General features: G+C 72.2%; 64 protein-coding genes and 1 pseudogene (2 of these 65 cut by a window edge). 25 read left to right on the top strand and 40 right to left on the bottom strand.

The window, feature by feature from the left end; genetic code table 11:
- The 4 genes in view from ACIQMJ_RS06415 to ACIQMJ_RS06400 are tightly spaced (at most 56 nt apart) and all read left to right on the top strand, a layout consistent with a single transcriptional unit that may run on beyond the window.
- A protein-coding gene (locus tag ACIQMJ_RS06415; RefSeq protein ID WP_499759909.1) for an ABC transporter substrate-binding protein crosses the window boundary here: on the top strand, nt 1–210 show its 3' portion. It extends 642 nt beyond the left edge of the window; the window shows 210 of its 852 coding nt (coding positions 643–852); the start codon falls outside the window, past its left edge; it ends in the stop codon at nt 208–210.
- Nucleotides 207–1,037, top strand: coding sequence for an amino acid ABC transporter permease (locus ACIQMJ_RS06410; protein ID WP_499759908.1), 831 nt, complete (start codon nt 207–209; stop codon nt 1,035–1,037). The genes ACIQMJ_RS06415 and ACIQMJ_RS06410 overlap by 4 nt, the downstream gene beginning before the upstream one ends.
- The gene (locus tag ACIQMJ_RS06405; protein ID WP_499759907.1) at nt 1,034–1,783 is read left to right on the top strand and encodes an amino acid ABC transporter ATP-binding protein; all 750 of its coding nucleotides are present in this window, start codon (nt 1,034–1,036) and stop codon (nt 1,781–1,783) included. Before ACIQMJ_RS06410 ends, ACIQMJ_RS06405 begins: the two co-directional genes overlap by 4 nt.
- Nucleotides 1,784–1,839: 56 nt before the next feature.
- Complete coding sequence (locus ACIQMJ_RS06400) at nt 1,840–2,277, top strand: hypothetical protein (RefSeq protein ID WP_499759906.1); 438 nt, start codon at nt 1,840–1,842, stop codon at nt 2,275–2,277.
- 125 nt (nt 2,278–2,402) lie between these two features.
- Here the strand turns inward: ACIQMJ_RS06400 and purB are convergent, their stop codons facing one another.
- The 7 genes from purB to ACIQMJ_RS06365 form a co-directional block, all read right to left on the bottom strand.
- A complete protein-coding gene (gene purB / locus ACIQMJ_RS06395; RefSeq protein WP_499759905.1) occupies nt 2,403–3,836 on the bottom strand; it encodes an adenylosuccinate lyase in 1,434 nt (477 codons plus the stop codon).
- A 47-nt stretch (nt 3,837–3,883) separates the two neighbouring features.
- Nucleotides 3,884–4,663 (bottom strand): hypothetical protein, encoded by a 780-nt coding sequence (locus ACIQMJ_RS06390; RefSeq protein ID WP_499759904.1) that lies wholly within the window; start codon nt 4,661–4,663, stop codon nt 3,884–3,886.
- Nucleotides 4,660–5,190 carry an RNA polymerase sigma factor gene (locus ACIQMJ_RS06385; RefSeq protein WP_499759903.1) on the bottom strand — a complete coding sequence of 177 codons (531 nt, stop codon included), beginning with the start codon at nt 5,188–5,190 and terminating at the stop codon, nt 4,660–4,662. Before ACIQMJ_RS06385 ends, ACIQMJ_RS06390 begins: the two co-directional genes overlap by 4 nt.
- Nucleotides 5,191–5,238: 48 nt before the next feature.
- The gene (locus ACIQMJ_RS06380) at nt 5,239–5,823 is read right to left on the bottom strand and encodes a TetR/AcrR family transcriptional regulator (protein ID WP_499759902.1); all 585 of its coding nucleotides are present in this window, start codon (nt 5,821–5,823) and stop codon (nt 5,239–5,241) included.
- Between the two features lie 13 nt (nt 5,824–5,836).
- The gene (locus ACIQMJ_RS06375; RefSeq protein ID WP_121000540.1) at nt 5,837–6,160 is read right to left on the bottom strand and encodes a DMT family transporter; all 324 of its coding nucleotides are present in this window, start codon (nt 6,158–6,160) and stop codon (nt 5,837–5,839) included.
- A gap of 85 nt (nt 6,161–6,245) precedes the next feature.
- Nucleotides 6,246–6,992 carry a hypothetical protein gene (locus ACIQMJ_RS06370; protein WP_499759901.1) on the bottom strand — a complete coding sequence of 249 codons (747 nt, stop codon included), beginning with the start codon at nt 6,990–6,992 and terminating at the stop codon, nt 6,246–6,248.
- A 17-nt stretch (nt 6,993–7,009) separates the two neighbouring features.
- Nucleotides 7,010–7,528: a SigE family RNA polymerase sigma factor gene (locus ACIQMJ_RS06365; RefSeq protein ID WP_141980029.1), complete on the bottom strand. Its 519-nt coding sequence runs from the start codon at nt 7,526–7,528 to the stop codon at nt 7,010–7,012.
- A 152-nt stretch (nt 7,529–7,680) separates the two neighbouring features.
- Here ACIQMJ_RS06365 and ACIQMJ_RS06360 point away from each other — a divergent pair, with 152 nt between their 5' ends.
- Together ACIQMJ_RS06360 and ACIQMJ_RS06355 are read left to right on the top strand one after the other, a co-directional pair.
- Nucleotides 7,681–8,700, top strand: coding sequence for a threonine aldolase family protein (locus ACIQMJ_RS06360; RefSeq protein ID WP_499759900.1), 1,020 nt, complete (start codon nt 7,681–7,683; stop codon nt 8,698–8,700).
- A 1-nt stretch (nt 8,701) separates the two neighbouring features.
- Nucleotides 8,702–9,283 (top strand): HAD family hydrolase, encoded by a 582-nt coding sequence (locus ACIQMJ_RS06355; protein WP_499759899.1) that lies wholly within the window; start codon nt 8,702–8,704, stop codon nt 9,281–9,283.
- Nucleotides 9,284–9,341: 58 nt separating this feature from the next.
- Here ACIQMJ_RS06355 and ACIQMJ_RS06350 read toward each other — a convergent pair whose 3' ends face one another.
- From ACIQMJ_RS06350 to ACIQMJ_RS06340, 3 genes are all read right to left on the bottom strand, one after another.
- Nucleotides 9,342–10,091, bottom strand: coding sequence for a potassium channel family protein (locus ACIQMJ_RS06350; RefSeq protein WP_499759898.1), 750 nt, complete (start codon nt 10,089–10,091; stop codon nt 9,342–9,344).
- 60 nt (nt 10,092–10,151) lie between these two features.
- Nucleotides 10,152–10,325, bottom strand: a complete 174-nt coding sequence (locus tag ACIQMJ_RS06345; protein WP_170232135.1) for a hypothetical protein — start codon at nt 10,323–10,325, stop codon at nt 10,152–10,154.
- Nucleotides 10,326–10,392: 67 nt separating this feature from the next.
- Nucleotides 10,393–11,547 carry a pyridoxal phosphate-dependent aminotransferase gene (locus ACIQMJ_RS06340; protein WP_499759897.1) on the bottom strand — a complete coding sequence of 385 codons (1,155 nt, stop codon included), beginning with the start codon at nt 11,545–11,547 and terminating at the stop codon, nt 10,393–10,395.
- Nucleotides 11,548–11,805: 258 nt separating this feature from the next.
- Here ACIQMJ_RS06340 and ACIQMJ_RS06335 point away from each other — a divergent pair.
- Nucleotides 11,806–11,853, top strand: a pseudogene (locus ACIQMJ_RS06335) (hypothetical protein); the annotation flags it as partial.
- Between the two features lie 165 nt (nt 11,854–12,018).
- On the opposite strand, the gene ACIQMJ_RS06330 reads toward ACIQMJ_RS06335, so the two are convergent.
- The 11 genes from ACIQMJ_RS06330 to ACIQMJ_RS06280 form a co-directional block, all read right to left on the bottom strand.
- Nucleotides 12,019–13,176, bottom strand: coding sequence for a transglycosylase SLT domain-containing protein (locus tag ACIQMJ_RS06330; protein WP_499759896.1), 1,158 nt, complete (start codon nt 13,174–13,176; stop codon nt 12,019–12,021).
- A gap of 4 nt (nt 13,177–13,180) precedes the next feature.
- Complete coding sequence (locus tag ACIQMJ_RS06325; protein WP_499759895.1) at nt 13,181–13,486, bottom strand: hypothetical protein; 306 nt, start codon at nt 13,484–13,486, stop codon at nt 13,181–13,183.
- A gap of 38 nt (nt 13,487–13,524) precedes the next feature.
- Nucleotides 13,525–14,055 (bottom strand): ESX secretion-associated protein EspG, encoded by a 531-nt coding sequence (locus ACIQMJ_RS06320; RefSeq protein WP_499759894.1) that lies wholly within the window; start codon nt 14,053–14,055, stop codon nt 13,525–13,527.
- 105 nt (nt 14,056–14,160) lie between these two features.
- Nucleotides 14,161–14,928, bottom strand: coding sequence for an ESX secretion-associated protein EspG (locus ACIQMJ_RS06315; protein ID WP_499759893.1), 768 nt, complete (start codon nt 14,926–14,928; stop codon nt 14,161–14,163).
- 1 nt (nt 14,929) lies between these two features.
- Nucleotides 14,930–16,201 carry a PPE domain-containing protein gene (locus tag ACIQMJ_RS06310; protein WP_499759892.1) on the bottom strand — a complete coding sequence of 424 codons (1,272 nt, stop codon included), beginning with the start codon at nt 16,199–16,201 and terminating at the stop codon, nt 14,930–14,932.
- Between the two features lie 10 nt (nt 16,202–16,211).
- Nucleotides 16,212–16,787: a DUF3558 domain-containing protein gene (locus ACIQMJ_RS06305; RefSeq protein WP_499759891.1), complete on the bottom strand. Its 576-nt coding sequence runs from the start codon at nt 16,785–16,787 to the stop codon at nt 16,212–16,214.
- A 16-nt stretch (nt 16,788–16,803) separates the two neighbouring features.
- Nucleotides 16,804–17,256, bottom strand: coding sequence for a hypothetical protein (locus tag ACIQMJ_RS06300; protein WP_499759890.1), 453 nt, complete (start codon nt 17,254–17,256; stop codon nt 16,804–16,806).
- A 151-nt stretch (nt 17,257–17,407) separates the two neighbouring features.
- A complete protein-coding gene (purD, locus tag ACIQMJ_RS06295; RefSeq protein ID WP_499759889.1) occupies nt 17,408–18,664 on the bottom strand; it encodes a phosphoribosylamine--glycine ligase in 1,257 nt (418 codons plus the stop codon).
- Between the two features lie 28 nt (nt 18,665–18,692).
- The gene (locus tag ACIQMJ_RS06290) at nt 18,693–19,688 is read right to left on the bottom strand and encodes a TAXI family TRAP transporter solute-binding subunit (RefSeq protein WP_499759888.1); all 996 of its coding nucleotides are present in this window, start codon (nt 19,686–19,688) and stop codon (nt 18,693–18,695) included.
- Entirely contained in the window at nt 19,669–21,666 is a 1,998-nt protein-coding gene (locus ACIQMJ_RS06285; RefSeq protein ID WP_499759887.1) for a TRAP transporter permease, read from the bottom strand. Before ACIQMJ_RS06285 ends, ACIQMJ_RS06290 begins: the two co-directional genes overlap by 20 nt.
- Before the next feature lie 119 nt (nt 21,667–21,785).
- Nucleotides 21,786–22,046, bottom strand: a complete 261-nt coding sequence (locus ACIQMJ_RS06280; protein ID WP_141980017.1) for a UBP-type zinc finger domain-containing protein — start codon at nt 22,044–22,046, stop codon at nt 21,786–21,788.
- 28 nt (nt 22,047–22,074) lie between these two features.
- Here ACIQMJ_RS06280 and ACIQMJ_RS06275 point away from each other — a divergent pair, with 28 nt between their 5' ends.
- Together ACIQMJ_RS06275 and ACIQMJ_RS06270 are read left to right on the top strand one after the other, a co-directional pair.
- Complete coding sequence (locus ACIQMJ_RS06275) at nt 22,075–23,628, top strand: Na+/H+ antiporter (protein ID WP_499759886.1); 1,554 nt, start codon at nt 22,075–22,077, stop codon at nt 23,626–23,628.
- Nucleotides 23,629–23,753: 125 nt separating this feature from the next.
- Nucleotides 23,754–24,857: a glycerophosphodiester phosphodiesterase gene (locus ACIQMJ_RS06270; RefSeq protein ID WP_499759885.1), complete on the top strand. Its 1,104-nt coding sequence runs from the start codon at nt 23,754–23,756 to the stop codon at nt 24,855–24,857.
- A 110-nt stretch (nt 24,858–24,967) separates the two neighbouring features.
- On the opposite strand, the gene ACIQMJ_RS06265 is transcribed toward ACIQMJ_RS06270, so the two are convergent.
- From ACIQMJ_RS06265 to ACIQMJ_RS06245, 5 genes are all read right to left on the bottom strand, one after another.
- Nucleotides 24,968–26,224 carry an LLM class flavin-dependent oxidoreductase gene (locus ACIQMJ_RS06265; protein ID WP_499759884.1) on the bottom strand — a complete coding sequence of 419 codons (1,257 nt, stop codon included), beginning with the start codon at nt 26,222–26,224 and terminating at the stop codon, nt 24,968–24,970.
- Nucleotides 26,221–27,171 (bottom strand): ABC transporter substrate-binding protein, encoded by a 951-nt coding sequence (locus tag ACIQMJ_RS06260; protein WP_499759883.1) that lies wholly within the window; start codon nt 27,169–27,171, stop codon nt 26,221–26,223. Before ACIQMJ_RS06260 ends, ACIQMJ_RS06265 begins: the two co-directional genes overlap by 4 nt.
- Nucleotides 27,155–27,856 carry an ABC transporter ATP-binding protein gene (locus ACIQMJ_RS06255; protein WP_499759882.1) on the bottom strand — a complete coding sequence of 234 codons (702 nt, stop codon included), beginning with the start codon at nt 27,854–27,856 and terminating at the stop codon, nt 27,155–27,157. Before ACIQMJ_RS06255 ends, ACIQMJ_RS06260 begins: the two co-directional genes overlap by 17 nt.
- Nucleotides 27,841–28,665, bottom strand: coding sequence for an ABC transporter permease (locus ACIQMJ_RS06250; RefSeq protein WP_499759881.1), 825 nt, complete (start codon nt 28,663–28,665; stop codon nt 27,841–27,843). The genes ACIQMJ_RS06255 and ACIQMJ_RS06250 overlap by 16 nt, the downstream gene beginning before the upstream one ends.
- 198 nt (nt 28,666–28,863) lie before the next feature.
- A complete protein-coding gene (locus tag ACIQMJ_RS06245) occupies nt 28,864–30,156 on the bottom strand; it encodes an adenylosuccinate synthase (protein WP_141980009.1) in 1,293 nt (430 codons plus the stop codon).
- Between the two features lie 88 nt (nt 30,157–30,244).
- Between ACIQMJ_RS06245 and ACIQMJ_RS06240 the strand changes: the two genes are divergently transcribed.
- From ACIQMJ_RS06240 to ACIQMJ_RS06230, 3 genes are all read left to right on the top strand, one after another.
- Nucleotides 30,245–30,922 carry a hypothetical protein gene (locus ACIQMJ_RS06240; RefSeq protein WP_499760263.1) on the top strand — a complete coding sequence of 226 codons (678 nt, stop codon included), beginning with the start codon at nt 30,245–30,247 and terminating at the stop codon, nt 30,920–30,922.
- 108 nt (nt 30,923–31,030) lie between these two features.
- Nucleotides 31,031–31,690 (top strand): HNH endonuclease family protein, encoded by a 660-nt coding sequence (locus ACIQMJ_RS06235; RefSeq protein ID WP_499759880.1) that lies wholly within the window; start codon nt 31,031–31,033, stop codon nt 31,688–31,690.
- A gap of 6 nt (nt 31,691–31,696) precedes the next feature.
- Entirely contained in the window at nt 31,697–31,945 is a 249-nt protein-coding gene (locus tag ACIQMJ_RS06230; RefSeq protein ID WP_499759879.1) for a hypothetical protein, read from the top strand.
- Here ACIQMJ_RS06230 and ACIQMJ_RS06225 read toward each other — a convergent pair whose 3' ends face one another.
- Both ACIQMJ_RS06225 and ACIQMJ_RS06220 read right to left on the bottom strand, forming a co-directional pair.
- Nucleotides 31,946–33,043 (bottom strand): FUSC family protein, encoded by a 1,098-nt coding sequence (locus ACIQMJ_RS06225; protein ID WP_499759878.1) that lies wholly within the window; start codon nt 33,041–33,043, stop codon nt 31,946–31,948.
- 4 nt (nt 33,044–33,047) lie between these two features.
- Nucleotides 33,048–33,455: a DUF3151 domain-containing protein gene (locus ACIQMJ_RS06220; protein WP_141980005.1), complete on the bottom strand. Its 408-nt coding sequence runs from the start codon at nt 33,453–33,455 to the stop codon at nt 33,048–33,050.
- A gap of 294 nt (nt 33,456–33,749) precedes the next feature.
- Between ACIQMJ_RS06220 and ACIQMJ_RS06215 the strand changes: the two genes are divergently transcribed.
- Nucleotides 33,750–34,865, top strand: coding sequence for a hypothetical protein (locus ACIQMJ_RS06215; protein ID WP_499760262.1), 1,116 nt, complete (start codon nt 33,750–33,752; stop codon nt 34,863–34,865).
- A gap of 68 nt (nt 34,866–34,933) precedes the next feature.
- Complete coding sequence (locus ACIQMJ_RS06210; protein WP_499759877.1) at nt 34,934–36,106, top strand: serine hydrolase domain-containing protein; 1,173 nt, start codon at nt 34,934–34,936, stop codon at nt 36,104–36,106.
- A 60-nt stretch (nt 36,107–36,166) separates the two neighbouring features.
- On the opposite strand, the gene fbaA is transcribed toward ACIQMJ_RS06210, so the two are convergent.
- A complete protein-coding gene (fbaA, locus tag ACIQMJ_RS06205) occupies nt 36,167–37,201 on the bottom strand; it encodes a class II fructose-bisphosphate aldolase (RefSeq protein WP_499759876.1) in 1,035 nt (344 codons plus the stop codon).
- A 94-nt stretch (nt 37,202–37,295) separates the two neighbouring features.
- Here fbaA and ACIQMJ_RS06200 point away from each other — a divergent pair, with 94 nt between their 5' ends.
- On the top strand, nt 37,296–37,583 hold the full coding sequence (locus ACIQMJ_RS06200; protein ID WP_499759875.1) for a DUF427 domain-containing protein: 288 nt from the start codon (nt 37,296–37,298) through the stop codon (nt 37,581–37,583).
- On the opposite strand, the gene ACIQMJ_RS06195 is transcribed toward ACIQMJ_RS06200, so the two are convergent.
- On the bottom strand, nt 37,580–38,404 hold the full coding sequence (locus tag ACIQMJ_RS06195; protein ID WP_499759874.1) for a TIGR03620 family F420-dependent LLM class oxidoreductase: 825 nt from the start codon (nt 38,402–38,404) through the stop codon (nt 37,580–37,582). The two genes, ACIQMJ_RS06200 and ACIQMJ_RS06195, sit on opposite strands and share 4 nt — an antisense overlap.
- A 109-nt stretch (nt 38,405–38,513) precedes the next feature.
- On the opposite strand from ACIQMJ_RS06195, the gene ACIQMJ_RS06190 reads away from it, so the two are divergent.
- Nucleotides 38,514–39,446 (top strand): aldo/keto reductase, encoded by a 933-nt coding sequence (locus ACIQMJ_RS06190; RefSeq protein WP_499759873.1) that lies wholly within the window; start codon nt 38,514–38,516, stop codon nt 39,444–39,446.
- 73 nt (nt 39,447–39,519) lie between these two features.
- Complete coding sequence (locus ACIQMJ_RS06185) at nt 39,520–40,383, top strand: SDR family oxidoreductase (protein ID WP_499759872.1); 864 nt, start codon at nt 39,520–39,522, stop codon at nt 40,381–40,383.
- Here the strand turns inward: ACIQMJ_RS06185 and ACIQMJ_RS06180 are convergent.
- Nucleotides 40,380–40,658 carry a YciI family protein gene (locus tag ACIQMJ_RS06180; protein ID WP_499759871.1) on the bottom strand — a complete coding sequence of 93 codons (279 nt, stop codon included), beginning with the start codon at nt 40,656–40,658 and terminating at the stop codon, nt 40,380–40,382. The two genes, ACIQMJ_RS06185 and ACIQMJ_RS06180, sit on opposite strands and share 4 nt — an antisense overlap.
- Before the next feature lie 66 nt (nt 40,659–40,724).
- Between ACIQMJ_RS06180 and ACIQMJ_RS06175 the strand changes: the two genes are divergently transcribed.
- The 5 genes from ACIQMJ_RS06175 (at nt 40,725) to ACIQMJ_RS06155 (ending at nt 44,658) form a co-directional block, all read left to right on the top strand.
- Nucleotides 40,725–41,303 (top strand): SigE family RNA polymerase sigma factor, encoded by a 579-nt coding sequence (locus tag ACIQMJ_RS06175; RefSeq protein WP_073886200.1) that lies wholly within the window; start codon nt 40,725–40,727, stop codon nt 41,301–41,303.
- A 342-nt stretch (nt 41,304–41,645) separates the two neighbouring features.
- The gene (locus tag ACIQMJ_RS06170) at nt 41,646–42,551 is read left to right on the top strand and encodes an ROK family protein (RefSeq protein ID WP_499759870.1); all 906 of its coding nucleotides are present in this window, start codon (nt 41,646–41,648) and stop codon (nt 42,549–42,551) included.
- Entirely contained in the window at nt 42,548–43,705 is a 1,158-nt protein-coding gene (gene nagA, locus ACIQMJ_RS06165) for an N-acetylglucosamine-6-phosphate deacetylase (RefSeq protein WP_499759869.1), read from the top strand. Before ACIQMJ_RS06170 ends, nagA begins: the two co-directional genes overlap by 4 nt.
- Before the next feature lie 4 nt (nt 43,706–43,709).
- Nucleotides 43,710–43,895 carry a hypothetical protein gene (locus ACIQMJ_RS06160; protein ID WP_499759868.1) on the top strand — a complete coding sequence of 62 codons (186 nt, stop codon included), beginning with the start codon at nt 43,710–43,712 and terminating at the stop codon, nt 43,893–43,895.
- Nucleotides 43,896–43,905: 10 nt separating this feature from the next.
- On the top strand, nt 43,906–44,658 hold the full coding sequence (locus ACIQMJ_RS06155) for a DedA family protein (RefSeq protein ID WP_499759867.1): 753 nt from the start codon (nt 43,906–43,908) through the stop codon (nt 44,656–44,658).
- Nucleotides 44,659–44,661: 3 nt separating this feature from the next.
- On the opposite strand, the gene ACIQMJ_RS06150 is transcribed toward ACIQMJ_RS06155, so the two are convergent.
- Nucleotides 44,662–46,041, bottom strand: coding sequence for an FAD-binding oxidoreductase (locus ACIQMJ_RS06150; protein WP_499759866.1), 1,380 nt, complete (start codon nt 46,039–46,041; stop codon nt 44,662–44,664).
- 200 nt (nt 46,042–46,241) lie between these two features.
- Between ACIQMJ_RS06150 and ACIQMJ_RS06145 the strand changes: the two genes are divergently transcribed.
- Nucleotides 46,242–46,847, top strand: a complete 606-nt coding sequence (locus ACIQMJ_RS06145) for a DedA family protein (RefSeq protein WP_499760261.1) — start codon at nt 46,242–46,244, stop codon at nt 46,845–46,847.
- Nucleotides 46,848–46,857: 10 nt separating this feature from the next.
- Here the strand turns inward: ACIQMJ_RS06145 and ACIQMJ_RS06140 are convergent, their stop codons facing one another.
- Both ACIQMJ_RS06140 and ACIQMJ_RS06135 read right to left on the bottom strand, forming a co-directional pair.
- Nucleotides 46,858–47,493, bottom strand: a complete 636-nt coding sequence (locus ACIQMJ_RS06140) for a nucleoside/nucleotide kinase family protein (protein WP_499759865.1) — start codon at nt 47,491–47,493, stop codon at nt 46,858–46,860.
- Nucleotides 47,475–48,299, bottom strand: a complete 825-nt coding sequence (locus ACIQMJ_RS06135) for a PfkB family carbohydrate kinase (RefSeq protein ID WP_499760260.1) — start codon at nt 48,297–48,299, stop codon at nt 47,475–47,477. The genes ACIQMJ_RS06140 and ACIQMJ_RS06135 overlap by 19 nt, the downstream gene beginning before the upstream one ends.
- Nucleotides 48,300–48,376: 77 nt before the next feature.
- On the opposite strand from ACIQMJ_RS06135, the gene ACIQMJ_RS06130 reads away from it, so the two are divergent.
- A complete protein-coding gene (locus ACIQMJ_RS06130) occupies nt 48,377–49,342 on the top strand; it encodes a LacI family DNA-binding transcriptional regulator (RefSeq protein WP_499759864.1) in 966 nt (321 codons plus the stop codon).
- Here ACIQMJ_RS06130 and ACIQMJ_RS06125 read toward each other — a convergent pair.
- The 6 genes from ACIQMJ_RS06125 to pyrE form a co-directional block, all read right to left on the bottom strand.
- Complete coding sequence (locus tag ACIQMJ_RS06125) at nt 49,331–50,401, bottom strand: glycoside hydrolase family 76 protein (protein ID WP_499759863.1); 1,071 nt, start codon at nt 50,399–50,401, stop codon at nt 49,331–49,333. The two genes, ACIQMJ_RS06130 and ACIQMJ_RS06125, sit on opposite strands and share 12 nt — an antisense overlap.
- Before the next feature lie 25 nt (nt 50,402–50,426).
- Entirely contained in the window at nt 50,427–51,053 is a 627-nt protein-coding gene (locus tag ACIQMJ_RS06120; RefSeq protein ID WP_499759862.1) for a TrmH family RNA methyltransferase, read from the bottom strand.
- A 362-nt stretch (nt 51,054–51,415) separates the two neighbouring features.
- On the bottom strand, nt 51,416–52,273 hold the full coding sequence (locus ACIQMJ_RS06115) for a hypothetical protein (protein ID WP_499759861.1): 858 nt from the start codon (nt 52,271–52,273) through the stop codon (nt 51,416–51,418).
- A gap of 187 nt (nt 52,274–52,460) precedes the next feature.
- Nucleotides 52,461–52,850, bottom strand: coding sequence for a DUF2784 domain-containing protein (locus ACIQMJ_RS06110; RefSeq protein ID WP_499759860.1), 390 nt, complete (start codon nt 52,848–52,850; stop codon nt 52,461–52,463).
- Between the two features lie 71 nt (nt 52,851–52,921).
- A complete protein-coding gene (locus ACIQMJ_RS06105) occupies nt 52,922–53,614 on the bottom strand; it encodes a hypothetical protein (protein WP_499759859.1) in 693 nt (230 codons plus the stop codon).
- Nucleotide 53,615: 1 nt separating this feature from the next.
- On the bottom strand, nt 53,616–54,170 hold the full coding sequence (pyrE, locus tag ACIQMJ_RS06100) for an orotate phosphoribosyltransferase (RefSeq protein ID WP_073886212.1): 555 nt from the start codon (nt 54,168–54,170) through the stop codon (nt 53,616–53,618).
- Between the two features lie 53 nt (nt 54,171–54,223).
- On the opposite strand from pyrE, the gene ACIQMJ_RS06095 reads away from it, so the two are divergent.
- A protein-coding gene (locus tag ACIQMJ_RS06095; RefSeq protein WP_499759858.1) for a hypothetical protein crosses the window boundary here: on the top strand, nt 54,224–54,244 show its 5' portion. The gene runs 549 nt beyond the window's last position; only the first 21 of its 570 coding nucleotides appear in the window; its start codon is at nt 54,224–54,226; the stop codon falls past the right edge of the window.

The raw sequence follows: 54,244 nt of genomic DNA, 5'->3' as shown, positions 1-54,244 counted from the left end.
ACGTCCGCGGAGCTGGAGGACGGCCTGATCATCGGGCAGGTCCCGCCGGGCGACGGCAAGCCCGAGCAGTTCGGCATCGTGCTGGACAAGGGCAGCCCGCTCACCGCGTGCGTCTCGACCGCGGTGGAGAACCTGCGCGCCGACGGGACGCTGGACCGGATCGAGCAGGAGTGGCTGTCCTCCGCGGGCACCGCACCCGAGCTGAAGTGACGAGCGAGCTGCAGCGGGAGCGCCTGGCCTACAAGCGCTCCCGCTCGCGGCGGTCCACCCTGGTCGCCCTGCTGTCGACCGCCGTGTTCGCCGTCGCGGTCGGCGTCACGGTCTCCCGCGCGCCGGGCTGGCCGCGGGTGCGGCAGTCGTTCTTCAACGTGGAGATCGCGTGGCGCTCGCTGCCCGCGGTCCTGGAAGGGCTCTGGCTGAACCTGCGCGTGCTGGTGGTGTGCGGCGCGCTGATCCTGGTGCTGGCGCTGGTCGTGGCCGCGGTGCGGACGTTGCGCGGCCCGGTGTGGTTCCCGCTGCGGGTGCTGGCCACGGCGTACGTGGACCTGTTCCGCGGCCTGCCGCTGATCATCCTGCTGTACCTGGTCGGGTTCGGGCTGCCCGCGCTGCGGCTGACCGGCGTGCCGAACGACTTCGTCGTGCTGGGCGGCGCGGCGCTCGTGCTCGCCTACACCGCGTACGTGGCGGAGGTGTTCCGGGCCGGGATCGAATCGGTCCACCCGTCGCAGGTGGCGGCGGCCCGGTCGCTGGGCCTGGGCCCACGCAAGACGTTGCGGCTGGTCGTGCTGCCGCAGGCGGTGCGGCGGGTCATGCCCGCGCTGCTGAACGACTTCGTGGCGCTGCAGAAGGACTGCGGGCTGATCTCCGTGCTGGGCGCGGTGGACGCGGTGCGGGCCGCGCAGATCGAGCAGGCGCGGGCGTTCAACTTCACCCCGTACGTGGTGGCGGGTCTGCTGTTCGTGCTGCTGGCCGTGCCCACGGCGCGGTTCGCCGACGCGCTGGCCCGCCGGGCGCGACGCCGTCAGGGGGGACGATGACCGAGCCGGTGCTGAGCGTGCGGGGCGTGGTCAAGCGGTACGGCGACCACACCGTGCTGGACGGGATCAGCCTCGACGTGCGCGAGCACGAGGTGGTGACCGTGATCGGGTCGTCGGGGTCGGGCAAGTCGACCCTGCTGCGGTGCGTGAACCTGCTGGAGGAGCTGGACGACGGCCAGGTCCTGCTCGACGGGGTGGACGTGTCCGACCCGCGGGTGGACGCCGACGTGGCGCGGCGCGCGATGGGGATCGTGTTCCAGGCGTTCAACCTGTTCCCGCACATGAGCGTGCTGGACAACATCACCCTCGCGCCGCGCGTGGTGCACGGCGTGCCGCGCGAGGAGGCCGAGCGCAACGCGCTGGAGCTGCTGGACCGGGTCGGCCTGGCCGACCGCGCGGGCGGCTACCCCGAGCAGCTGTCCGGCGGGCAGCAGCAGCGGGTGGCGATCGCGCGGGCGCTGGCCTACTCGCCGCGGTTGCTGCTGCTCGACGAGATCACCAGCGCGCTGGACCCGGAGCTGGTGGGCGAGGTGTTGGCGCTGGTCAGAGAGCTGGCGGTGGCGGGTCGGACGATCCTGATGGCCACCCACGAGATGGGGTTCGCCCGGCAGGTCGCCGACCGGGTGGTGTTCCTCGACGGGGGCCGGCTGGTGGAGTCCGGACCGCCCGAGCAGGTGCTCGGCGAGCCGGTGCACCCGCGCACCCGGCAGTTCCTGCGGCGGATCATCGAGGCGGGCCGCCTTTAGGCCGCTCGGGAGACGCCACTTGGGGTATCGGACGGGTGAGCCCTACTCTGCTGGGCGTGGTCCATCGGAAGCCATTCGCAGCACCGGTCGCGGCGAGCGGCGGGTTGCTCCTGCTCCTGCTCACGGGCGCCTGCGCGAAGCCGTCGGCGAGCCCGGAGCCGGTGGTGCTCCCGACGACGTCCAGCTCGGCGCCCGTGACCTCGATCCCGGCGGTGGCCGAGATCTCGGTGCGCCCGGCGACGACCACCACCACGCCGCCACCGCCGCCGACGGTCGCCGGGACCACCGAACCGCCCCCGCCACCGCCTCCGCCGCAGGTCCAGCCGCAGCCCCAACCGCCGGCCGAGCCGACGACGACACCTCCCCGGTTCGACGAGGTGGCCCTGGAGGGCTTCCCGTGCGAGGAGGAGGGCGCGACGGCGGTCGACCCGGCGGGCCGCAAGCTGGTGTGCGAGCAGACCCGCCGGGGCCGCCTGGTCTGGGACCGGGTTTGACGGCCGCTGCTCCGCAGACGGCGGCTCGGTCGCCGGGAAGTCGATCGTTCACGCCCTGATTCCCGACGCTCGAAAAGCGTGATCGCCGGGAATGAGGCCGCGAACGATCGACGCGACCTCGCGAGCTACAGGATGGGTTCGGGCACGTAGCCGGCCGCGGTCGGGTACCGCTCCAGCACGTCCTCGACCTGCCGCACCACGTCCGCGACCTGCTGCTCGGCCACGCCGGTGAACGACAGCCGGTCGGCCAGCAGGGCGTCCAGGGCGGCCCGGTCCAGCGGCAGGCGGTCGTCGGCGGCCAGGCGGTCGAGCAGGTCGTTGCCGGCCAGGCCCTCCTCGCGCATGGCCAGCGCCACGGCGACCGAGTGCTCCTTGATCGCCTCGTGCGCCGCCTCCCGGCCGACGCCCGCGCGGACCGCCGCCATCAGCACCTTCGTCGTCGCCAGGAACGGCAGGTAGCGGTCCAGCTCGCGGGCCACGACGGCCGGGTACGCGCCGAACTCGTCCAGCACCGTGATGAACGTCTCCAGCAGCCCGTCGAACGCGAAGAACGCGTCCGGCAGCGCGACCCGCCGCACCACCGAGCACGACACGTCGCCCTCGTTCCACTGGTCGCCCGACAGCTCGCCGACCATGGACAGGTAGCCGCGCAGGATGACCGCGAAGCCGTTGACCCGCTCGCACGACCGGGTGTTCATCTTGTGCGGCATCGCGCTGGAGCCGACCTGGCCCGCCTTGAAGCCCTCGGTGACCAGCTCGTGGCCCGCCATCAGCCGGATCGTCTTGGCCAGCGACGACGGACCCGCCGCCAGCTGCACGAGCGCCGAGACGACGTCGAAGTCCAGCGACCGCGGGTAGACCTGGCCGACGCTGGTCAGCACGCTGGTGAAGCCCAGGTGGCCCGCGACGCGGCGCTCCAGCTCGACCAGCCGGTCCCGGTCGCCGCCGAGCAGGTCGAGCATGTCCTGCGCGGTGCCGACCGGGCCCTTCACCCCGCGCAGCGGGTAGCGGGCGATCAGCTCGTCCAGCCGGCGGAACGCGACCAGCAGCTCGTCCGCCGCGGTGGCGAACCGCTTGCCCAGCGTGGTGGCCTGCGCGGCGACGTTGTGCGAGCGGCCCGCCATCACCAGGTCGGTGTGCTCGGCGGCACGGCGGGCCAGGCGCGCCAGGACGGCGGCGGTCTTGCCGCGCACGTGCTCCAGCGACCGCAGCACCTGGAGCTGCTCGACGTTCTCGGTGAGGTCGCGCGAGGTCATGCCCTTGTGCACGTGCTCGTGCCCGGCCAGCGCGTTGAACTCCTCGATGCGCGCCTTCACGTCGTGCCGCGTGACGCGCTCGCGCTCGGCGATGGACGCCAGGTCGACCTGCTCGACCACGCGCTCGTAGTCCGCGACGGCCTCGGCGGGCACGTCGATGCCGAGCTCTGCCTGCGCCTTCAGCACGGCGAGCCACAGCCGCCGCTCCAGCACGATCTTGTGCTCGGCGGACCACAGGGTGGCCAGCTCGGTGGAGGCGTAGCGACCGGCGAGGACATTGGCGATGCGGGGCTTGACCGTCACGTGACCAGCATATTTCGCCCGGACGGGGGACCGGACGCCGGGGAGCGTCAGGGCAGGGCCAGGTTCGGGTCGGTGGCCAGCCGCACGAGCTGGTCGACCGTCAGCGCCACCTCCCGCAGCTCCGAGCCCGCACCGGGGTCGTACCCGTAGGCGGTGACCTGGACGACCGAACCGTCCGCGCGCTGGTGCGCCACCGCGCGCGACACCACCACCTTCGTGGCCGGGTCGCCGGTCACCCCGGTCGCGATCCGGGTGCCGTCCCCGCGCGACTGCGGTTCGTCGCACTCGACCTCGTCGCAGAACCGGGCGAGGGGGTCCCGCGCCGACGGCGCGATCAAACGCACCACCACCCCGCTCGGGCCGATCCCGTCGATGAACCGCACGACGGCGCTGAAGTGCACGGGATCGGCGTCGAGCACCTCGTTGACCTGGACGGCCGTCACCTTCGCGCCCGGCACGAGCTCGCCGAACCGCCCGGTCAGGTACCCCGAGAGGAACGACTTGGCGCCGGTCGTGGCCATCGGCGCGGTGGTGGCCGGCCGCACGGTCGTGGACAGCGGTGCGGGGCGGGAGGACGGCGTCGGGGACGCCGCGGTCGTCAGCACCGGCCCGCTCGCCGCGTCGACCGCCGTCCGCTGCTCCAGCACGCCGGGCAGGGCCAGCACGGTGCCGGTGAGCGCGAGCGTCACCAGCGCCACGGCCACCAGGGCGCGCCGCCGCCTGCGCTCGTGCCGGCCGCGCCGGATCAGCTCGTCGGGGTCGAAGTGCAACGGCGGCTCGTCACCGACCGCGGCCCGGAGACCTTCTCGCAGGTCTGCCTCGCTCATGACGCCACCACCGCCCCTCGCTCCAGCTGCTCGACCGCCGCGCGCAGCGCCACGAGACCGCGCGCCGTCTGGCTCTTCACCGTGCCCTCGGTGCACCCCATCGCCACCGCGACCTCGCTGACCGGGAGGTCTTCGAAGTACCGCAGCACCAGCACGGCCCGCTGGCCCGGCGGCACGCGCAGCAGCGCGGCGTGCACCAGGTCGCGGGCCCACAGCTGCTCGCCCGCCCGTTCCGGGTCGGCGGTCGCGTCGGCGACGTCGGGCAGCTCGCCGTCCCGCTGCTCGGCGCGCCGCCACGGCCTGCGCTTCTCGTCCAGCCAGGTGCGCAGCAGCACCTTGCGGGCGTAGGCGGAGGCGTTGTCGCGCCACTCGATGCGGTGCCACGCCTGGTACAGCTTGAGCAGGCTGGCCTGCATCAGGTCCTCGGCCATGTGCCAGTCGCCGCAGAACAGGTACGCGGTGCGCCGCAACGACGCGGCGTGGCTCACCGCGAAGTCGCGGAAGCCCCGCTCCTCGGCCTCGCGCATGCGTTCAAGTCCCCTTCCGCGCCCCCACCCCGTTCCACGCGGCGGGGGTCAGCGGGGTTGCATGGACTTGCGCAGCATCCGGCGGGCGGCGGCCCTCGGGTCCGGGCTGATCTCGATCAGCGCGTTCACCACGGCCCCGTCGACGAGCGCGATCAGCTCCTCCACGCGTTCGCGGCTGACCGGCTGACCGGCCCGGGTGAAGATGTCGAACAGCAGGGAGTGCAGCTCGCCGGACATCCGGCGCATCAGCGGCCGCAGGTAGGGCCGCCTGCCGGTGGCGACGAGGCGTTCGTAGCGCAGCAGCACGGCTTCGGCGTCGCGGTCGCCGGACGGCCCGAGCAGCAGGTCGAGGACCAGCTCGACGAACGCGTCGCCGCCGCACTCGGCCGGGTCCAGCTCGTCCAGCCGGGCCTTGCCGTAGGCCAGCTCGGCGTTGCCGTGGAACTCCAGGGCCGCCGTCACCAGCTCGTCCAGCGAGTCGAAGTAGTACGTGGTGGAGGCCAGCGGCAGGCCCGCGCGCTCGGCGACGGCGCGGTGCCGGATCGCGTCGAAGCCGCCGTCGGCCAACAGGCTCGCGGCGGCTTCGACCAGCGCCTGGCGCCGGCGTTCGCCCTTCGGCGTTGCGGCTGTCATTGCAGGAAAGGTACTAGTGCCCGCCGCCGGCCAGGTTGAGGCCGATGACACCGCTGACGATCAGGCCGAGCGAGACCAGCTTGAGGGTGCTGACGCCGTCGCCGAGCCAGACCATGCCGATCACGGCGGTGAGCGCCGCCCCGATGCCGGTCCACACCGCGTACGCCGGTCCGGCGGGCAGCTGCTTCATCGCCCACGCCAGGCCCGCGAAGCTGATCAGCGCGAACACCGCGAACGCCACCGTCCACCACAGCCTGCTGAAGCCGTCGGACAGCTTCAGCGCGACCGCCCAGCCGGCCTCGAAGAAGCCGGACACGATGAGCACGGCCCACGCCATGACGACCACCTCCCAATCTGGCACAACCGTACCAAATTAGTGGTACGCCAGTACTAGAATGTCGGGTGATCCCGCTCTCCGCGACTCAGGACCGGGTCGCGAGCCGGCGGGCGATCCGGGTCAGCTCACCCGTGAGCGGGGCTCTCGGCGAGCCCTCCCCCGCCTGGCTGAGCACGTACAGCTCCTGCCCACCGGCCGTCGTGGCGCGCGAGTACACCGCCCCGGCGGGCACGAGGCCGGTCGCGCCCGCGGGCACCACCACCGCGATCACGGTGCCGTAGGCGTCACCGTCGTGCACGGCGAAGCTCACCCCCCGCCCTTCACCGAAGCAGGCCGCGGCGGCGTCGTCGGCGTTGGCGACCGGGAGCTCGTCGGCGAGGGCGACGGCGAGCTCCCGGTCCACCTCAACGCACCCGCGTTGGGCGCTGCCGACCGACGTGCGGTCGGCACTCCCCGGTGGATCGTCCCCCTGCGTAGACGAGTCCTCGGGGATGCTCTCGGGCGACATCTCACCGCTGCGGTCCGGTTGCGCGCCCTTCGGCACCATCTCCGGCTCACCGGCGGTGAAAGGTGTGACGTTAGGGGACGGGGTGTCGTGAGCGGAACCCGCCGAGGCCAGTTCGCCGCCGGACGAGGTCCCCAGGAGGTCGGCGCCGACGACCAGGCCACCGAACACGAGCACGACCGCCATGGCGGAGCCGACCGCGATGGCCGACCTGCGCCGCGCGGTCGCCCGCGCCGAGGCCGACCGCACGGCGTCCACGCCGAAGGACGGCGGCGGCGCGTCACGGGCCGCGTCGCGGAACAGCTCGCCCAGCTTCTGCTCGTCCACCTACCTCCTCCTCCCGCTCACGACGCCGGCCGCAAGTCTTCGATCGAGTCGCCCAGCGCCTCGCGCAGGGCCTCCAGACCCCGGGAGGTCTGGCTCTTCACCGTGCCCTCGGAGCACCCCAGCGCCTCGGCCGCCGCCGCCACGTCCAGGCCCTCCAGGAACCTCAGCACGAGCACCGCCCGCTGCCTCGGCGGCACCCGCCGCAACCCCGCGACCAGCGCCTGCCGCGTGGCCACCGAGTCACCGAGCTCGCCGTCGCCCGAAGGCGTCTCCGGGACCTCGTCCACGAAGCGCTCCCTCCGCCACGGCCGCCGTGACTCGTCGATCACCGCGCGCACCAGGGTCCGGCGAACGTAGGCGTCCAGGGCCTGCTTGTCCCGGACCTTGCGCCACCTGCGGTGCAGCGCGACGAACGCGGTCTGCGCGAGGTCGTCCGCCCGGTGCCAGTCACCACAGAGCAGGAACGCCGTTCGGCGCACGGCCTCCCGGCGAGCTGCGAAGTACTCCGCGAACTCCTGCTCGTCGCGCTGATCCACGCGGACTCTCTCCGCTCGTCGTGCTTGCACTTACCGGACGGAACCGGGGGCGGCAACGGTTGCACGCCGGTTCACCGAGACTTGCGTCACCCCCATCGTGGTACCGCCGACGCGACTGGGTCAGGGCTTGCCCGGTGTGATGTGATCCATTCGTGACCCAGCTCTCGCCGCTCGACTTCCGCTCCGACACCGTCACCCAGCCGGACGAGGCCATGAGACTGGCCATGTCCAGGGCCGAGGTCGCCGACGACGTGCTCGACCACGACCCCACCATGCGGCAGCTCGAGGACCGCGTCGCGGAACTGCTGGGCGTGGACGCGGCGCTGTGGGTGCCGTCGGGGTCGATGGGCAACCTGATCGCGCTCACCGTGCACCTGCGGCCCGGCGACCGGTTCCTCGCGCCGCGCGGCGCGCACGTGCTGGACAACGAGCTCGGCACGGCCGCGTGGATCGCGGGCGGGATGCCGCACCCGCTGGACTGCGACGCCGGACCCGGCCGGGCCTCGGCCGACGCGGTGCGCGCGGCGGCCGGGACGTCCGGGCCGTACTACACGCTGCGCACCACGTTGCTGTGCCTGGAGAACACGCACAACGCCGCCGGCGGGGCCGTGACGCAGCCCGACGAGCACGCGCTGCTGGTGTCGGCGGCGCGGGAGACCGGGCTGCGGGTGCACCTGGACGGCGCGCGGCTGTGGAACGCGGCCGTGGCGCTGGGCCTGCCGCCCGCGGCGCTGACGGTCGGCGTCGACACCGTCCAGGTGTGCCTGTCCAAGGGGCTCGGCGCGCCGGTCGGGTCGGTGGTGGCCGGGTCGTCGACGTTCGTCGCCGAAGCGCGGCGGGTGCGCAAGATGCTCGGCGGCGGTGTCCGCCAGGGTGGCGTGCTGGCCGCCGCGGGGCTGGTGGGGCTGGAGCGCATCGACGACCTGGCCCGGGACCACGCGAACGCGCGGGCGCTGGCCCGCGGCCTGGCGGAGCTGGGCTGGCAGGTGGACGAGCCGGAGACCAACATCGTGCTGGCGGGCGTGCCGGACCTGGAGGTGACGTTGACCGGGCTGCGGCACCTGGGCGTGTTCGCCGGGCCGATGGCGGGCAAGGTGCGCTTCGTGCTGCACCGCGACGTGGGCGCGGACGACGTGGCCGAGGCGCTGCGCCGGATCGGGTCGGTGAGCTGAGGTGCGGTGGGTGGTGTTCGACTACGGCGAGGTGATCAGCGAGCCGACCGGGGCGCTGCCGGAGCTGGCCGCGTTGCTCGGGGTGCCGGTCGAGGACTTCTCGCGCGGGTACTGGGCGCTGCGGGAGCCGTACGACACGGGCCAGGCCGACCGGGACTACTGGCGCGCGGTCGGGGCGGCGGTGGACGTGCCGGTGGACGAGGAGCTGGCGCGGCGGTTGACCGAGGTGGACGTGCGCGGGTGGCTGCGGCCGGAGCCCGCGGTGGTGGAGCTGCTGGCGGAGCTGGCGTCGGCGGGCGTGCCGTTGGCGCTGCTGTCCAACGCGCCGGTGTCGTTCGCGCGCACCGCCGAGCGCGAGCCCTGGACCAGGCACTTCCAGCACCTGGTGTTCTCCGGCGACCTCGGCGTGGCCAAACCGGACCCCCGGATCTTCGCCGCGCTGGCGGAGCGGATCGGGGCAGAGCCGGCGGACTGCGTGTTCTTCGACGACCGCCAGGTCAACGTGGACGGCGCCATCGCCGCCGGGCTCCAGGGCGTGCTGTGGCGCGGTCCCGCGCACGCCCGGGAGGTTCTCGCGCCCTGACCCCTGGACCTGCTCCACCGCCCGGGTTCCGGCTGCTCTGGTTCTAGGCGCCCCGGTTCTAGGTGCTCCGGGCTCGCGCGGCGCGCAGTTCCTCGCGGAGTTCGGCCAGCTCCGCCCGCACCAGGCGGAGCTCGGCCGCCGTCGCCTGCTCGGCCTCGGCGACCGAGTCCTCGACCCCGCTGAGCCGTTCGACCAGCCAGGACGCGATCGTGCCGGTGATGACACCCAGCAGCGCGATGCCGCCGATCATCAGCAGCGCGGCGACCAGCCGTCCCTCCCACGTCACGGGGTAGCGGTCGCCGTACCCGACGGTCGAGATCGTGGTGAGCGTCCACCACGCGGCGTCGCCGAACGTGGTGATGGACGCGTCCGGGTGGTTGCGCTCGGCGTCCAGGACGGCCAGCGAAGCGCACAGCCCGACCAGCACGGTGACGCCCGCGGCGTAGACGCCGACGCGTTGCCGGAACCGGCCCGCGAACCGCTTGTTCAGCACCTTGAGCACGGTGATCAGCCGCAGCACGCGCAGTTGGCGCACCATCGGCAGCAGGACCGCGAGCAGGTCGAACAGGTGGGTGACGACGAACCTGCGCTTGTCGACGGCGAGCGCGAAGCGCGCGACGTAGTCCACCGCGAAGATCAGCCAGATGAGCCAGAGGACGACCTCCAGCACGGCGTCCAAGCCGGCGGTCGACCGGTTGTCCAGGATCTGCCAGGCGTAGGCCACCACGAACAGGACGGCCAGGCCCGTCAGCGGCCACTCGCCGCGGCGCTCCCACCGGGCGAGGCGGCGTTCATCGGTCTCGAACACCGACCCATGGTGCGGGCCGGCTCGACGTTTTACCAGCTCGTGAGGACGAACGGGCAGGGATCAGGGCCCCTTGATGCCCTTCGGGCGCTTGGAGCTCTTGATGGCGCCGTACGCGGCCGTGCCGAGGAACAGCACGCCACCGATCACCGCGAGCCAGAAGACGCCCTTGATCACGGCGCCGAGCACGGTGATCACGAGCCAGGCCGCGAGCAGCCACAGGATTATCCGGACCATGTCACCCGAACGACTGGCGCACTCGATCAGTTCCCCACAGCGCCCTCGATCGGGAGTACAACTGTCATCATGATGACGACAACCAAGCGCCCAGTCGCCGCAGCGCCTCTTCGATGTCGTGGCCGGCCCCCGCGAAGGACATCCGGATGAACTCGTGCCCGCGCACGGGGTCGAAGTCGATGCCCGGCACGATCGCGACGCCCGTGTCGTCCAGGAGTCGGCAGCAGAAGTCCATCGAGTCGTCGGTGAGGTGGGAGACGTCGGCGTAGGCGTAGAAGGCGCCGTCGGCGGGCGCCACCTTGTCGATGCCGAGGTCGGCCAGGCCCTTGAGCAGCACGTCCCGGTTGAGGCGGTACCCCTCGACCAGGCGCTCGGTCTGCGCGTACGACTCGGGCTCGAACGCGGCGACGGCCGCGTGCTGGGCCAGCGCGGGCGGGCAGAGCGTGAAGTTCCCCGTCAACCGGTCCACCGCCCGGCGCAGGTCGGGCGGCAGCAGCATCCACCCCAGCCGCCAGCCGGTCATGGCGAACGCCTTGGAGAAGGAGTTGACCACGATGGCGTCGCGGGAGGTCTGCCAGGCGCACGCGAGCGGCGTGCCGTAGCTGATGCCGTGGTAGATCTCGTCGCTGACCAGCCGCACGTCGTGCTCGGCGCACCAGCCGGCCAGGGCGGCCAGCTCGTCCGGCGCCAGCACGGTGCCGGTCGGGTTCGCCGGGCTGGCCACCACGAGTCCGTCGAGCGGCCCGGCGTCGTCCAGCATCGCCACCGTGGGCTGGAACCGCGTTTCGGGCCCGCAAGCCAGCTCGACCACCTCGCAGCCCAGCGCGGTGAGGATGTTGCGGTAGGCGGGGTAGCCGGGCCGGGCCAGCGCGACGCGGGCACCCGCCTCGAACGAGGCCAGGAACGCCAGCAGGAACCCGCCCGACGACCCGGTCGTCACCACGACGTCGTCCGCCGAGACCGCCAGCCCGTACTGCCGGTCGTAGTGCCCCGCCAGGGCCTCCCGCAGCTCCACGATGCCGAACTGCTCGGTGTAGCCCAACGTCTGCTCGCGCAGGGCCCGGTGCGCGGCCTCCAGCACGGGTGTGGGCGCGGGGCTGGACGGCTGGCCCGCCGCCAACGACACGACGTCACCCACGACCCGCTGCCGCCGCGCCGCGGCGGACAGCACCTCCATGACGTGGAAGGGAGGCACATCGGCACGACTGGCAACACCTGGCATGCGGGCCAGGTTAATCGACCGACCCGGAAGATCCGCAGGTCACCACTACTGTCGTCGGCATGCACCGGAGCCGCGTGTACGCGTTGCTGATCGACACGCCGGAAGCCGAAGCCGACCGGGCCGCGGCGTTCTGGGCGGCGGCCCTCGGCGCGACCGCGCGCCCGGTGCCGGGCGAGGAGCAGTTCACCTCCCTGCACGGCGCGCTGCCGGGCCTCGTCGCCTCGGTGCAGTCGGTGGACGACGCCCCCCCGCTTCCACCTGGACATCGAGACCGACGACGTCGAGGCGGAGACCGCCCGCCTGCTGGCCCTGGGCGCGACCGAGGTGTCGCGGTGGCTGGAGTGCCGCGTCCTGCGCGCGCCGGCGGCCACCTGCTGTGCGTGCTCCCGGTGCACAGCTCCGCCGAGCTGTTCGCCGCCGAGGCCAACACCTGGCCCTGACGCGCGGGACCGATCAGCCACCGCCCGGCCGTCAGTAGCCCTGGTAGCCGCCTCCGCCCGCCATCGACTTCAGGCCCGGGTGCCCGTCGAACCCGCCGTAGCGCGAGAACGTGTAGCGGACGCCGGCGATGATGTTGTCGACCGGGTTCCAGATGTCGTCGTGCCCGGGCAGCTTGTGCGCCTGGAACGTCGGGTCGATGCACTGCATCAGCCCCTTCGACGGCGTGCCCTTGGCTGCGTTCGAGTCCCAGTCGTTGAGGGCGTGCGGGTTCCCGCCGGACTCCTTCTCGATGATCGTCCAGATCTCGTCGATGTTGTCCTCGGTCACCGGGATGCCGTTGGCCTGGAGGATCTTGATGGCCTCGCGGATCCATTCCTCCACGTTCCCGGGTGGCGGGCCGCTGGACGGCGGGCCACCGCTGGGCCCGAGTCCACCCATGCCGCCACCGCCACCGCCTCCCCCGCCGGAGCCGGAGCCGGAGCCCTGGGAGCCCCCGCCGGACCCGTGCGACTGGCCGGCGGGCTGCGACGGCGTGGACGACGGCGTGGTCCGGTCGTCCGACGGCGGTGGCTCCGGCGTGGGGGTCCACTCGATCGCCTTGCCCGGCGCGGGCGTGAACGGCTGCGTGTCGGGGTCCGCCATCGTGGAGAACGCGGGCGTGATCGCACCCGCACGGCCCTTCAACGCGCCGAGCGCCGCGCTCAACGCCTGCTCGGCCTGGTCGATCACCGGCTGGGCGTCACCCGCCGCTTCCCGGCACAGGCCCCGGATGGCGGAGTCGACGTCCTCCTGCGGCATGCCGTGCGCCTGCCGGCGCAGCCGGCGCACCCGGCTGAGCAGGTTCTCGCAAATGCGCTCGACCGAAGACTTCGCCGATTCCAACGCCGCCGCGGCGGACTCCAGATCACCGGCCGCCGCGGTCAACGCGTCGGTCAGCGCATTCCCGCTCTTGGTGAATCCCTCCATGTACGCGACGAATCCGTCGGCCGATCCGCCCTGCCACGCGTCGTCCAGCCGCGTGACCGACTGCCGGACCGCGGCACCGCTTTCCACCGCCTTCACGGCGGCCTGCTTCCACCGGTCCGCGATCTGCTTCACGGCGTCCGGCCGGGCCGTGTCGACCTTGGCCGCGAGCTGCGCCAACGCCTGCCCGCCGGGCAGCGCCGCGACCTCGTCCGAGGCTCCCATCAGCTCACACCGCCCGGAAGGAGCCCGCGTTGGCGGCCTCCACGTCGACCACGGACTGCTGCACGGCGTCGATCGCGCGCTCCACCTTCCCCAGCACGGACTCGGCCGCGGCGAACTCCGCACCCGCCTTCCGGTCGAGTTCGGACGCCGCCGCGGAAAGCCCGCCCGAACTCGCCAGTGTGCCGAAGATGTCCGGTTCGGCGTAATGGCCGGAAAAGCCGTCACCCACTGCGCCGAATTGTCCCGCTTGCGTGCTCACCGTGCTCCGGCACTGCTCCATCGCCTCGGCGTTGAACTTCGCTACCGCCATTCCCCGACTGTAGGGCGGAACCGGAGACCGCCGGGGCGTTATCCGGTGAATTCGTCCAACAGGGCGGTGATCCTCTTCCGCAGCAGGTCCGGCTCGGTCGGCCCGTGGAAGTCGACCACGTCCGCCGCCCGCTGTCGTCGCCCGCTCCGATCGATGGCCGCCGCGCCGAACTGGCCGCGCAGGTCCGGCCCGCCGACCAGGCCGTCGGGGAGTCGCGGCAGCAACCCGACCAGCGCGGTGGCGAGGTCGACGTCGACCTCCCGCACGGTGAGCAGGTCGCGGGTCAGCACGGCCAGCACCGAGCTGGGGCCGGTGGACGCGGCCAGTGCCCGCACCGCGGCTCTGCCGATGCCCAGCCGCAGGTCCGCCGACCGGGGCGGGTTGGCGATCAGCTTGAACGCCGCGCCGAGCCACGGGTCGAGTTCGCCGCCGCGGGCCAGTCCCTGGGCGGTGAGGTGGCTCCACGGCGCGGGTTCGTCCGGCACGTGCAGCACGATCGGCATGGCGCCGAGGTCGAGGTGTTCCCAGGCGGTGCGGAACGCGGTGGCGCTGAGCGTCGCAGTGGTCACCAGACGTCACTCCCGAATGACGGCGGGCATTGCTCCGGCCCCCCAGGCCCGCACCGGAACTGACGCCGGTGAGGACGATCGGGTTCCGTTTCGCCGCGCGGGAACTCAGACCTCTTGCACCAGCTCCCACACGCACCCGGCGAGGCGGGCGTTGTCGATCGGGGTGATCGTGCTCCAGTTGCGACCGTCCGAACTGGGCCGCACCTGGTGCAGGTACCGGCCGGACGGCGTGTCGTGCCAGGCGACCACGCGGTTGGCGCGCACGGGCGGCCCGCCGTGCTGGGCGCGTTCGACTCCGAACTGGCCGCGGGTGCTCATCCCGTCGCACATGCCCGCCAGTTCCTGCGCCTCGTGCAGCGGCAGCCCGTGCCGCTCCAGCGCCAGCACCAGCTTCTCCGCGTCCAGCCCGGCCTCGCTGCCGGCCGCGCGCAGCACGTCGTTCGGCAGGCTGATCGACCGGCCGTGCCCGGCGGGCATCTCACCGGCCACCGACACGGCCGACTCGGCCAGCGCGCCGGCCCGCGACTCGATCAGCCACACCTCGTCGCCGTCGACCACGGCGAGGACGGCCTCCTCGCCGGCCGCCGCCGCAAGACCCTTGATCTTGCGGCGGTCCACCCAGATCCACAGGTCGATCGACAGCTGCGGGTTGGCCAGCAGCGCGAACGCGTCGGCCAGCTCGGGCGTCAGCCGCCGGTTGGCCGCCAGCCCGCGCTCGGCGAGCGACGCCCACGCCTGCTCCACGAACCCGGCGCGCTCGGTGTGCGTGATGCCCGGACTCGGCACGTCCAGCGCCACGTTGCGGCGGGTCAGCCGCTCACCCTCCCAGGCGACGTCGAACTCGAGCGTGGACAGGACAACCGTGCCGCTCACTTCACTTCTTCTCGGTCTCGTCGTCGCCGATGACCGACTGCACGACCATCCGCTCGTCACCGAACACGTCGTCGGAGTCGACGCCGTACTTGCGCACGTGCTCGCCGTCCTCCTCGCCCGGACCGCCCTTGGCGCTGGCTGCCGGCTGCAACATCGAACTGCCGGAGCCCGCCTTGCCGCCCGCCGCGCCACGACCGGGCACCCGCTCGTCGGGGTCGATCGCGCCGATCGTCGCGGAGATGCCGGGCTTGCCGGTCAACGTGCCGGGCATCCCGGGCACACCGCCCTTGCCCGCCGGACCACCGCCACCGGTGCCCTTGCCACCGGCCGGCCCCTCGGGCACCTTGCCGGCGCCGGGCATCGCCGGGGCCGGGTTGCGCACGAGCCGCGCACCGCGCGCCTGCGTCGCCGCGAGCCCCAACCCGAGCCCACCGGCCAACCCGAGCCCGAGCCCCAACCCGAAGTTCGACCCACCGGGCTTCACCCCACCCAGCGCCGCCGGCGGCAACACCGTCGACCCACCGGGCGTGGACGGCAACAACCCCGTGGAGCCACCGGGCATGCCGGGCACCTGCGGCGGCACCCCGACCGACCCACCGGGCACCCCGCCCGGCACACCACCGGGAACGCCGCCGGGCACACCACCGGGGATGGAGGGCGCCGGCACCCCGGGCTGCCCGACCGCGGCGACCGGCGTGCTGACGCTGGACGCCGTCGTCACCTCGAACTGCGGCGGCTTGTTCATGCCCTGGTACTGGTTCAACGCGTCCCGACTGGCCTCGGTGTACTGGTCGAGCCCCCGAATGGCCTGCTCCCGCGCCGCCTGGGTCTCCTTGACCTCTTTCGCGTGATCCGTCTCGTGCCCGAAGAACCCGAGGAACTCGTCCCCGACGTTGGTCTCCGTGTCACCGCGCAACTTCTGCGGCTCGGGCATCCCGTTGCGGGTCTGGCTGTACGTCGCCCCCTGCACGGCCGTCGCCTGTGAGTTCTGCCTGGCCGCCTCGTCGGCCTCTGCCGCGTAGTCGGCCATGACGGTGGTCTTCTGCCCGGCCTGCTCACCGGCGGCGCCCTGCCAGTCGATGCCCAGCTTCTTGAGCTCGGCGCGCAGGGTCTCGTCCACCTCGGTCAGGCTGGCGGACAGCTCGCGCAACGCGTGCGACGCGTCGCTGAACTTCTGCGCCGCGTCACCCGACTGGAACTGCTGGACGAGGGTCGCCAACGCCTGGTTGTCGTAACCCTGGAACCGGAAGTCGGTGATGTCTCGATAGCCCATGGCTTCCCCCTCACGCCAACGTCGGCAAGGTGACGAGCGCGAGCTCAGCCGCCTTCTTCGCGTTCTGACACATCTTGTCCTGCGAGAAATCGTCACCGAGCGGGTTGAAGTCCACCAGGAGGTGCTGCCCGTCGGCGACGTCGACCGCGATGGAGCACATCACGTCGTTCGTCCCGGTGAGCACCACCTGAGCGGCCGGGTAACCGCTCACCTCCGTGCGCTCGACGTCGACGTTGCCGCTGCCCTGCCAGTGCTCGATGCCCGCGCTGGTCACCAGACCGATCCCGTATCCGCGCCGAGGGGACCCGATCCCCGTGTAGTCGCAGAGGGGGAACTTCCCGATGCCGCTGAGGTCGTTCTCCTGCGGCTCCGGTTCGGTCACGGCCAGTTCCGTCATCTGGTCCGCGGACAACGCCTTGCACGGGTCCAGCCCGTCGAGCTTGATCTCCTTCGGGCGTGCCGAGCGCGTGGTCGTCGGCGACCCGGACGCACTCGACGTCGACCCGGCACCGGTGGTCGGTCGCGGATCGCCCGGTTCCTCGGCCGTGCAGCCCGCCACGAGGAGACCTGTGGCGAGGGCGAGCACCAAGCCCCCTCGGAACCTACTGCGCACTTTTCGCTCCAAAGGCGGACGTGACCTCGTCCTCCGTGAACCCGTACTGGGCCGCGACGCCACGCAACTGCTCCACGAGGTCGTCGAGGCTGGCGATGTACTGCTCCACGCGGCCGGCGTAGCTGTCCTCGCCGCTGGTCAGCCTGGAGTTCCACGCCGCCGCGATGCTCGTGTTGACCGGGTCCGAACCCGCCGGCAGATCGACCAGCAGGTTGCGCTCGCTGGTCCGCAGCTTCTTCGCCAGCGCATCGGCCTGATCCCGGATGACCTTGCCCGCTTGGAGCACGGTGTCCTTGTTGACCTCGAACTTCTGGCCCGACGCCGGCCTTGCGGCCAGGGTGTCGCTCAGTTGCTTCTCCGCCGCGAACATCGCGCCGACCGCCTTGCCGACGGCTCCCCCAGCCGCGGCGACGGCTCCCAGTAGGCCGGTCTCCGGTTCCACGACGTCCTACCCCCGTACGGTCGGTAACGGTTTGAACCCGGTTCGAGGCTACCAACGACCGCGTGAGCCGGGTCTGAGGTTGGACGAAGAAACCTCCGACTTGGTTCCGCCGAGGCGGTGGTCGGAGGTTCTCGTGGTCGGGCGGTCGGTGCTAGGGGACGGTGATCTCGTCGTTCGCGGCGCGCAGGGCGATGTCCGAGCGGTGGTGGGAGCCGGTCAGGTGGACGCCCGCGATGCGGCGGTAGGCGTCGGCGCGGGCGTCGGACAGGGTGGTGCCCGTGCCGACGACCGACAGGACGCGGCCGCCGGTGGAGACGACGGCGCCGTCTTCGCGGCGGCGGGTGCCCGCGTGCAGGACGCCCTCGGCTTCGGCGCCGCCGATCATGTCACCCGTGCGCGGACGGCCCGGGTAGCCCTCGGCGGCGACCACGACGGTCACCGCGTAGCCCTCGGCCCACTCCAGTGGCGGCACGGAGGCGAGGGCGCCGGTGGCGGCGGCGTGGAACAGGGCCGCGGGCGGGGTGCGGAGCAGGGCCAGCACGGCCTGGGTCTCCGGGTCGCCGAACCGGCAGTTGAACTCGATGACCTGCGGCCCGGTGGAGGTCAGGGCCAGGCCCGCGTACAGCAGGCCGGTGAACGGGGTGTCGCGGCGCGCCAGCTCGTCCACGACCGGCTGGACGCAGGTGGCCACGATCTTGTCCACCAGGTCGGCGGGTGCCCAGGGCAGCGGCGAGTACGCGCCCATGCCGCCGGTGTTCGGGCCGGAGTCGCCGTCGCCGACGCGCTTGAAGTCCTGCGCGGGCAGCAGCGGCACCACGGTGGCGCCGTCCACCAGGCAGAACAGCGACACCTCCGGACCGTCCAGGAACGACTCCAGCAGCACCGGGTGGCCGTGGTCGAGCAACGTCATGGCGTGCGCGCGGGCCACGGCGCGGTCGGTGGTGACGACCACGCCCTTGCCGGCGGCCAGGCCGTCGTCCTTCACGACCCAGGTCGGGCCGAACCGGGTCAGCGCCGAGTCGAGCCGGGCCGGGTTGTCCACGATCTCCGACACGGCGGTCGGGACGCCCGCGGCGGCCATGACGTCCTTCGCGAACGCCTTGGAGCCCTCGATGCGGGCCGCCGCGGCCGACGGGCCGAAGCAGGGGATCCCGATCGCGCGCACGGCGTCCGCCGCACCCGCCACCAGGGGCTGCTCCGGCCCGACCACGACCAGGTCGGCGTTCCACTCCTTGGCCAGCGCCGCGACGGCCCCGCCGTCGGTGACGTCGACCCCGTAGGTCTCCGCCACCCCGGCGATGCCGGCGTTGCCCGGCGCACAGGCCAACGCGATCACCGAAGGGTCCCGCGACAAGGCGAGGACTAGGGCATGTTCACGGGCGCCAGACCCGATGACCAGGACACGCACGGTGCGGAAGCCTAGATGACCCGGCCGGTCAGCCGCCCAGTGCGTCCAGCGAGCCGGGGTGCAGCGGCACCGGGTCGGTCATGCCGGCCTTCTCCTTGACGATGTCCTTGGCCGCCGGGTGCACGGCTTCCAGGTCCGCCTTCTTCTCGAAGATGAGCTTGGTCACGGCGCACGCGTCGCCGTCCGGGAAGTCCGCGCGCACGAGCAGCACGTTCGGCACCGCCACGGTCGGCACGTCGGCCGGCTGCCCGTAGGTCGCGGCCGGGATGACGCCCCGGTCGTAGACCTCGTTGACCTCCTTCAACGCGTCCAGCTGAGGCGTGATGTCGAGGAACTTGACCTGGTCCTTCAGCGACGTGGTGATGTCGGTGATCTGCGCGGTGGGCAGGCCGCCGGACCACACGAGGCCGTCGATGCTGCCGTCCTTCATCCCGTCCGCGGTCTTGGCCAGGTCGAGCCGCTGCGCCTGCACGTCGGTCTCGGGGTTGAGCCCGGCCGCGGTCAGCAGCCGCTGCGCGATCACCTCCGTGCCCGACTTGGGCGACCCGGTGGAGATCCGCTTGCCGCGCATGTCCGCGACCGAGTTGATCCCGGAGTCGGCCCTGACCAGCACCTGCGTGTAGTTCGGGTAGAGCCTGGTCAGCGCCTTGACCTGCTGCGGCTTGCCGTCGAACGCGCCCTTGCCCGCGACCGCGTCGGCCGCCGTGTCGGCCAGCGAGAACGCCACGTCGTAGTCGCCCGCGACGAGCTGCTGGATGTTCTGCACGGACGCGCCGGTCTCGGCGGCGGTGGCCTTGAGCTTGGTGTTGTCGCTGATCAGCTTCGCGAGCCCGCCGCCCATGACGTAGTACACGCCGCCGGAGTTGCCGGTCGCGATGGTGATCCGGCCGTCCGCGGCCTCGCAGGCGGCTCCGCCCGCGTTGCTGTTCGGCGACGCGTCCGGGGTCCGCTTCCCGCCGCACCCGGCGGCGAGGAGGCCGACCGAGAGCACGCCCACGGCGACCTTAAGCGTCCAGCTGCGCATGCTGTTCCTTTCCCGAGGGGGTCTTCCGGCGTAGGACGACGTGCACCGCCACCGCGGCCAGCAGGAACGCCAGGCCGACGGCGATGGTGACGGGTTGCAGGTAGAGCAGCGCCACGGCGGCGGGCGCGCACAGCAGGCGCTCCGGCCACCGGGCGGGACCGAACACCCAGCCGCCGGTGAGCACGGCCAGCGCCGCCACGCCCAGCGCGGACGCGGCGAACGCCCACAGCCCGTCGAGGAACGACGTGCGCAGCAGCAGCCCGGAGCCGTTGTCGGTCAGCACGAACGCCAGCGGCACCAGGAACGCGGGCAGGGTGTACTTCCACGTCCGCCACATCGTCTTCATCACGTCGCCGCCGGTGATCGCGGCGGCGGCCACGGCGGCGAGCGCCGTCGGCGGCGTCACCTCCGACAGCACCGCGTAGTAGAAGATGAACATGGCCGCTTCCTCGCGCGCCACGCCCAGGTCGATCAGCGCGGGCCCGATGACGACCCACGAGATGATGAACGACGCCGTCACGGGCACGGCCAGGCCGAGCAGGCTGACCGCGAACGCCGCCAGCACGACCGTGACGAACAGGACCACCTGCGGGTTGGACGAGATCGCGCCCGCGATGTCCACCAGGGCCGCTGCCAGCTCCTGGCCGAGCCCGGTCTTGGTGATGGTGGACGTGATCACGCCCGCCGCCGCGCACACCGCGATGACCGGCAGCGCCGACCGCACGCCCAGCGACAGCGAGTCGGCCATGGCCCGCAGCCACGCGCGCACGTCGCCGCGCTGGGCGATCAGCGCGAACACCGCCGCGACGCCGGTCGCGTAGACCACGGCGGAGAACACCGGGATGTCCAGCGCCAGGAACACCACGATCACCGCGAGCGACAGGAAGTGGTAGCCGCCCTGCTTGAGCAGCGCCCACGGGCTCGGCGAGTCGATCTCCACCGGCTTCGCGCCGAACTTGCGCGCGTCGATCTCCACGGCCAGCGCGATGCCCAGGTAGTACAGCAGGGTCGGCAGGATCGCCCAGATCAGCACTTGGAGGTAGGACGTCTCCAGGTACTCGGCGATGATGAACGCCGCCGCGCCCAGGGTCGGCGGCGACAGGATCGCGCCGATGCCGGACGCGGCGAGCAGCCCGCCCGCGTTCTCCTTGGGGTAGCCCGCCTTCTTCAGCATCGGCCAGGTCACCGCGCCCAGCGACACGGTGGTCGCGGTGCCGGAGCCGGACACGGTGCCGAGCAGGAACCCGGCGGTGGCGGCGGTGCGGCCGGGCGCGGTGCGCGACTTGCGGAACGCGGAGAAGCTGATGTCCACGAAGAACGTGCCGGCGCCGGACGCGTTGAGCACCGCGCCGTAGATCGTGAACAGCACGATGTAGGTGGCGGCGACGTCCAGCGGCGTCCCGTAGAACCCGGTCGCGTCGTTGTAGAAGCCGTTGATGATCTGGGAGAAGTCCACGCCGGCGTGCGAGATGTCCCAGGACGGCGGCAGGAACCCGCCGTAGTAGGCGAACGCGATGAACCCGACGCAGACGATCGGCAGCACCCAGCCGGTGGTCCGCCGGCAAGCCTCCAGGATGAGCACCAGCAGCAGCGACCCGGCGACGATGTCGAGGGTGGTGAGCTGCCCTTGGCGGTCGAGGAACGCGTCGAACCCGCCGAACAGGGGGTACGCGCCCACCGCGAACGCCAGGGTGGCCGCCACCCAGTCCACGACACCGGGGTCGTCGGCGTCGCCGCGCCTGCCGCGCGGCCGGTAGCAGAGGAAGACCAGCGGCAGCGTGACCGCCAGGAAGATCACCAGGTAGTACTGGCCGCCCTTGCTGAACGGCCAGAACACCTGCTTGAGCACGAGCAGCGCGATGGCGAGGCCCGCCACCCACACGCCCAGCTCCCACCGGGGGGACAAGGCGCGCGACGGGCGCTCCTCGTCGTACTCGGCGAGCAGTTCATCGACTTCGACCTGCGGCTTGGTCGTCACGCGCACCCCTTCGTGTCGCGCCTGGTGAAGCGCTCACGAAGCTACTTGTGTCGCGGGTCACAGCCATAGACCGACCGCCTAAAGGGACTGTAAAGACAGTCCGGCCGGGCTCGCCGGGCTCACACGATCCGGGCGTCCAGGTAGCACCAGCGCCAGTCCTCGCCCGGCTCGAACGACCGCATAACGGGGTGTTCCGAGGCGTGGAAGTGCGCGGTCGCGTGCCGGCGGGGGCTGGAGTCGCAGCAGGCGACGTGCCCGCAGGACAGGCAGATGCGCAGGTGGGCCCAGTTGTGCTCGTCGTTGGCGAGGCAGTCGGCGCAGCCCTCGGGGTTGTCCGGGGCGACGGAGTCCGGGAGCTCTGAGACGTGAGGACAGGTCATACCGGTCATCATCACGCAAGATTGCGCCATGCACGGACCGGAACTGCTCCTGTTGCTCGTCGGCGCGCTGCTCGTCACGGCGGCGGCGAAACGCCTCAACTGGTCGGCCCCGCTGGTGCTGGTGGGCGTCGGGCTCGCGGTGTCGTTCATCCCGGGCCTGCCCGAGTTCGCCCTGGAGCCGGAGCTGATCCTGGTCCTGGTGCTGCCGCCGCTGCTGTACTCGGCCGCGCTGGACAGCTCCTACCACAACATCCGGGCCAACCTCAGGCCGATCGGGCTGCTCGCGGTGGGCCTGGTGCTGGCGACCACGATCGCGGTGGGGCTGGTCGCGCACCTCGTGCTGCCCGCCCTGTCGCTGCCGGCGGCGCTGGTGCTGGGCGCGGTGGTGGCTCCGCCGGACGCGGTCGCCGCGGTCGCGATCGGGCGGCGGCTCAACCTGCCGCGGCGGACGATGACGCTGCTCACCGGCGAAAGCCTGATCAACGACGCGACCGCGCTGACGGCGTACAAGGTGGCCGTCGCGGCGGCCGCGGGCACCGCCGCGACCTGGGTGGACGGCACCCGCACGTTCGTGATCAGCGCCGGTGGCGGCGTGCTGGTCGGGTTGGCGATCGGCTGGGGCGTGCGGTGGATCCGGGACCGGCTCGACGACGGCGTGCTGGAGAGCGCGCTCGGCATGCTGGTGCCGTTCGGCGCGTACATCTTCGCCGAGGAGCTGCACGCGTCCGGCGTGCTCGCGGTCGTCATCGCCGGGCTCTACATCGGGCACTACGCGCCGCGCAGCTCCTACTACACGCGCTTGCAGGACACCGCGGTGTGGCGGTCGGTGGACATGTTGCTGGAGTCGTTCGTGTTCGCGTTGATCGGCTTGCAGCTCAACAGCGTGGTGCGGGACGTGGACATCACCGCCGGGCTGGTGTGGGCGGCGGCGGCCGTGCTGGCGGCGACGATCGTGGTGCGGTTCGTGTGGATGTACCCGGCCGCGTACCTGCCGCGGCTGTTGTCGAAGCGCGTCCGGGAGCGCGAGGGCGCGCCGGGGTGGCGCGGCGTGACCGTGCTGTCGTGGGCGGGGATGCGGGGCGTGGTGTCGCTGGCCGCGGCCAGCGCGTTGCCGCTGGACCTGCCCGGGCGCGAGGTGATCGTGTTCTGCGCGTTCGTGGTCACCGTGGGCACGCTGCTCATCCAGGGGCTGTCGCTGCCGTTCGTGATCCGCAAGCTCGGGTTCCGCGGTGACGAGGAGCGGACCGACGCGCTGGCCGAGGCGCAGGTGCAGCACGCCGCCGCGCAGGCCGCCGTGCGCAAGCTGGACGAGGTGATCGGGGACGACCACGACACGCCGGGGCACGTCGTGGACCGGCTGCGGGTGATGGCCGAGCACCGGGGCAACGCGGCGTGGGAGCGGCTGGGCAGGCAGGAGGAGGAGAGCCCGGCCGCGTCGTACCGGCGGTTGCGCCGCACGATGCTGGAGGCCGAGCGCCAGGTGTTCATCGAGGCCCGCGACGAGGGCCGGATCGACGACGAGGTGCTGGTCCGGGTGCTGCGCGAGCTCGACTTGGAGGAAGCGGCCATATCCAGGGAGTGACGACCCCCGAAGCGCCCACCACGCGTTCACCGTGACGTGTCCTGCCCTTCGCCCTAGCGTGTTCGGGACGTCGCGGTGCGCGACGAGGCTGCCGCGCGTCAGGAGTGGAGTCGAGGAGGTCGGCGATGGTGCGGACGAAGATCGTGGGGGCGGCGCTCGCGGCGCTCGCGGTGGCGGGGGCGGTGGTGCTGCCCTCGGCGTCGGCGAGCGGTGACGCGGAGGTGGCATCACCCCGCAAGGGCCCGCTGGTGATCGGCCACCGCGGCGCGTCGGGCTACCGGCCCGAGCACACGCTGGCCGCGTACGAGCTGGCCGCGCGGATGGGCGCCGACTACGTCGAGCCGGACCTGGTGGTGACCAAGGACGGCAAGCTGGTCGCCCGGCACGAGAACGAGATCGGCGGCACCACGGACGTGTCGGCGCGGCCGGAGTTCGCCGGGCGCCGGACCACCAAGGTCATCGACGGCGCGTCGATCACCGGCTGGTTCACCGAGGACTTCACGCTCGCCGAGCTGAAGACGCTGCGGGCCGAGGAGCGCATCCCGGAGGTCCGGCCGCGCAACACCCTCTACGACGGCCGGTTCGAGGTGCCGACGCTGGAGGAGGTCATCGACCTGTCCCGCCGGTTGAGCCGCGAGCTCGGGCGTGACATCGGCCTGTACCCGGAGACCAAGCACCCGACGTACTTCCAGGACATCGGCCTGCCGCTGGAGCCGCGCCTGGTGGACGTGCTGACCAGGGCGGGGCTGAACCGGCACGGCGCGAAGGTCTACGTGCAGTCGTTCGAGGTGGCGAACCTCAAGCAGCTCAAGGGGAAGCTGCGGGTGCCGCTGGTGCAGCTGGTCAACTCGTCGGGCGCGCCGTACGACTTCGTCAAGGCGGGCGACAAGCGCACCTACAGCGACCTCGTGACGCCGGAGGGGCTGCGCGAGATCCGCACGTACGCCCACGGCGTCGGCGCGGCGAAGGACCGGATCATCCCGCGTGACGCGGCGGGTTTCCTGCTCGAGCCGACCACCCTGGTGCGCGACGCCCACACCCGCGGCCTGATCGTGCACGCGTGGACGTTCCGCAACGAGAACACGTTCCTGCCGGCGGACTTCCGCAAGTCCACCGACCCGGCGGCGTACGGCGACGCGTTCGGCGAGTACGCGAGGTTCTACGCGACGGGCCTGGACGGCGTGTTCGCCGACAACCCGGACACGGCCGTGGAAGCCCGCAAGGGCTGAGGCGCGTCCCACGCCGACTCGACCTCCGCCGGATGCGCCGAACCGCTCCCCGCGAGTCGGGACCGGATGACCGGTCCGACTTCCGGGGAGCGGTTCGGCGTGCGCGCGGCTCAGGAGCTGCTGGGCACAGCTTCGCGAGGGTCCCCGCCAAGGGGAACCCTTGATGCGATTTTACCGGTGGGGACCGACAATTCCTTGCCGTCGTGCGAGTCAGAGCGGTCGTGCGAGTCAGAGCGGTCGTGCGAGTCGGGCCCGTCGTCGGCCGACGCGCCGGCGAGCAGGCCGCGTCGCGCCAGGATCGGCAGGACGCCCTCGCCGAACCAGTACGCCTCCTCCAGGTGCGGGTAGCCGGAGAGCACGAACTCCTCCACGCCGAGCCCGTGGTACTCCTCGATCAAGTCGGCCACCTCCTCGTGGCTGCCGACCAGCGCCGTGCCCGCGCCGCCGCGCACCAGGCCGATGCCCGCCCACAGCCCGGGGTGCACCTCCAGGCCGCGCACGCCACGGCTGAGGTCGCCGCCGTGCAGCGCCACCATCCGCTGCTGCCCCACCGACTGCGACGTCCGCAGCTGCTCCTGCGCCCTGGCCACCTGCGCCGGGTCGAGCGCCGCCAGCAGCTTCTCCGCCTCGCGCCACGCCTCGGCCGACGTGTCGCGGCTGATCGTGTGCAGCCGCACGCCGAACCGGATCGGCCGGTCGCCCGCCAGCGCCCGCACCCGGCCGATCTTCTCCGCCACCTGCGCGGGCGGCTCGCCCCACGTCAGGTACACGTCGGCCCGCCGCGCCGCGACCGGCAGCGCCGCGTCCGAGGACCCGCCGAAGTAGATCGGCGGCACGGGGTCCGGTGCGGCGAGCACCGTCGCGCCCGACACCCGGTAGTGCTCGCCGGCGAAGTCCACCGGCCGCCCCGACCACACCTCCCGCACCACGTGCAGGAACTCGTCGGTCCGCGCGTACCGCTGGTCGTGGTCGAGCCAGTCGCCGAACCGGCGCTGCTCCACCTCGTCCCCGCCGGTCACCACGTTCAGCAGCAGCCGACCGCGCGAGATCCGCTGGTAGGTCGCCGCCATCTGCGCGGCCAGCGTCGGCGAGATCACGCCCGGCCGGAACGCCACCAGGAACTTCAGCGTCGACGTCCGCGCGAGCAGCGCCGCCGTGGTCAGCCACGCGTCCTCGCACCACGTGCCGGTCGGCGTCAGCACGCCCGCGAACCCGTTGTGCTCGGCCGCCCGCGCGACCTGCGCCAGGTAGTCGATGTCCGGCTCCCGCAGCGCCGCCGCGCCGAGCGACCGGTTGGCGTGGAAGCGCTCCACGACGGTCCGGCCGTCGCCGGAGGTGGGCAGGAACCAGTGCGGCACGACGCTCACGACAGCTCCCCCTGGAATCGGGTGTCCACGAACTTCCGGAAGTCGACCTTGCCGGGCAGCGCGCCGTCCGCGGTGAACGCGTCGGCCAGCTCCTGCTCGGACGCGATCACCGCGTCGTCCAGCCGCACGGGCAGGTCACCGCCGCGCTCGACGGCCGCCCGCGCCACCTCGAGCTTCAGCCCGGTCTCCGCCGCCCACACCCGCGCCCACTCCTCGCGGTGCGTGTCGGCCCACCGCTGCGCCTGGCCGATCCGCTTCACGAACTCCTTGACCGCCGCGCTCTTGCCCGGCGAGTCCAGCGCCGCGCGACCGGCCACCTGGAACGTGTAGCCGTTGGACTTGCCGCGCCCGTCGGTCAGCACGCGCGCGCCCGCTTCCTGCTGCGCCTGCGCCGTGTACGGATCCCAGATCGCCCACGCGTCGACGCGCTTCTGCGTGAACGCCGAGTACGCGTCCGACGGCTGGAGGAAGTTCAGCGTCACGTCCTTGGTCGTCAGCCCGGCCGCGGCGAGGGTCAGCAGCACCTGGCCGTGCGCGGAGCTGCCCTTGGCCACCGCGATGCTGCGCCCCTTGAGGTCCGACACCGCCCGCAAGGCCGAGTCGGCGGGCACCAGCAGGGCGTCGCTCTCCACGTTGCCCTTCGCCGAGTACACGGCGGCGATCTTGGCGTTCGCCGCCGCCGCGAAGATCGGCGGCGTGTTGCCGACCCCGCCGACGTCGATCGCACCCGCCGACGCGGCTTCCAGCAGCGGCGGTCCGGACGTGAACGTGGACCACTCGATCGGGAACGGGAAGTCGTCGAGCAGCCCGGCGGCCGTCAGCAGCGCCTTCGACCCGCCCTTCTGGTCGCCCACCTTCAGCACCACCGGGCCGTCGGACGACTCGGCCGTGCCGCAGCCCGACAACGCCAGCACCGCGACCACGACCGCGCTAAGCAGCTTCGACATCGTCCACTCCCAGGTTCGACAGCACGTGCGAGCGAAGGTCCGCGAACGACGCGCGGCGGCGCGGTCGCGGCAGGTCGACGCGGTGCTCGGCCACGATCCGACCTTCGTCCAGCACCACGACGCGGTCGGCCAGCAGCAGCGCCTCGTCCACGTCGTGGGTCACGAACAGCACGGCGGGCCGGTGCTCCCGCCACAGCTGCTCCACCAGGTGGTGCATGGCCAGCCGGGTCAGCGCGTCCAGCGCGCCGAACGGCTCGTCCAGCAGCAGCAGTTCCGGCTCGCGCACCAGCGCCCGTGCCAGCGACACGCGCTGCGCCTCGCCACCGGACAGCGTCAACGGCCACGCGTCGGCGTGGTCGGCGAGCCGGACCTCCGCCAGCGCGTGCTCCGCGACCGAACGGCCGTCGACGCCGCGCAGCCCCAGCGTGATGTTGCGCCACACCCGCCGCCACGGCAGCAGCCGAGGCTGCTGGAACGCGACCGACACCCGTTCGGGCACCGTGAACGTCCCCTGCACGTCGGGGTCGAGCCCGGCCAGGATCCTCAGCAACGTCGACTTGCCGCACCCGCTGCGGCCCAGCAGCGCCACGAACTCGCCGTCCGCCACGTCCAGGTCCAGCCCGGCCAGCACCCGCCGTGACCCGAAGTCCTTGACCAGTCCCCGGATCCTCACCGCGCCCGCCACCGCAGCACCCTCCTCTCCAGCGCGCGCACCAGGGCGTCCGTGGTCAGCCCGAGCAGCGCGTAGACGAGCAGGCCCACCACGACGACGTCGGTGCGCAGGAACTCGCGGGCGTTGTTGATCAGGTAGCCGATGCCCGCGTCCGCGTTGATCTGCTCGCCCACGATCAGCGACAACCACGCGGTGCCGAGCGCGATCCGCAGCCCGACCAGCGTCTGTGGCACGGCCGAGGGCAGCACGACGTGCGCGATCCGCTCGAACCGCGTGTAGCCGAGGACGCGTGCGGCTTCCAGCAGCGCCGGGTCGGTCTGCCGGATGCCCGCGTGCAGGTTCAGGTAGAGCGGGAACGCCACACCCGCCGCGACCAGCGCCAGCTTCGGCTCCTCGCCGATGCCGAACCACAGGATGAACAGCGGGATCAGGCCCAGGTGCGGCAACGTGCGCAGCATCTGCACCGGCGGGTCGAGCAGCCGCTCACCCCACCGGGACAGCCCGGACGCCAGGCCCAGCGCGCCACCGACGACCGCGCCGAGGGCGAACCCCACCGCGACCCGGCCGGCCGACACCAGGAACGCGTCCACCAACTGCCCGTCCACGACCAGCTCGTACGCGGTCCGGAACACGGTGACCGGCGAGGCGAGCTTGTCCGGCGGCAGCACGCCCGAACTGCTCGCGGCCTGCCACAGCAGGACGAGCCCGACGGGGCTCAGCCAGCGGCGCAGATCGGGCCACTTGCGTTGTTTCAATGCGGGCGCACGCGCGGGCACAACGGATTCGGGACGCGCGACAACACCCGCCGTGGAAATCGACACGGATTTCTCCCAGCGGAGGGGCAACATCGGACGCGCTGATCAGCGAGTCAGAGTTTTGATATCCGGTCGGTAGAAGTCAACGCGTCCCGAATCATGAAAAAGCCTCCGACACCGATTGCGTCGGTGCCGGAGGCATTGTCTTCGGCCGCTGCTCCGCAGACGGCGGCTCGATCGCCCGGAAGTCGATCAGTGCGGGTGTCAGCCGCCCAGCATGTCGTGGCGCACGATGGTCTGGTCGCGGCCCGGGCCGACGCCGATCGCGGACATGCGGGCGCCGGAGATGTCCTCCAGGTGCTCGACGTACGCGCGGGCGTTCGCGGGCAGCTCCTCGAACGTGCGGCAGTGGCTGATGTCCTCGAACCAGCCCGGCAGCTCCTCGTACACCGGCACGGCGTGGTGCACGTCGGTCTGCGTCATCGGCATCTCGTCGACCCGCTCGCCGTCGATCGTGTAGCCGACGCAGACCGGCACCTTCTCCAGGCCGGACAGCACGTCCAGCTTGGTCAGGAAGTAGTCGGTGATGCCGTTGACCCGCGCCGCGTACCGGGCGATCACGGCGTCGAACCAGCCGGTGCGCCGCGAGCGCCCGGTCGTCACGCCGAACTCGCCGCCGGTCTTGCGCAGGTGCTCGCCCATCTCGTCGTTCAGCTCGGTCGGGAACGGGCCCGAGCCCACGCGGGTGGTGTACGCCTTGAGGATGCCGATGACCGTGGTGATCCGCGTCGGCCCGATGCCGGAGCCCGCGCTGGCGCCGCCGGAGGTCGGGTTGGACGACGTCACGAACGGGTAGGTGCCGTGGTCGACGTCGAGCAGCGTGCCCTGCGAGCCCTCCAGCAGCACGGTCTCGCCGCGCTCCAGCGCCTGGTTGAGCAGCAGGCGGGTGTCGGCGATCCGGGAGGTGAACTTGGTGCCGTGCTCCAGCACGCTGTCCACGACCTGCTCGGGGTCGAGCGCCTTGCGGTTGTAGACCTTGACCAGCACCTGGTTCTTGAAGTCCAGGGCGGCTTCGACCTTCTGCCGGAGGATCTTCTCGTCCAGCAGGTCCTGGGCGCGCACGCCGACGCGGGCGATCTTGTCCTGGTAGCACGGGCCGATGCCGCGGCCGGTGGTGCCGATCTTGGCCTTGCCCAGGTACCGCTCGGTGACCTTATCGATCGCCACGTGGTAGGGCATGATCAAGTGCGCGTCCGCGGAGATGAGCAGCTTGCTGGTGTCGACGCCCTGCTCGTCCAGGCCGGCCAGCTCCTCGAGCAGCACGCCGGGGTCGACCACGACGCCGTTGCCGATGACGCTGGTCACGCCAGGGGTGAGGATGCCGGAGGGGATCAGGTGCAAGGCGAACTTCTGGCCGTCGGGCAGCACCACGGTGTGCCCGGCGTTGTTGCCGCCCTGGTACCGGACCACCCACTGCACGCGGTCACCGAGCAGGTCGGTTGCCTTGCCCTTGCCCTCATCGCCCCACTGGGCACCGATCAGCACGACGGCCGGCATGTGAAACTCCAAGCGGTTGGACGGGTAAGAGCCGAATGCCTGCGACGGCCGAGCCGTCAGTGGACGGCTGTTGAGGGTAGACCAGGAGATGAAGGTGCGCGGAATCGTGCTGGCCTGCGGAAACTCGCAGTGGCCGATGATCACTGACGGTGACCGTTTCGAGGTGCGCCGAGTGGCGGAACGGCCGGGAAAGGCCGAGGTGGACGCCGTGCTCGCGGATTCGGGTGACAAACGTCTCGTCGTGCACGGCACCGACGCCGACCTCAACGCGGTCGTCCTGCGGCTGCTGCGCACGGAACGGCTCGCCGAGGTGCCGGTCGGGTACGTCCCCGCGGACCCGCGGTCCGAGGTGGCCCGGCTCTGGGGCCTGCCGACCGACCAGGGCCGCGCGCTCGACCTCGCCCTGTCCGGCGACCCCGATCGGGTGCCGCTGGTGCGGGACGACGTCGGCGGGGTGCTCGTGGGGCTCGGGTCGCTCGGCCCGGTGCGCGGAGTCGGCTACGGGGACGACACCGTGGTGCTTCGGGGTCAGGCGTCCCGGCTGGAGGTCACGCCCGACCCGGAGGGCGGGCTGGGCCTGGTGGTGCACGTCATCCACAAGCGCCTGTTCGGGAAGAAGGTGACCAGCACGGCGGCGCGCGCGTTCCAGCTCGGCTGCCTGCCGGTGCAGGTGAACTCGGACGGCGTCGCGCACCCGCGGCCGATGGGCAAGTGGACCTGGTACCGCCACACGGAGGACCTGCGGCTGGTCCGCGGGGTGCAGTGACGAAGGAATTGTCCGTCGCGCCATTCAGGCGTCACCCGAAAGCGTTGTAACGGAAGGAGAAATGACCCAAGGTAATTCCGACAGCTTCCAACTAGGAAGGTCGGAATTATGTCAACGGTCAACAAAACCGCGCGGTTCACCGCATCCCTGCGACTTCCGGCTTTTACCCTGCTCCTGGCTGGTGTGCTGGCGGTCGGCCTGGTCACCCCCGCCCAGGCGACGCCGCCCGACATCCCGAGCACCAGCACCGCGCTCGCGGAGCTGGCCGCGCTGAGGGTCGCGACCGAGGGCTCGACCAGCGGCTACTCGCGGGACCTGTTCCCGCACTGGACCACCGTCTCGGGCGCCTGCAACACCCGGGAGACCGTCCTCAAGCGCGACGGCACGAACGTGGTCACCGACTCCGGTTGCGCGGCCACCTCCGGCCGCTGGTACAGCCCGTACGACGGGGCGACGTGGACGGCGGCGTCCGACGTGGACATCGACCACGTCGTGCCGCTGGCCGAGGCGTGGCGCTCCGGCGCGTCGTCGTGGACCACGTCGCGGCGGCAGTCGTTCGCCAACGACCTGAGCGGCCCGCAGCTCATCGCCGTCACCGACAACGTCAACCAGGCCAAGGGCGACCAGGACCCGGCGCTGTGGAAGCCGCCGCTGACCTCCTACTGGTGCACCTACGCCAAGATGTGGACGCGCTCGAAGTACAAGTGGGGTTTGAGCGTGAACTCGGCGGAGAAGTCTGCACTGCAGAGCATGCTCGGGAGGTGCTGACGACCGATGGCCGACCTGTCTTCCGCGTTCGTGGCCGGGCCCGGCGGCGTCATGACCGACGAAGTCGGCGTGGTGACCGGTGACCTGGAACTGCGCACCACGCTGGCCGACGGCCAGTTGCGCGCGCTGGTGCGCTACGAGGGAGCGGAGGAGTGGTACGCCGTCACGGGCGCGTCGTGCCGACTGGCCGACGAGAAGGACCACGAAGCGGTGCACGCCGTCCTGCTCGGCGTGCTGAACCGCCCCGAGGGCTAGCTAGGCGTCGTCGCCGCCCTTCCTCGTGAGGGGCGGCAACGAGGACGCCGCCTCGTTCCTCGACAGACCGGTGGCCTGCAGCAGGTCCACCGCCACCGAGCGCACCTGCGCCAGCACCACCTTCGTGGAGAAACCCTCGCCGCCCAGGTGCTGCGCCGTGGCGCACGCCGCCGCCGCGCAGACCGCCGCGCGCGCCTTCTTCGGCTCGTCACCGCGTCCCAGCTCGGCCCGCAGCACGTCCACCGCGTCCGCGTACCGCCGCAGCACGTCGGGCAGCACGTCCGGCATCCGCTCGCCGTCGCGCAGCGCGGCCAGCGCCCGCCGCGCCAGCACCCTGGTGTTGCGCAGCGCGTAGTCCACCGGCACCGCGGCCGTCTCGTACCGGCCCAGCTCGTGCCGCCGGCGCCAGCGGATCGGCGCGATGGTCGCGATCTCGCCGCCGGTCTTCAACGCCGACGCGAACTCGTCCACCGCCTCCTGGCTGTCGCGCAGCCGCGCCAGCACGCCCGCGGCCTGCACGGCGTCGTGCTCGGACACCGCCGTCGCCACACCGCGCAGCGCCTCGGTCAGCTCGCCCAGCACCACCTTCGCCTGCCGGTGCGCCACGGTCAGCGGGTTCGCGGGCAGCAGCGCCGTCACCGCCAACCCCACCAGCCCGCCGACCAGCGCGTCCACCATCCGGTCCAGCCCGCCGCCCGCGCTGGGCGGCAGCAGCGTCGCGACCAGCACGGCCGACGACCCGGACTGCAGGGCGATCACCGCGCCACCGTCGAGCAGCACGGCCGTGGACATCGCCAGCGCCACTACCAGCGCGATCTGCCACGGCCCCGAGCCGATCAACGAGATCAGCACGTCGCCGACGCCGACGCCCACGGACACGCCGACGACGAGCTCCACGACGCGCCGCAGCCGCTGCCCCAGCGACACGCCCAGGCAGACGACGGCGGCGATCGGCGCGAAGAACGGGTGCGCGTGGCCCACCACCTCGGTGGCGACGAACCAGGACAGACCGGCGGCGAGCGCGGCCTGGCCGATCGGCAAGGCCGTGCTCTGCCACCGCTTCAGCCTGCGCGCCACCTCGTCGCGCACGGCCCCCACGCGGTCAGCTCAGACCGAGCGCGGCGGGCGCCGCCGGGTCGCTGTCGGCGAGGAACTTCCGGCAGCGCTCGTACTCCTCGGTCTCGCCGATCTCGTCCGCGGCCCGCGCCAGGGCCGCCAGCGCGCGCAGGAAGCCCTGGTTGCCGCGGTGCGACCACGGCACCGGGCCGTGGCCCTTCCACCCCGAGCGGCGCAGCTGGTCCAGGCCGCGGTGGTAGCCGGTGCGCGCGTACGCGTACCCGGCGACCGGGTCGCCGGTCTGCAACGCCCGCTCGGCGAGCAGCGCCCACGCCTCGCTGAAGTCGGGGTAGGCGCGGACGATCTTGGCCGGGTCGGTGCCCGCCTCGGCGGCGGCCTGCGCCTCCGGGCGGTCCGGCAGCAACGTGGGTTCGGGACCGAGCAGGTTCTCCATGCCGTCAGCTTAGGAATACCCGGGCCACCGCAGCGACCAGTGCCAGCACCAACGCGGTGACGATGACGCCGGCCACGACCCTCTTGCCCATGGGAGCGCTCCTCGGTTCTCAGTGAACTCTCAGCGCCGCACCTTTCCCGTTGCGGCCATTCAGAGCAACGCCGATCACCTGTTAGCATGAGCCGAACCGGGAATCTGCTGGTCGTGACCACCCCCTAGGGGAAGTCCCGGGAAATACCAGGGCGGGGCACCCTTCCAGCCACCCCCACCGGGACGCATCATGGGCGGGTGAACATGGGGGTTACCAACCGCGTCGCGCGTTTCCGCGACCAGTACTGGGAGCGCGGCGAGCCGGGGCGCGAGACGCCGCCGGCGCTCGTCGCCGGGCTCTACAAGCTCTGGCTCGCCGGTCTGCTGCTCAAGCTGATCGGTTCCTCGTGGGACGTGGCCTGGCACTTCAAGTGGCTGCGCGACGAGCTGGCGCCACCGCACCTGATCAACACCGCGGGCACGGTGATCGTGGTCGGGCTGACGCTGTTCCACACCTACACCGGCTACGGCGCGGACCGCACCGCGCTGCGGCTGATGCAGTGGGGCACCGGCGTCTTCCTGGTCGCGCTGCCCATCGACCTGATCAACCACCGGATCAACGGCCTCGACATCACGTCGTGGAGCGGGTCGCACGCCCTGCTGTACCTGGGCACCGCGATCATGCTGGCCGGCGCGATCCGCGGGTGGATCACGCTGTTCCCGACCGGCGGCCGGTGGCGGCGGTTCGGGCTGGCCGCGCTGTGGTTCTTCTTCCTGGAGAACATGTGGTTCCCCAACCAGCACCAGGAGTACGGCGTGCTGGAGATCGCCTCGTGGGACCGCGGTGACCCGTACGCCGAGCCGAGCCTGCTCCAGTTCGCCGCCGACCAGATCGGCCGCCCGGTCGACCGCGAGTCGATCGTGCAGTTCTCACTGCCCATCGCCGACTGGGTCTACCCGGTGTGGGGCCTGGTCGCGGCGGCCGTGGTGCTGGTCCTCGCCCGGCGCACGATCGGCACGCCGTGGGCCGCGACGGCGGTGGCGGGCGGCTACGTCGCCTACCGCCTGCTGATCTGGCCGCTGCTGGGCGTCGCCGACTTCCCGCTGTCGGCCGTGCCGGTGTTCCTGCTGCTCATCGGCCTGGCCGTGGACGCGGCGCACCTGGGCAGGCTGCCCGCGCCGCTGGCCGCGGTGCTCGGCTCGGCCGCCGTCACGGGCCTGGGCTACGGCGGCATCTGGGTGCAGCAGGAGCTGGACGCCGCGCCGCCGATCCTCTACCCGTCCGCCGCGGCGACGTTCGTCGTGCTGGCCGTGCTGTGGCTGGTCGCCGACCGGGTGAAGGTGGGGCAGACCCCCGGGCGACCACTGGTGACCGCCTGATTCCGATCGCCCCCGTTCCCCCCGAGGCTTGACCGGGTACGAGACCCGAACCCCTGGGGGAACACTTCATGCGTCGACTTCTCCGCGCGGCGGTGGCCGGGGCGCTGGCCCTGTCCCTGGCCGCCACCACCGCGGGCGCCGCGACCGCGTCCGGCGCCGAGCGCCTCACCGACCTGGCCGAGGACCTCGTCGCGGCGGGCGCGCCGGGCGTGGTCGTCCGGGTGGACGACGGCCGCCGCGTCACCGAGTTCGCCCGGCAGGCGCGCTGGACGCTGCGCGACCACCGCCTGCGCCCGGACGACCAGTTCCGGGTCGCGTCGAACACCAAGACGGTGACCGCGACGATCGCGCTCCAGCTCGTCGCCGAGGGCCGCCTGGCCCTGGCCGACCCGGTGGAGAGGTGGCTGCCGGGCGTCGTGCCGAACGGTGGCGCCATCACGGTGGAGATGCTGCTCAAGCAGACCAGCGGCCTGTACGACTTCCTCGACGACCCGCGCCTGGTCGGTCTGGTCACCGGGCAGGAACCGCGCCGGTGGCGGCCCGCCGAGCTGGTCGCCGTCGCCGTCGAGCACCCGCCGCTGTTCGCGCCCGGCGAGCGCTGGGACTACAGCAACACCAACTACGCGCTGGCCGGGATGGTGCTGGAGAGCGCGTCCGGCCTGACCTACGGCGAGCTGGTCCGGCGGCGCGTGGTCGAGCCGCTGCGGCTCACCGGCACCCGACTGCCCACCGACGCGACGTTCCCCGGCCGGCACGCGCACGGCTACGAACCCGACGCCGAGCACCTGGCGCCGCACCTGCCGCCCGGCACCCCGCCCGGGACGGGCTTCGCGGGCCCCGAGCACGACGGCCACGTGGACGTCACCGGCATCGACACCAGCCCGGCGTGGGCGGCGGGCGGCATGACGTCCACGGCGCGCGACTGGCAGCGCTTCCAGGCCGCCCTGTTCTCCGGCCGGCTGCTGCCGCGCGAGCAGCTGCGGGCCATGCTCGCGACCGTCCCCCAGGACGCGGGGACCGACCGCTACGGCCTCGGCGTGATGGAGATCAGCACCCCGTGCGGCACGGTGTGGGGCCACACCGGCGGCCTGCCGGGCTATTCCACCCACCACTTCGCCGACCGCACGGGCACGCGGACCCTCACCGTCCTCACCACCCGGATGGAGCGGTTCGCGCCGGAGAACACCGCGATCGAGCAGTCCCTGTTCCACGCCGCCGTCTGCCGCATGTACAGCAGGTAGTGCATGGCGAAACGGCCCCCTCCGAAACCCGGAGGGGGCCGTTCGACGCGCGGGGGACCGTCAGCCGGCGATCATGCGGCCGGACGACTTCAGGTGCTCGCACGCCTGGGCGATGCGGGCGGCCATGCCCTGCTCGGCGGCCTTGAGGTAGGACCGCGGGTCGTAAGCCTTCTTGTTGCCGACCTCGCCGTCCACCTTCAGCACGCCGTCGTAGTTGGCGAACATGTGACCCACGATCGGCCGGGTGAACGCGTACTGCGTGTCCGTGTCGATGTTCATCTTGATCACGCCGTACGACACGGCCTCGTGGATCTCCTCCAGCAGCGAGCCGGAGCCGCCGTGGAAGACCAGGTCGAACGGCTTGGAGCCGGCCGGCAGGCCCAGCTTCTCGGCCACCACGTCCTGACCCTGCTTGAGGATCTCCGGGCGCAGCTTCACGTTGCCCGGCTTGTAGACGCCGTGCACGTTGCCGAACGTCGCCGCGACCAGGTAGCGGCCCTTCTCACCGGCGCCGAGGGCGTCCACCGTCTTCAGGTAGTCCTCGGGCGAGGTGTAGAGCTTCTCGTTGATCTCGTGCGCGACGCCGTCCTCCTCGCCGCCGACGACGCCCACCTCGATCTCGAGGATGATCTTCGCCTTGGCGGTGAGGTCGAGCAGCTCCGAGGCGATCTTCAGGTTCTCGTCCAGCGGCACGGCCGAGCCGTCCCACATGTGCGACTGGAACAGCGGGTTGAGCCCGCGGTCCACCCGCTCCTGGCTGATCGCGACGAGCGGCCGGACGTAGCCGTCCAGCTTGTCCTTCGGGCAGTGGTCGGTGTGCAGCGCGATGTTCACCGGGTACTTCTCGGCGACCACGTGCGCGAACTCCGCCAGCGCAACCGCGCCGGTCACCATGTCCTTGACCTTGGTGCCCGAGGCGAACTCGGCACCACCGGTCGAGACCTGGATGATCCCGTCGCTCTCGGCTTCCGCGAATCCACGCAGGGCCGCGTTGAGGGTCTCGGACGAGGTGACGTTGATCGCGGGGTAGGCGAACTCGTTCGCCTTCGCGCGGTCGAGCATCTCGGCGTAGACCTCGGGGGTTGCGATGGGCATCGGTGGGTCCTCCTCGGGTGCCCGGAACGCGGTGTCGGCAGCATCCTACGGCCACCACCCGGCGAACGAAGATGATCAACGGCATAGTGGTGTCATGGCGATCGCACGGTGGAACGGCGAGATCATCGCCGAGAGTGAGAAGACCGAGATGGTGGAGGGGAACCACTACTTCCCCCCGGAGTCCGTGCACACCCAGTACCTCAGGCCGTCGGACACCACGTCGGTCTGCCCCTGGAAGGGCACGGCGAGCTACTACACGCTGCACGTGAACGGCGCGGACAACCCCGACGCGGCCTGGTTCTACCCGGAGCCCAAGTCGGCCGCGGCCAACATCAAGGACCACGTCGCGTTCTGGAACGGCGTCGAGGTCACCGCGGACTAGTCGGCCAGCGCGGCGGCGATGTCGCGCAGCGCCCGCTGGGCGTCGGAGGCGCCGACCACCTGCACGGCGACGTGGTCGGCGCCCGCCTCGTGGTGCTCGCGCAGGCGTCGGGCGACCCGCTCGACGTCGCCCCAGGCGACCAGGGCGTCCACCAGCCGGTCGCTGCCGCCGCCTGTCAGGTCGTCCTCGGCGAACCCGTTGCGCAGCCAGTTGCGGGTGTGGTGGGGCCGCGCCAGGTACTCGGCCAGCGCCTCCCGTCCCAGGTCACGGGCCCGTGACGGGTCCTCCTCCAGCACCACGTGCTGCTCCGGGGCGAGCAGGACGCCCGCGCCGACGGTCTCGCGCGCCCTGGCCGTGTAGTCGGGCGTCACCAGGTAGGGGTGGGCGACGCTCGTGCGCGCGGCGGCGAGCCGGAGCAGCCGCGGCCCGAGCGCGGCCAGCGCCAGGCGGTCGCGCGGCACGTCCAGCTCGTCCAGGTAGTGGATCAGCTTCTGGTAGGGGCTGTGATGCACCTCACCCGCCAGCTCGCCGTCGCCGGTGCCGATGCCGACCAGGAACCGGTCGGTCCACGCCAGCGCCCGGTAGCCGTCGTTGATCTCGCCCGCGGGCGTCGTCCAGACGTTCATCACGGCGGTGGCCACGGTGATCTTCTCCGTGGCGTCGAGCAGCTCGGAGACCGTGGTCATGACGCTGCCGTCGGGCGATCCGCCCAGCCACAGGGCGCCGTAGCCGAGCTCCTCCAGCTCCGCGGCGTCCGACCCGCGGCCCACCCAGCGCGCGGCCCGGTCCCACACGCCGTACCTGCCCAACTCGACCGTCATTTCGTCTCCCCGCGAACTAGGCTCCGTCGACAGGCAACCGCGCCGCCCCACGATTTAGTCCTGGCTGCTCCATTCGGCACGACCGGACCGCCCGGCTTAGCTTCGCGACATGACGAAACTCGGAACCAGCGACCTCGACGTGTCGCGCCTGTGCCTGGGTGGCAACGTGTTCGGCTGGACCGCCGACGAGGAGACCTCGTTCGCCGTGCTGGACGCGTTCGCGGCGGCCGGCGGCACGTTCGTGGACACCGCGGACGCGTACTCGGCGTGGGCCGAGGGGCACGTCGGCGGCGAGTCGGAGACGATCATCGGCCGGTGGCTGCACCGCCGGGGTGACCGGGACTCGATCGTCGTCGCGACCAAGGTGGGCATGCTGCGCGGGCTGGACAACCTCAAGGCCGACACGATCGAGCGCGCCGCCGAGGACTCGCTGCGCCGCCTCGGCGTGGACCACATCGACCTGTACTACGCGCACAAGGACGACCCGGACACGCCGCAGGAGGAGACGCTGGCCGCGTTCGACCGGCTGGTCCGCAGCGGCAAGGTCCGCCACGTCGCCGCGTCCAACTACACCGCCGAGCGGCTCACGTCCGCGCTGGCCGTGTCCGAGCGCGAGGGCTTCGCCGGGTTCGTGGCGCTCCAGCAGGCGTACAACCTCGTGGACCGCTCCTACGAGGGCGAGCTGTCGCGCGCGGTGGCCGACCACGGCCTGTCGTCCGCGCCGTACTGGGGCCTGGCGAAGGGCTTCCTGACCGGCAAGTACCGGCCGGGCGTCACGGTGGAGAGCGCGCGGGCCGCCGCCGCGTCGAAGTACCTCGACGAGCGCGGGCTGCGGGTCCTCGCGGCGCTGGACGAGGTCGCCGAGAACCACGGCACCACCCCGGCGGCGGTCGCCCTGGCGTGGCTGGCCGAGCAGCCGACGGTGGCCGCGCCCATCGCGTCGGCCCGCACGACCGAGCAGCTCGCCGACCTGCTCCCGGCCCTGCAGCTGGAGCTGAAGGCGGACGAGGTGGCCGCGCTGACCGCCGCCAGCGCCGTTTAACTCTCCAGTAGCTTACTGGCGGTAAGTTGCGTTACGGTGGCCTCCCTGGCTGGGACTCGCTGAGGAGGTCACCGTGGACGTCACGGGCAAGGTTGTCCTGATCACTGGCGCGGCCAGGGGCATCGGCGCGGAGGTGGCGCGGAGGTTGGCCGCGAAGGGCGCGAAGCTCGCGCTGGTCGGCCTGGAGGGCGAGCAGCTGCGGCAGGTGGCCGAGCAGTGCGGCGGCCGGGCGTGGGAGGCCGACGTCACCGACTGGCAGGCGCTGGAGACCGCGGTGAACGGCGTGGTCGACCACTACGGCGGCATCGACGTGGTGGTGGCGAACGCGGGCATCGCGGCCACCGGGTTCATCCGGTCGATGGACCCGGCCGCGTTCGAGCGGGTCATCGAGGTGAACCTGCTCGGGGTGTGGCGCACGGTCCGCACGTGCCTGCCGCACCTGATCGCGAGCCGCGGCTACTGCCTGGTCGTGTCGTCGCTGGCGGCGATCGTGCACATCCCGGGCAACGCGGCCTACTCGGCGGCGAAGGCGGGCTGCGAGGCGTTCGCGGACAGCCTGCGCGCCGAGGTGCGGCACCTGGGAGTGGACGTGGGCGTGGCCTACTTCTCGTGGATCGCCACGGACATGGTGAACAGCGCCGACGAGCACCCGGTCTTCGGGCCGCTGCGCAGCGGCATGCCGGGTCTGGCGGGCAAGAAGTACCCGGTGTCGGACGTCGGCAGGGCCGTGGTCCGGGCGATCACCCGGCGGTCGAAGGCCGTGCACGTGCCCGGCTGGGTCGGCGGCTTGAAGCTCTTCCGCGCGTTCACCCCGAAGGTGGTCGACCGGCAGGCCCCGAAGTCGGTGCCCGCGGCCGACCGCGAGATGGCGGCCAACGACCTGTCCGGCCTGGTCGGGCCGGGGGGAAACGCGGCCGCCACCGCGAAGAAGGACTAGAGCCAGGCCCCCATCACCGTCTGCCACTCGTGCACGCGCGTCTCCTTCGCGACGCCGGCGCGCGTGTACGGGTCGGCGTCGATCACCTCGCGCAACTCCGCCTCGTCGGCGACCTCGTAGACCAGCAGCGCGCCGGTCTGGTCCTCGTAGGGGCCCGAGACGAGCAGCACACCCCGTTCGACCAGCGTCGCCAGGTACTCGCGGTGCGCGGGTCGGACCGCCAGCCGCTCCTCCGTGTTGTCGCCGTACACCAGTTCGACCGCGAACCGTGCCATCGAGAGCCCACCTCCGTTGTGCAGCGCCGCGCCGAAGCTACCGGGTGAGGAGGTAACGTCTTTTCCGTGGTCGGTCCCGATCGGAACAGCGGCGGCATCGCGCGTGTGCAGGACACGCTGACGAACCTGCGGATCCAGGACGGCGCGGCACCGGCCCCGACCGGCCCGCTGACCCTGGAGGACCTGTACCGCCAGCACCGGATGCGGCTGGTCCGGCTGGCGCTGCTGCTGGTCGACGAGCCCGCCACGGCGGAGGACGTGGTCCAGGAGGCGTTCACCGGCCTGCACCGCAACTGGTCGAACCTGCGCGACGCGCAGGCGGCCGTGGGGTACCTGCGCACGGCGGTCGTCAACGGCTCGCGCAGCGTGCTCCGCCGCCGCAAGACCGCCCGCGACTACACCCCGCCCCACGTGGCCAACGCGCGGTCGGCCGAGAGCCTGGCCATGCTGACCGCCGAGCACCAGGCGGTCGTGCGGGCGCTGTCCCAGCTCCCGCCGCGGCAGCGCGAGGTGCTCGTGCTCCGCTACTACGGCGACCTGTCGGAAGCCGAGATCGCCGAGGCCACCGGCATCAGCAAGGGCACGGTGAAGAGCACCGCGAGCCGTGCGCTGGACGCCCTGCAGAAGATCATGGCCGGCAACTAGCCGCAGGCCGGTTCCCCGGTCGTCGCCGGGCGACCACCACCGTCGCCGACCGCTCTCGCACCGGTTCGCCGACCGACGGCTCCCGAACCCGTTCCGGCCGACGAGCCGCTCTCCACCACGCCTCGCCGCGCCTCGCCGCGCCATCGCGCGCTTCGCAGGGGTCCCCGCCCAGGGGATCCCTGTTCTTGATCCTGCCAGGTGGCACCGACGATTCCGGCCCGCCGGACGCGACCTGTGGACAACTCCGCGCCGGGCCGGCGACGGTTCCCGGTCACGCCGGACTCGCCCAATCGGACACTTGGTATAGACCAATGGCGGTCGGATGCCGCAGTATCGGTCCTCGTGGCGCGCACAAGACACGTGATAGCCGTCGACGTCGGCGGAACCGGGATGAAGGCCGCGGTGGTCGCCGGCGACCCCAGCGGGGTGCGGGCGGTGGCGCAGCGGCGTCGGCCGACCAGGCCCGGTGGGGACGCCGTGGTCGAGGACGTCACCGCCCTGATCTGCGAGTTGCGCGCCGCCGTCGAGCAGCCGGTCGACGCGGTCGGGGTCGTCGTGCCGGGCATCGTGGACGAGGTGACCGGCACCGGCGTCTACTCGGCCAACCTCGGCTGGACCGACTTCCCGTTCCGCGACGCGATCCGGTCGGCGACCGGGCTGCCCACCGCGTTCGGCCACGACGTGCGCGCCGGCGGCCTGGCCGAGCTGCGCCAGGGCAACGCCCGCGACCTCGCCAACGCGGTCATCATGCCGATCGGCACCGGCATCGCGGCCGCCCTCGTGCTGGACGGGCGGGTCTCGTCCGCGCCGGGCGAGGTCGGGCACGTGGACGTCGGCCACGGCGACCCGTGCGGCTGCGGCCAGACGGGGTGCGTCGAAGCGCGGGCGAGCAGCGCCGCGATCGCCCGCCGGTACACCGAGCGCACGAACCGGCACGTCACCGGCGCGGCGGACGTCGCGGCACGGCTCACCGAGGGCGACACCGACGCGGCGGCGGTGTGGCGGGAGGCCGTCGACGCGCTCGCTAGGGGCATCCTGCTGGTAGCCGCACTGCTGGGGCCGCAAGCCGTGGTGCTGGGCGGCGGCCTGGCACTGGCGGGTCCGAAGCTGACGGATCCGCTGGGCGGACGACTGGACGAGCTGATCACGTTCCAGCGACGCCCGGAACTGCGGTTGGCGGCGTTGGGCGACGAGGCCGGGTGCCTCGGGGCCGCGCTGCTGGCCATCGACATGCTGGAGGAGAGATGAGCACGTGGGGTGGACCCGTGGACGTGACCCTGACCGGTGGTCGGGTCGTCACGCCCGACGGGGTGCTCGAGCAGGGGTGGGTGGCGGTGCGCGACGGCCTGATCGCGGCCGTCGGCGAGGGGGCGCCGCCGGACGGCCCGACCGCGGACGTCGGGGGTGGCTGGCTGGTGCCGGGCTTCGTCGACATCCACTGCCACGGTGGCGGCGGTGAGGCGTTCACCAGCGCCGACCCGGCCCGGGTGATCAAGGCGGCGAACGCGCACCGCAGGCACGGCACCACCACGATGCTGGCCAGCCTGGTGTCCCGGCCGATCCCCGAGCTGGCCGACCAGGTCAAGGCGCTGTCCGAGCTGGTGCGGGACGAGGTGGTCGCGGGCATCCACCTGGAGGGCCCGTTCCTGTCCGCCGCGCGCTGCGGCGCGCACGACCCCGCGATCCTGTGCCCGCCGGACCGGGTGTCGATCGACAGGCTGCTGGACGCGGGCGGCGGCGCGGTCCGCATGATCACCGTCGCGCCCGAGCTGGAGCACGGCGTGGACGCGGTCCGCCACCTCGTCGACAACGACGTCCTGGCCGCGATCGGGCACACCGACGCCACGGAGGCGCAGATCCGCCCGGCCGTGGAGGCGGGCGCGACGGTCGCCACGCACCTGTTCAACGGCATGCGCCCGCTGCACCACCGCGAGCCCGGCCCGATCGGCGCGCTGCTGGACGACGAGCGCGTCACCGTGGAGCTGATCTGCGACCTGGTGCACCTGCACCCCACGGCGGTGCGCTTGGCCGCCCGGCACGCGGGCACGGACCGGACCGTGCTGGTCACCGACGCGATCGCGGCGGCGGGCGTGGGTGACGGCGTCTACGACGTGGGCGGTCTGGAGGTGCGGGTGGTGGACGGCGTGCCGACGCTCGCCGGTGGCGCGTCCCTGGCGGGCAGCACGCTGACCATGGACGCCGCGTTCCGCAACGCGGTGCAGTCGTGCGGCCTGACGGTCGAGGAGGCCGTGCGCGCCACGTCGACCCGGCCCGCCCGGCTGCTCGGCCTCCAGGACCGCACGGGTGAGCTGCGCGCCGGCCTCGCGGCCGACGTCGTGGTGCTGGACAGCGAGCTGAAGCCGCGCGAGGTGATGGTCCGGGGCGCGTGGGTGAAAGACTGACCGGGTGCCCGAAGACCACGAGAAGCTGGTGGCCGACGCGTTGCGCGCCCAGGCCACCAGCACCGGCGCGCACCCCCACGTGCCCGTTCGGCGGGTCCGGCCGTCGTTGGGCGCGGGGTGGGTGCTGCTGCTGGCGGTGCTGCTCGGACTGGCCGCCGGCACGGTCGTGGCGGTCATGACGCTCAGGTGATGCCTGTACCGTGGTCGCCGTGACGGTCGCGCCCACCTCCACGGTTGCCCTCGGTCCGGACTGGTTGGACCCGCAGATCCTGCTCCAAGGACTCGGCCCCTACATGCTGGTCGGGCTGTGCTTCATCGTCTTCGCGGAGTGCGGCCTGCTGGTGGGCTTCTTCCTGCCCGGCGACTCGCTGCTGTTCACCGCGGGCCTGTTCGTGGCCTCGGGGCTGCTGGACTACCCGCTGTGGCTGGTGTGCCTGCTGCTCACGGCGTGCGCGCTCGCGGGCAACGTGGTCGGCTACTGGATCGGCCACCGGGCCGGACCCGCGCTGTTCAACAAGCCCGAGTCGAAGATCTTCAAGAAGGAGTACGTCGACAAGACGCACGAGTTCTTCGACAAGTACGGCGCCCGCGCGATCGTGATGGCGCGGTTCGTGCCGATCGTGCGCACGTTCATCACCGCGATGGCGGGCGTGGGTCGGATGGACCCGCGCAAGTACTTCACGTACTCGCTGATCGGCGGCGTCGCGTGGGCCGCGGGCCTGACGGTGCTGGGCTACTTCCTCGGCCAGATCCAGTTCGTGCGCGAGAACCTCGAGCTGATCCTGATCCTGATCGTGCTGATCTCGGTCGTGCCGATCGTCATCGAGATCATCAAGGCGCGCCGGGAGAAGAAGTCGCTGCTGGCGCAGGAGGCGGCCGACATCACCGAGGTCATCGACCGGGTGGACGACCGGATGGACGAGACCCAGCAGATCAAGCGCGTCGTCGACTAGGCACTACCCGAGGGCGTCGAACATCGAGCCGGGGTTGAAGAGGTTGCCGGGGTCGAGCGCGCGCTTGATCTCGCGGTGGACCCGCAGGCCGACGGGGCCGATCTCGCGGGCCAGCCACTCGCGCTTGATCTTGCCCACGCCGTGCTCGCCGGTGATCGTGCCGCCCAGGGACAGCCCCAGCTCCAGGATCTCGTCGAACGCCCGACGCGCCCGCGCGAACTCGTCGGCCGACGTCGGGTCGTAGACGATCGTCGGGTGCATGTTGCCGTCGCCGGCGTGCCCGACCACGGCGATCCGCAGCCCGGCCGCCTCGCTGATCCGCTCGCACCCGGCGATCAGGTCGGCGATCTTCGTCCGCGGCACGCACACGTCGTCGGTCAGCCAGGCGCCGTAGACCTCCAGCGCGGTCAGCACGGCCCGCCGCGCGGCGAGCAGGTCACGGCCCTCGCCCAGGTCCTCGGTGGCGTAGACGAGCTCCGCGCCCGCCGCCACGCACGCCTGCTCGATCGCGGCCAGCTCGCGCCGCCCCGCCTCGCCGCCCGAGTCGGACTGGCACAGCAGCAGCGCCGCGCCGGCGTTCAGGTCGGTCTTCAGGTACTGCTCGACGGCCCGGATGGACGTGCGGTCCATGATCTCCATCAACGACGGCACGATGCCCTCGGTGACCACGCGGCTCACCGCCGCGCCCGCGTCGGCCGTGCCGGCGAACGCGGCCACCAGCGTCGCGGGGGCCTGGGGCAGCGGCCGCAGCGCCAGGGTCGCCCTGGTGATCACGCCGAGCGTGCCCTCGCTGCCGATGAACAGCTTGGTCAGGTCGTACCCGGCCACGCCCTTCACGGTCCGCCGCCCGGTGCGCAGCAGCTCGCCGTCGGCCAGCACCACGTCCAGCCCGAGCACGGAGTCCGTGGTCACGCCGTACTTCACGCAGCACAGCCCGCCCGCGTTGGTGGACAGGTTGCCGCCGATCGTGCACCAGTCGTAGCTGGACGGGTCCGGCGGGTAGAACAGCCCGTGCTTCTCCACCGCGCCGCGCAGGTCGAGGTTCACCACGCCCGGCTCGACCACGGCCAGCCGGTTGTCCGGGTCGATCTCGACGATGGCGTTCATCTTCGTGGTCACCAGCACCACGCAGCCGTCGACGGCGTTGGCCGCGCCGGACAGGCCGCTGCCCGCGCCGCGCGGCACGATCGGCGTCCCGGTCGCGGCGCACGCCCGCACGACCGCCTGCACCTGCTCGGCGGACGTCGGCAGCACCACCGCCAGCGGCTGCCCGTAGGGCGCGAGCGGCATCATGTCGCGCTGGTAGCTCGCGGTGACGTCGACGTCGGTCAGCACCGCGTCGGTGCCCACGGCGGAGCGGAGTTCGGCGAGCAAAGCCTCCATCCGTCCACGCTAACCCCCGTGACGGCGATCACTCCAGTGCGTGTTCGGGCCCGCACGCACCGCAGCGACGCCGCAGCTTCGGCAAGGCGTTATCCCCATGTCGCCCAGTCGACGCCGCATTCCCACGTAGGCTGCATGGCGTGGTGTTGTCCGCGACGTCCGAAGCTGTCGCATTCGTCCAGCTCGATTCCGCCGGCCCGATGGCCGTGTGGCTGATCACGCTGAGCTTCATCTTCTTCGAGTGCGCCTTCGTCTTCGGCCTGTTCCTGCCCGGCGACTCGCTGCTGTTCGCGGCCGGTGTGGTGCTCGCGTCCCACGACGCCGAGCTGTCCGCCTGGCTGCTCTCGGGGGTCGCGCTCGCCGTGGCCGTCGTGGGCAACCAGATCGGCTACTACATCGGCCGGCACACCGGCACGCGTCTGCTGGCCCGCCGCGGCGGCAAGGTCCTCAACAAGGAGAACCTCGCCAAGGCCCGCGACTTCCTCGACCGCCGGGGCTTCTGGGCGATCGTGCTGGCCCGGTGGATCCCGTGGGTGCGCACGCTGGCGCCGATGATCGCGGGCGCGGCGCGGATGGACCCCAAGCGGTTCATGCTCGCCACCACGATCGGCGCGGTCGCGTGGGTGCCGACGCTGGTGCTGGCCGGCTACTACGGCGCCGGGCTGCTGCAAGCCGTGCCGTGGCTGGAGACGGTCGCGGTGGTGGTCAGCATCGCGTTCTTCGTCGGCGGCACCGCCTACGGCCTGTACCGCTACCGGCAGGAGATGAAGAAGCCGGTGGACGAAGAGGTCACCGCCGCGTCGTAGCAGCTCCGCCTCACAGCACCTCGGTGATCACGAGGTCGGCGGCGGACTGGGAGGCGTTCACCATGAGCGCGTTCACGTGGTCGCTGCCGTGCAGCACGCGTTCGCGCGCGTCCTCCGGTGACCGGCCGTACCGGACGTGCCGGTCGATCAGCCGCGCGACCCGCAGGTCCTCGTCGATCATCAGGAACCACGCCTCGTCCAGCACGACCCGCACGCGCTTCCACTTGTCGTACTGGAGCAGCAGGTAGTTGCCCTCGGTGACGACCAGCGGCACGGACGGGTCGACCGGTACCGCGCACGCGATCGGCTCCTCGATCTCGCGGCGGAACTCCGGCGCGTACACCACGTCCGGCCCGCACGCCTTCAACCGGCCGAGCAGGTCGACGTAGCCGGGGATGTCGAACGTGTCCGGCGCGCCCTTGCGGTCGGCCACGCCGAGCCGCTCCAGCTCCTGCTGGGCCAGGTGGAAGCCGTCCATGCCGACCAGGGCGGCGTCGTCGCCCAGCGCGTCGACCAGGCGCCGGGCCAGCGTCGACTTGCCCGAGCCCGGCGCGCCGCCGATGCCCAGGAGCCTGCGCTCGCCGGTGTCCACCAGCAGCCGCGCCCGGTCGACCAGCTCGTCGAACTTCACCCGCTGTCCCGCCACCGTCCCAGCTCCTCCACCCAGTCCCACGCGGTGTGGCGCACCCGCACCGCGGCGACCTCGTTCGCCCACCGGACGGCGTCGTCCACCGCCAGGCCCTGGGCGACCGCGACCGCCAGCGCACCGTGCCACACGTCGCCCGCGCCGTTGGTGTCGCGCGCTTCGACAACAGGTACCGGTTGGGAGCCGGTGGCACCACCACGCGACCAGGTGACGGGACGGGGGCCGTGCGTGCGGATCACCAGCGGCACGCCGCGGGCGTGCACCTCGGCCTCGGACAGCTCGAACGCGGCCGAGCACGCGGCGACGTCCACCAGCGGCAGCAGGTCGTCCAGCACCGGCTTCCAGCTGCCCGCGTCGAGCACGACGGGCACGCCGAGGCGTCTCGCGTGCCGCGCGGCACCCAGCGCGAGCAGGCCGAGGTGGCCGTCGACCAGGACCACGTCCGCCGCCTCCACCAGCGCCGGGTCCACGGTCACGGCCGCGTCGAACCCGGCGGCGTTGCGCGAGATCACGGTCCTCTCGCCGTCGCGCTCGCGCACCGCGACCATGCTCAGCGCCGGTCCGGCGGCCCCGACCGAGTGCACCTCGACCGGGTGCAGCCGGGACCGGGCGAAGTCGCCGAGCTCGCCGCCCAGCGCGGTCAGCAGCACGGCCCGGTGCCCCAGGGCGGCCACCGCGCGCGCCGCGTTGGCCGCCGGACCGCCGGGCGCGAGGTGCACGCCCAGCGACTGCACCTTCTGCCCGGGCACGGGGAACTCGGCCACCCGCTGGCTCACGTCCACGGTCGTCAGCCCGACACACAGCACAGAAGCCACGGCACGCCCCTCCTACCCGGTAAAGTCCCCACGCAATCGCTTGCGCAAGCCCGAACGGGGACGAGTCCATGGTCACCATGCGGGAGGTCGCCAGTCTTGCCGGCGTCTCCATCACCACGGTCTCACACGTGATCAACGAGACCAGGTCCGTCGCGCCCGCCACCCGGGAACGGGTGCTCAAGGCGATCGAGGAGACCGGCTACACCGGTGACGCCATCGCCCGCTCGCTCGTCACGGGCGGCACGAAGTCCCTGGGTCTGGCGGTGTCGCTGGTGTCGCACCCGTACTTCGCCGAGCTGATCGCGGCGATCGAGAGCGAGGCCACCGCGGCGGGCTACACGCTGGTGCTGATCGACACGCGCGACACCGCCGAGTCCGAGCAGGCCGCGGTGCGGATGCTGCGGTCGCGGCGGGTGGACGGGGTGCTGCTCACGCCGACGTCCGGTTCGGCCGCGCTGCCCGAGCTGCGCCGGCTGGGCGTGCCGACGGTGCTGGTGGACCGGTTGACCGTGGCCAAGGACGTCGACCAGGTCGGCCCGGAGAACGTGCAGGCGACGTCCACGCTGGTGCGGCACCTGGCGGAGCTGGGGCACCGGCGGATCGGGCTGGTGCGGGGCCAGGCGGGGCTCGCGACCACGGACGAGCGGGTGCTGGGCTACCGGCTCGGCCTCGGCCGGGCGGGCCTGGCGTGGGACGAGGACCTGGTGCGGTCGTCGCTGGACCCGCTGCTCGGGCTGGTCTCGGGTGTCGTGGTGAGCGACCACCAGGTGCTGGTCGACGTGCTGCGCACGGCCCGCGCGCGAGGTGTGCGGATCGGGTCGGAGCTGGCCCTGGTGACCTACGACGAGGTGGAGTGGGCCGAGCTGGTCGACCCGCCGTTGACGTCGATGGCGCAGCCGGTGGAGGAGATCGGGCGCACCGCGGTGCGGCTGCTGCTGTCCCGCATCGAGGACCCGGAACGGGAGCCGGAGACGATCCGGCTGCCGCCCGTGCTGCGGCACCGCGGGTCGTGCGGGTGCCACTCAGCGGCGTGACGGCACGACGTCGTTGCGCTCCAGCAGGGCCGCGGCCTCCAGCGCCATCCACCCGCCGAGCTGCACGGACAGGTCGCGTTCCGGACCGCCCTCCTTGGCCGCGGGTCGTGACCAGTCGGGGCCGAACAGCGGCCCGCTGACCACCGCGGTCCGGTTCGCCCACACCGCGTTGGCCGAGGCGAACACGATGTCCGCCGCCCGGGCCGCCTGCGGCCGGTCCAGCCGCAGCGCGGCCTGCGCGAGGTAGCGGGTGAGGATGCCGCCGAACAGGCCGCCGTCGCCGCCGCCGTGCCCGCGCAGGACGCCGTCGGCGGCCAGGTGCTCGTCGACGCCGTCGACGATCCGCGCCGCCACGTCCTGGTACCGGCCGCCCAGCTCCACGCACGCGCCGAGCAGCACGCCCTGGCAGTAGGTGTAGAGGTTCTTCTCGATCTCGCGGATCGTGCCGTCGGGGTGCACGTGCAGCCCGTCCCAGGCCAGCCCGGTGTCGGGGTCGACCAGGTTGTCCTCGATCCAGTCCACGGTGGACCGGGCGCGCACGAGGTCGGCCCGCGAGCCGAGGCGGGCGAAGAAGATCGCGGCCGGGCCGTTGGCGGGGACGTTCTTGAAGTCGTCGTGGCGCTTCCACCAGATCCCGCCGCCGCCGTGGTCGGTCCACCCGGAGCGCAGGCGGTCGGCGATGGTGGCGACGGCCTTCGGCCGGGCGATGCCGACCTCGCGCTCGGCGCGCAGCAGCGCGAGCCCGAGCCAGGCCACGTCGTCGTAGTAGTCGTTGGTCCAGCCGACCAGGTTGCGCACCCGGATGCCGCGCACGAGCCGCCGCACCAGCGCCACGCGGGCCTGCCGGGGCGAGCGGAGCTGGGCGTCCAGGACGCAGTCGAGCAGGTGCGCCTGCCACCAGTAGCTGAACCGGACGTGCGCCCGGCCGGGCCAGTCGAGCGGCCAGGAGACCGCGCCGAGGACCGTGCCCGGCACGCCCCAGACCCGGCGCAGGTGCCGCGACTCGACCGCACGTTCGGCGACACCGGCGCGTGCGCCGAGGATCTTGGGCGTGGTCACCCCACCAGCGTGCCTACTGAACCGTTCAAGAAGCTCGCCGGAACAGTTCCCAGTGGTAGAGCCCCATGGCGACGCTGGTGGTGAGGTTGTAGCTCGACACCTTCGGCCGCATCGGCAGCGAGACCACGAGGTCGGCCCGCGCCCGCACCTCCGCCGACAGCCCGTGCCGCTCCGAGCCGAACGCGAGCACCGCGTCGTCCGGTATCCGCACGTCCCGCAGCGCCTGCCCGTCCGCGTCGAACGCGATCACCGTGCCGCCGACCTCGTCGAGCCCGCCCAACCGCGCCACGGGCAGCGCGAAGTGCAACCCGGCGCTGCCCCGCAGGACGTTCGGGTGCCACGGGTCGACGTCGCCGAGGGACACCACCCCACCGGCCCCGAGCCCGGCCGCCACCCGGATCACCGCGCCGAAGTTGCCCAGGTTGCGCGGGTTGTCCAACAGCACCAGCGGCCCGCCCCGCCCCGCCGCCAGGTCGACCGCGGGCCGCTCCGCCACCCCGCCGACCCCCGTCGGGTGCGACCGCCCCACCACCCGCTCGAACCCGGCCGCCGACACCACCTCGGCCCGCTCGAAGATTTCCACCAGGTCGGGCGCGTGCGACCGCGCCAACGCCACCGCCTTGTCCCGGTCGAGCACCACCACGGTCCCCACGTCCCCACCGAACCGAACCGCGTGCTTGACCGCGTGAAACCCTTCGAGGACCACTCGCATGCGGCGATCATGACCGACCCGCCCGGACCCGACCAAGTCGGCCGCGACGGCACCGGGTTACCCTGACGCGCGTTCGACCGGCCGGGAATGAAGTACGAGGCGAACTCGCATTTGCGGTGATCGACGGCGGTGCGGAATGATTCCGGCTCGGCAGGAATAACCGGAGCACGGCGGCGTTCACGCGGTCGTCTACGAGAACAGGAAACCACGTGATCGCAGGCGGGGAAAGCGGCAGCGGCGGCAACACCGACAAGTGACGTCGGAAACGCCGGTGGCGGGCCCACGTCGCTGGGTCGGGCCCGTCATGCCAAGTCCAACCGCACGCCGAACTTGCGGTACGCGGGCAGGTTCCGGACGGTCAACGTCGTTTCCGGTCGCCCCACCTGGTCCACCTCCCTGGTGAGAGTGCAGTCGTCCTGTTCGGTGAGCATCCCGATCTTGTCGAACGACGCGCGCTCACCGCTGGGAAGGCGAATCACGTAACGCGCGAACGGCACCGGCTCGGAGAACGACGTCAGGAACTCGTCCGCGCGGTCACCCCGCATCAGCGGCAGGCACTTCGCGGGCCAGAACATGTCGACGGAAAGGCTGACCTCGCCGCCGCGCGGCACCGGGTCGTGCAGGTGGACGACCATTTTGAGCGCCCCGTTGTCCAGCCACGACGTGGTGAAGTCGTACCTGGTACCGCCCTCGCCGCGGACTTCGACGCTGCGCACGTGTGCCTGCACCCGACGTCGGTGGCGCCTGGGCCAGTCCCAGTTGACGCGGTCGTGGAACGTGCAGAAGTACAGCATCTCGCACAACGCGACCGCGGTGAACGAAATGCGTTGCCGAACGTCGCCGTTGGGCTGGATGTCGACTTCCTGCACCCAGCTCTTCACCGACCACTTCTGGCCGTGCACGTTTTCCAGCCGGTCGCAGTACTCCAACAACAACCGGCGTTCCAGGACGTCCCTGCCGCGCCACACGACGCGGTTCACCACCAGCATCGCGAACACGACGACAACGGCGCAGGCGACCGAGGCCAATCCGGCGGTCCGCACGTGTCCGTGCCCCACTGCGGCGGCCGTGAAGCCGCCGACCAGCGCGAGCACGGCTCCGATCTCCACCGGACCCAGGACCGGTGTGTAGACCACGTAGTCGCGCCACCGGGAAACCACCGCGGAGGACCTGCGCCTGCCGCGGTGCACCGGTTCGCGAACGTCAAGACGTGCCCGAGCCACCCCCATCGCCGCCCACCCTTCCCCGCCCCATAGCTGAAGGGTAGGGCACCGGACAGGTCCGGAAATGAGATTGGTACGGACGGGTCCGGCGATTACGCCACCCCGGTGAGGGCGAATGGCGACTTTATCGCTGATTGGTGAACTGCACTGAATTGCACGACCGTTCATCACGGCGTTTGAGGTAGTAGCCGGTCCACGAGCCCAGCACGACCAGTGCCACCACCACCTGCACCACGCGCGCCGCGGAGTCGGGGTAGAGCACGCCGTCGATGTAGGTGTCGATGAAGCCGTCCTCGAGCTGCGGCCGGCCGGCGGCGGCGCGGAACTCGTTCTCCAGCCACGTCAGGGGGCACGCCAGCGGGAACAGCACGATCAGCAGGCCCCAGGTGGCCATGGCCAGGTGGGCGTACAGCACCTTCGGCCAGCGCCAGGCCAGGATTCCCCCCACGACCAGGAACACCAGGACGCCGAAGTGCACCACCATCACCAGCTCGGCGAACGCGCGCGCGACCATAGCGACCTCCCTGACAGCCAGAGTAGGCCGCCGGGCGATCAAGTGCCGTCGCATTTCCCGGCAGGCCCGGTTCAGCCCCGGGGCAGCGCCTGCCACGGCACCCGGCCCGCCACGTCCAGCAGCAGGTCGGCGAGGTGCGCCAGCGGCGCCTGGAGCAGGGGACCGGGCACGGCGGCGGCGAGGTTGTGCTCGTCGAACGCGATCGCCACGCCGTTCGCGCGCGGGTCCTGGAGGAGCGCCTGCGGGAGACCGGAGCCGAGCAGTGCCGAGGCGAACGCCGGGTTGCGGCGGCGCACCTCGTAGCGGGCGTCGAACACCGGGTCGCCGCTCGCCACGAACTGCTCGAACAGCCCCCACACGCTGTCGCCGCGCGGGCTGATCAACACCCAGGGACCCGGCATCGGGCGCGGCACGACGACCACCGTGTACGTGCGGTACTCCGACGTGACCACGTTGTCCGCCCGGAACACCACCTCGACGGCCAGCACGGGCACACCGCGCCAGTGGCCGACGAGCTGGAACTTCACCCGGCTCCGGTCGGCCTCCAGCATCCGCCCGACCTGCGGCACGCGTTCCTGGAAGCCCTGGTCCTCGGCGACGAACCGCCAGCCGAGGGAGGCTTCCAGCGCCCGCATCTGCTGCTCCCACTGGCTCACGAACTGCTGGTTCGTGAACGGGTTGCGCTTGCGGCGCGACAACCCCACGGCGACCCCGACACCCAGGATCGCCACGATCACCAGCAGCAGGACCAGCGCGCTCGCCATGTCAGGCCAGGCCCAGGTCGGCCAGGTCCAGCAGGTACCGGTACGGCAGGCCGGCTTCTTCGATCACCTCGCGCGCGCCCGTGCCGCGGTCCACGACCGTCGCGACGCCGACGACCGTGGCGCCGTGCGCGCGCAGGGCCTCCACGGCGGTCAGCACGCTGCCGCCCGTGGTGGAGGTGTCCTCGACCGCCAGCACGCGCTGCCCGGCGACCTCGATGCCCTCGATCTGCCGCTGCATGCCGTGCTGCTTGGCGGACTTGCGCACGACGAACGCGTCCAGCACCTCGCCCGCGCCCGCGGCGGCGTGCATCATCGCGCAGGCCACCGGGTCGGCGCCCAGCGTCAGCCCGCCCGCGGCGACGTAGTCCCAGTCCGCGGTGAGCTGCCGCAGCAGCTTGCCGATCAGCGGGGACGCGGCGTGGTGCAGCGTCGCCCGGCGCAGGTCGATGTAGTAGTCGGCCTCGGCACCCGAGGACAGCGTCACCTTGCCGTGCACCACGGCCAACTCGCTCACCAAACGCGCCAGCTCGGCCTTCGCCGCGGCGTCCAGGACCACTTCAGTTCGCACGGGTGCCAAGAGTGTCATACCGGGCCGTACGCTGGCACACCGTGACCCTTCCCGGCACCGAC

Origin of the sequence: Actinosynnema sp. NPDC091369 (assembly GCF_044757065.1) — a bacterium.
Classification (GTDB): domain Bacteria; phylum Actinomycetota; class Actinomycetes; order Mycobacteriales; family Pseudonocardiaceae; genus Actinosynnema.
The sequence above is the reverse complement of the archived record's forward strand: the minus strand, read 5'-3'. Positions and strand labels throughout refer to the sequence as shown.

Bases quoted from the DNA above. Each gene is read 5' to 3' on its own strand.
- ACIQMJ_RS06220 (WP_141980005.1), bottom strand. From the start codon at position 33,455: ATGGAGAACCTGCTCGGTCCCGAACCCACGTTGCTGCCGGACCGCCCG.
- ACIQMJ_RS06110 (WP_499759860.1), bottom strand. From the start codon at position 52,850: ATGGTCGCGCGCGCGTTCGCCGAGCTGGTGATGGTGGTGCACTTCGGC.
- ACIQMJ_RS06105 (WP_499759859.1), bottom strand. From the start codon at position 53,614: ATGGCGAGCGCGCTGGTCCTGCTGCTGGTGATCGTGGCGATCCTGGGT.
- ACIQMJ_RS06260 (WP_499759883.1), bottom strand. From the start codon at position 27,171: ATGTCGAAGCTGCTTAGCGCGGTCGTGGTCGCGGTGCTGGCGTTGTCG.
- ACIQMJ_RS06235 (WP_499759880.1), top strand. From the start codon at position 31,031: ATGTCAACGGTCAACAAAACCGCGCGGTTCACCGCATCCCTGCGACTT.
- ACIQMJ_RS06200 (WP_499759875.1), top strand. From the start codon at position 37,296: ATGGCGATCGCACGGTGGAACGGCGAGATCATCGCCGAGAGTGAGAAG.
- ACIQMJ_RS06380 (WP_499759902.1), bottom strand. From the start codon at position 5,823: ATGACAGCCGCAACGCCGAAGGGCGAACGCCGGCGCCAGGCGCTGGTC.
- ACIQMJ_RS06240 (WP_499760263.1), top strand. From the start codon at position 30,245: ATGAAGGTGCGCGGAATCGTGCTGGCCTGCGGAAACTCGCAGTGGCCG.
- ACIQMJ_RS06345 (WP_170232135.1), bottom strand. From the start codon at position 10,325: ATGGTCCGGATAATCCTGTGGCTGCTCGCGGCCTGGCTCGTGATCACC.
- ACIQMJ_RS06385 (WP_499759903.1), bottom strand. From the start codon at position 5,190: ATGCGCGAGGCCGAGGAGCGGGGCTTCCGCGACTTCGCGGTGAGCCAC.
- ACIQMJ_RS06190 (WP_499759873.1), top strand. From the start codon at position 38,514: ATGACGAAACTCGGAACCAGCGACCTCGACGTGTCGCGCCTGTGCCTG.
- ACIQMJ_RS06290 (WP_499759888.1), bottom strand. From the start codon at position 19,688: ATGCGCAGCTGGACGCTTAAGGTCGCCGTGGGCGTGCTCTCGGTCGGC.
- ACIQMJ_RS06310 (WP_499759892.1), bottom strand. From the start codon at position 16,201: ATGGGCTATCGAGACATCACCGACTTCCGGTTCCAGGGTTACGACAAC.
- ACIQMJ_RS06405 (WP_499759907.1), top strand. From the start codon at position 1,034: ATGACCGAGCCGGTGCTGAGCGTGCGGGGCGTGGTCAAGCGGTACGGC.
- fbaA (WP_499759876.1), bottom strand. From the start codon at position 37,201: ATGCCCATCGCAACCCCCGAGGTCTACGCCGAGATGCTCGACCGCGCG.
- ACIQMJ_RS06210 (WP_499759877.1), top strand. From the start codon at position 34,934: ATGCGTCGACTTCTCCGCGCGGCGGTGGCCGGGGCGCTGGCCCTGTCC.
- ACIQMJ_RS06180 (WP_499759871.1), bottom strand. From the start codon at position 40,658: ATGGCACGGTTCGCGGTCGAACTGGTGTACGGCGACAACACGGAGGAG.
- ACIQMJ_RS06340 (WP_499759897.1), bottom strand. From the start codon at position 11,547: ATGCCAGGTGTTGCCAGTCGTGCCGATGTGCCTCCCTTCCACGTCATG.
- ACIQMJ_RS06325 (WP_499759895.1), bottom strand. From the start codon at position 13,486: ATGGCGGTAGCGAAGTTCAACGCCGAGGCGATGGAGCAGTGCCGGAGC.
- ACIQMJ_RS06275 (WP_499759886.1), top strand. From the start codon at position 22,075: ATGCACGGACCGGAACTGCTCCTGTTGCTCGTCGGCGCGCTGCTCGTC.
- ACIQMJ_RS06390 (WP_499759904.1), bottom strand. From the start codon at position 4,663: ATGAGCGAGGCAGACCTGCGAGAAGGTCTCCGGGCCGCGGTCGGTGAC.
- ACIQMJ_RS06195 (WP_499759874.1), bottom strand. From the start codon at position 38,404: ATGACGGTCGAGTTGGGCAGGTACGGCGTGTGGGACCGGGCCGCGCGC.
- ACIQMJ_RS06280 (WP_141980017.1), bottom strand. From the start codon at position 22,046: ATGACCTGTCCTCACGTCTCAGAGCTCCCGGACTCCGTCGCCCCGGAC.
- ACIQMJ_RS06130 (WP_499759864.1), top strand. From the start codon at position 48,377: ATGGTCACCATGCGGGAGGTCGCCAGTCTTGCCGGCGTCTCCATCACC.
- nagA (WP_499759869.1), top strand. From the start codon at position 42,548: ATGAGCACGTGGGGTGGACCCGTGGACGTGACCCTGACCGGTGGTCGG.
- ACIQMJ_RS06375 (WP_121000540.1), bottom strand. From the start codon at position 6,160: ATGGCGTGGGCCGTGCTCATCGTGTCCGGCTTCTTCGAGGCCGGCTGG.
- ACIQMJ_RS06270 (WP_499759885.1), top strand. From the start codon at position 23,754: ATGGTGCGGACGAAGATCGTGGGGGCGGCGCTCGCGGCGCTCGCGGTG.
- ACIQMJ_RS06245 (WP_141980009.1), bottom strand. From the start codon at position 30,156: ATGCCGGCCGTCGTGCTGATCGGTGCCCAGTGGGGCGATGAGGGCAAG.
- ACIQMJ_RS06150 (WP_499759866.1), bottom strand. From the start codon at position 46,041: ATGGAGGCTTTGCTCGCCGAACTCCGCTCCGCCGTGGGCACCGACGCG.
- ACIQMJ_RS06230 (WP_499759879.1), top strand. From the start codon at position 31,697: ATGGCCGACCTGTCTTCCGCGTTCGTGGCCGGGCCCGGCGGCGTCATG.
- ACIQMJ_RS06215 (WP_499760262.1), top strand. From the start codon at position 33,750: ATGGGGGTTACCAACCGCGTCGCGCGTTTCCGCGACCAGTACTGGGAG.
- ACIQMJ_RS06145 (WP_499760261.1), top strand. From the start codon at position 46,242: ATGGCCGTGTGGCTGATCACGCTGAGCTTCATCTTCTTCGAGTGCGCC.
- ACIQMJ_RS06330 (WP_499759896.1), bottom strand. From the start codon at position 13,176: ATGGGAGCCTCGGACGAGGTCGCGGCGCTGCCCGGCGGGCAGGCGTTG.